Annotated in this window: 39 protein-coding genes and 13 pseudogenes (1 of these 52 running past the window's edge); 33 read left to right on the plus strand and 19 right to left on the minus strand. The window is 58.9% G+C overall.

Annotated features, from left to right (window positions below; genetic code table 11):
• Window positions 1–273, plus strand: a 273-nt coding sequence (locus X742_RS0138460) for a type II toxin-antitoxin system prevent-host-death family antitoxin (RefSeq protein ID WP_245275630.1), incomplete at its 5' end; no start/stop codon positions are given.
• Here the strand turns inward: X742_RS0138460 and X742_RS143180 are convergent.
• The 5 genes and pseudogenes from X742_RS143180 to X742_RS1000000173195 all read right to left on the minus strand — a co-directional run bounded on the left by X742_RS143180 (window position 270) and on the right by X742_RS1000000173195 (window position 6,900).
• Window positions 270–2,429 (minus strand): peptidase domain-containing ABC transporter, encoded by a 2,160-nt coding sequence (locus tag X742_RS143180; RefSeq protein ID WP_023774864.1) that lies wholly within the window; start codon window positions 2,427–2,429, stop codon window positions 270–272. The two genes, X742_RS0138460 and X742_RS143180, sit on opposite strands and share 4 nt — an antisense overlap.
• A gap of 32 nt (window positions 2,430–2,461) precedes the next feature.
• Window positions 2,462–3,547 carry an HlyD family efflux transporter periplasmic adaptor subunit gene (locus X742_RS143175; protein WP_023774865.1) on the minus strand — a complete coding sequence of 362 codons (1,086 nt, stop codon included), beginning with the start codon at window positions 3,545–3,547 and terminating at the stop codon, window positions 2,462–2,464.
• A gap of 880 nt (window positions 3,548–4,427) precedes the next feature.
• Window positions 4,428–5,912 (minus strand): annotated as a pseudogene (locus X742_RS1000000173185) (ISL3 family transposase).
• Window positions 5,913–6,058: 146 nt separating this feature from the next.
• Window positions 6,059–6,160, minus strand: a pseudogene (locus X742_RS0138475) (transposase); the annotation flags it as partial.
• Between the two features lie 395 nt (window positions 6,161–6,555).
• Window positions 6,556–6,900 (minus strand): helix-turn-helix domain-containing protein, encoded by a 345-nt coding sequence (locus X742_RS1000000173195; RefSeq protein WP_156939456.1) that lies wholly within the window; start codon window positions 6,898–6,900, stop codon window positions 6,556–6,558.
• A 49-nt stretch (window positions 6,901–6,949) separates the two neighbouring features.
• On the opposite strand from X742_RS1000000173195, the gene X742_RS1000000174335 reads away from it, so the two are divergent.
• The 9 genes and pseudogenes from X742_RS1000000174335 (at window position 6,950) to X742_RS143160 (ending at window position 17,444) form a co-directional block, all read left to right on the plus strand.
• On the plus strand, window positions 6,950–7,117 hold the full coding sequence (locus tag X742_RS1000000174335) for a hypothetical protein (protein ID WP_156939457.1): 168 nt from the start codon (window positions 6,950–6,952) through the stop codon (window positions 7,115–7,117).
• Between the two features lie 143 nt (window positions 7,118–7,260).
• On the plus strand, window positions 7,261–9,933 hold the full coding sequence (locus tag X742_RS1000000173200) for a condensation domain-containing protein (RefSeq protein ID WP_084569662.1): 2,673 nt from the start codon (window positions 7,261–7,263) through the stop codon (window positions 9,931–9,933).
• Between the two features lie 141 nt (window positions 9,934–10,074).
• Entirely contained in the window at window positions 10,075–11,016 is a 942-nt protein-coding gene (locus X742_RS01000000170710; RefSeq protein WP_051407753.1) for a methyltransferase domain-containing protein, read from the plus strand.
• Window positions 11,017–11,163: 147 nt separating this feature from the next.
• Window positions 11,164–11,421 carry a LysR family transcriptional regulator gene (locus X742_RS1000000176110; protein ID WP_245275631.1) on the plus strand — a complete coding sequence of 86 codons (258 nt, stop codon included), beginning with the start codon at window positions 11,164–11,166 and terminating at the stop codon, window positions 11,419–11,421.
• 200 nt (window positions 11,422–11,621) lie between these two features.
• On the plus strand, window positions 11,622–12,398 hold the full coding sequence (locus X742_RS143165; RefSeq protein ID WP_023774873.1) for a class I SAM-dependent methyltransferase: 777 nt from the start codon (window positions 11,622–11,624) through the stop codon (window positions 12,396–12,398).
• 372 nt (window positions 12,399–12,770) lie between these two features.
• A pseudogene (locus X742_RS1000000176790) lies at window positions 12,771–12,906 on the plus strand (aspartate 1-decarboxylase); the annotation flags it as partial.
• A 119-nt stretch (window positions 12,907–13,025) separates the two neighbouring features.
• Window positions 13,026–14,406: pseudogene (locus X742_RS01000000170715) on the plus strand (acetyl-CoA carboxylase biotin carboxylase subunit family protein).
• Between the two features lie 489 nt (window positions 14,407–14,895).
• A pseudogene (locus X742_RS01000000170720) lies at window positions 14,896–16,202 on the plus strand (acetyl-CoA carboxylase biotin carboxylase subunit family protein).
• 180 nt (window positions 16,203–16,382) lie between these two features.
• Window positions 16,383–17,444: a C45 family peptidase gene (locus tag X742_RS143160; RefSeq protein ID WP_023774878.1), complete on the plus strand. Its 1,062-nt coding sequence runs from the start codon at window positions 16,383–16,385 to the stop codon at window positions 17,442–17,444.
• Between the two features lie 12 nt (window positions 17,445–17,456).
• On the opposite strand, the gene X742_RS143155 is transcribed toward X742_RS143160, so the two are convergent.
• From X742_RS143155 to X742_RS143140, 4 genes are all read right to left on the minus strand, one after another.
• Entirely contained in the window at window positions 17,457–19,127 is a 1,671-nt protein-coding gene (locus X742_RS143155; protein ID WP_023774879.1) for an ABC transporter ATP-binding protein, read from the minus strand.
• Window positions 19,120–20,016 (minus strand): ABC transporter permease, encoded by an 897-nt coding sequence (locus X742_RS143150; RefSeq protein ID WP_032925042.1) that lies wholly within the window; start codon window positions 20,014–20,016, stop codon window positions 19,120–19,122. The genes X742_RS143155 and X742_RS143150 overlap by 8 nt, the downstream gene beginning before the upstream one ends.
• Window positions 20,016–21,008, minus strand: a complete 993-nt coding sequence (locus X742_RS143145) for an ABC transporter permease (RefSeq protein ID WP_245275632.1) — start codon at window positions 21,006–21,008, stop codon at window positions 20,016–20,018. Before X742_RS143145 ends, X742_RS143150 begins: the two co-directional genes overlap by 1 nt.
• Before the next feature lie 296 nt (window positions 21,009–21,304).
• Window positions 21,305–22,906, minus strand: coding sequence for an ABC transporter substrate-binding protein (locus X742_RS143140; protein WP_023774882.1), 1,602 nt, complete (start codon window positions 22,904–22,906; stop codon window positions 21,305–21,307).
• 1,257 nt (window positions 22,907–24,163) lie between these two features.
• Here X742_RS143140 and X742_RS143130 point away from each other — a divergent pair.
• The 6 genes and pseudogenes from X742_RS143130 to X742_RS143125 all read left to right on the plus strand — a co-directional run bounded on the left by X742_RS143130 (window position 24,164) and on the right by X742_RS143125 (window position 31,453).
• Complete coding sequence (locus X742_RS143130) at window positions 24,164–25,936, plus strand: CocE/NonD family hydrolase (RefSeq protein WP_023774884.1); 1,773 nt, start codon at window positions 24,164–24,166, stop codon at window positions 25,934–25,936.
• A 484-nt stretch (window positions 25,937–26,420) separates the two neighbouring features.
• Window positions 26,421–27,317 (plus strand): FAD-dependent oxidoreductase, encoded by an 897-nt coding sequence (locus tag X742_RS01000000170725; protein ID WP_348524190.1) that lies wholly within the window; start codon window positions 26,421–26,423, stop codon window positions 27,315–27,317.
• Window positions 27,317–27,769, plus strand: coding sequence for an FAD-binding oxidoreductase (locus tag X742_RS1000000176795; RefSeq protein WP_348524191.1), 453 nt, complete (start codon window positions 27,317–27,319; stop codon window positions 27,767–27,769). Before X742_RS01000000170725 ends, X742_RS1000000176795 begins: the two co-directional genes overlap by 1 nt.
• A 123-nt stretch (window positions 27,770–27,892) precedes the next feature.
• Window positions 27,893–28,994, plus strand: a pseudogene (locus tag X742_RS01000000170730) (IS1380 family transposase); the annotation flags it as partial.
• Between the two features lie 164 nt (window positions 28,995–29,158).
• Window positions 29,159–30,258: pseudogene (locus X742_RS01000000170735) on the plus strand (NAD(P)-dependent oxidoreductase); the annotation flags it as partial.
• A gap of 232 nt (window positions 30,259–30,490) precedes the next feature.
• On the plus strand, window positions 30,491–31,453 hold the full coding sequence (locus X742_RS143125) for a LysR family transcriptional regulator (protein WP_023774888.1): 963 nt from the start codon (window positions 30,491–30,493) through the stop codon (window positions 31,451–31,453).
• A 126-nt stretch (window positions 31,454–31,579) separates the two neighbouring features.
• Here X742_RS143125 and X742_RS01000000170740 read toward each other — a convergent pair.
• A pseudogene (locus X742_RS01000000170740) lies at window positions 31,580–32,015 on the minus strand (CoA-transferase); the annotation flags it as partial.
• A gap of 7 nt (window positions 32,016–32,022) precedes the next feature.
• Here X742_RS01000000170740 and X742_RS1000000176115 point away from each other — a divergent pair.
• The 8 genes and pseudogenes from X742_RS1000000176115 to X742_RS1000000176120 form a co-directional block, all read left to right on the plus strand.
• Window positions 32,023–32,106, plus strand: a pseudogene (locus X742_RS1000000176115) (IS6 family transposase); the annotation flags it as partial.
• An 819-nt stretch (window positions 32,107–32,925) separates the two neighbouring features.
• On the plus strand, window positions 32,926–33,699 hold the full coding sequence (locus tag X742_RS143120) for an enoyl-CoA hydratase/isomerase family protein (protein WP_031248535.1): 774 nt from the start codon (window positions 32,926–32,928) through the stop codon (window positions 33,697–33,699).
• 2 nt (window positions 33,700–33,701) lie between these two features.
• Window positions 33,702–35,822: an acetate--CoA ligase gene (locus X742_RS143115; RefSeq protein WP_023774891.1), complete on the plus strand. Its 2,121-nt coding sequence runs from the start codon at window positions 33,702–33,704 to the stop codon at window positions 35,820–35,822.
• A 74-nt stretch (window positions 35,823–35,896) separates the two neighbouring features.
• Window positions 35,897–36,757 carry a hydroxymethylglutaryl-CoA lyase gene (locus X742_RS143110; protein WP_023774892.1) on the plus strand — a complete coding sequence of 287 codons (861 nt, stop codon included), beginning with the start codon at window positions 35,897–35,899 and terminating at the stop codon, window positions 36,755–36,757.
• Window positions 36,754–37,539, plus strand: a complete 786-nt coding sequence (locus X742_RS143105; RefSeq protein WP_023774893.1) for a crotonase/enoyl-CoA hydratase family protein — start codon at window positions 36,754–36,756, stop codon at window positions 37,537–37,539. Before X742_RS143110 ends, X742_RS143105 begins: the two co-directional genes overlap by 4 nt.
• A gap of 45 nt (window positions 37,540–37,584) precedes the next feature.
• Window positions 37,585–37,848: a hypothetical protein gene (locus X742_RS1000000175010; protein ID WP_198019257.1), complete on the plus strand. Its 264-nt coding sequence runs from the start codon at window positions 37,585–37,587 to the stop codon at window positions 37,846–37,848.
• 302 nt (window positions 37,849–38,150) lie between these two features.
• Window positions 38,151–38,888 carry an autoinducer binding domain-containing protein gene (locus tag X742_RS143100; protein ID WP_032925043.1) on the plus strand — a complete coding sequence of 246 codons (738 nt, stop codon included), beginning with the start codon at window positions 38,151–38,153 and terminating at the stop codon, window positions 38,886–38,888.
• A gap of 381 nt (window positions 38,889–39,269) precedes the next feature.
• Window positions 39,270–39,524, plus strand: a complete 255-nt coding sequence (locus X742_RS1000000176120) for a hypothetical protein (RefSeq protein WP_051407757.1) — start codon at window positions 39,270–39,272, stop codon at window positions 39,522–39,524.
• Between the two features lie 585 nt (window positions 39,525–40,109).
• Here the strand turns inward: X742_RS1000000176120 and X742_RS143095 are convergent.
• Window positions 40,110–40,376, minus strand: a complete 267-nt coding sequence (locus X742_RS143095; protein WP_023774895.1) for a DUF2285 domain-containing protein — start codon at window positions 40,374–40,376, stop codon at window positions 40,110–40,112.
• A 123-nt stretch (window positions 40,377–40,499) separates the two neighbouring features.
• On the opposite strand from X742_RS143095, the gene X742_RS143090 reads away from it, so the two are divergent.
• The gene (locus X742_RS143090) at window positions 40,500–40,718 is read left to right on the plus strand and encodes a helix-turn-helix transcriptional regulator (RefSeq protein WP_023730016.1); all 219 of its coding nucleotides are present in this window, start codon (window positions 40,500–40,502) and stop codon (window positions 40,716–40,718) included.
• A 542-nt stretch (window positions 40,719–41,260) separates the two neighbouring features.
• Window positions 41,261–41,407, plus strand: a pseudogene (locus X742_RS1000000176125) (IS110 family transposase); the annotation flags it as partial.
• A gap of 14 nt (window positions 41,408–41,421) precedes the next feature.
• On the opposite strand, the pseudogene X742_RS01000000170755 reads toward X742_RS1000000176125, so the two are convergent.
• Window positions 41,422–42,355 (minus strand): annotated as a pseudogene (locus X742_RS01000000170755) (IS110 family transposase); the annotation flags it as partial.
• Between the two features lie 385 nt (window positions 42,356–42,740).
• Window positions 42,741–43,421, minus strand: a complete 681-nt coding sequence (locus X742_RS143085; RefSeq protein WP_031248537.1) for an OmpW family protein — start codon at window positions 43,419–43,421, stop codon at window positions 42,741–42,743.
• Between the two features lie 1,613 nt (window positions 43,422–45,034).
• Here X742_RS143085 and X742_RS143080 point away from each other — a divergent pair.
• From X742_RS143080 to X742_RS143065, 4 genes are all read left to right on the plus strand, one after another.
• Window positions 45,035–46,399, plus strand: coding sequence for a SidA/IucD/PvdA family monooxygenase (locus X742_RS143080; RefSeq protein ID WP_245275633.1), 1,365 nt, complete (start codon window positions 45,035–45,037; stop codon window positions 46,397–46,399).
• A 499-nt stretch (window positions 46,400–46,898) separates the two neighbouring features.
• Window positions 46,899–47,201, plus strand: coding sequence for a phytanoyl-CoA dioxygenase family protein (locus X742_RS143075; RefSeq protein WP_023774903.1), 303 nt, complete (start codon window positions 46,899–46,901; stop codon window positions 47,199–47,201).
• Window positions 47,202–47,290: 89 nt separating this feature from the next.
• Window positions 47,291–48,070, plus strand: coding sequence for a phytanoyl-CoA dioxygenase family protein (locus X742_RS143070; protein ID WP_023774904.1), 780 nt, complete (start codon window positions 47,291–47,293; stop codon window positions 48,068–48,070).
• 335 nt (window positions 48,071–48,405) lie between these two features.
• Entirely contained in the window at window positions 48,406–50,502 is a 2,097-nt protein-coding gene (locus tag X742_RS143065) for a class I tRNA ligase family protein (RefSeq protein WP_023774905.1), read from the plus strand.
• Window positions 50,503–51,291: 789 nt separating this feature from the next.
• Here X742_RS143065 and X742_RS01000000170760 read toward each other — a convergent pair.
• From X742_RS01000000170760 to X742_RS143055, 5 genes and pseudogenes are all read right to left on the minus strand, one after another.
• A pseudogene (locus X742_RS01000000170760) lies at window positions 51,292–52,775 on the minus strand (NAD-dependent succinate-semialdehyde dehydrogenase).
• Between the two features lie 71 nt (window positions 52,776–52,846).
• Window positions 52,847–53,059, minus strand: a complete 213-nt coding sequence (locus X742_RS1000000176800; protein WP_348524192.1) for a hypothetical protein — start codon at window positions 53,057–53,059, stop codon at window positions 52,847–52,849.
• Window positions 53,060–53,300: 241 nt separating this feature from the next.
• Window positions 53,301–53,462 carry an insulinase family protein gene (locus X742_RS1000000176130; RefSeq protein WP_023774906.1) on the minus strand — a complete coding sequence of 54 codons (162 nt, stop codon included), beginning with the start codon at window positions 53,460–53,462 and terminating at the stop codon, window positions 53,301–53,303.
• Between the two features lie 11 nt (window positions 53,463–53,473).
• Complete coding sequence (locus X742_RS1000000176135; RefSeq protein WP_023774907.1) at window positions 53,474–53,650, minus strand: hypothetical protein; 177 nt, start codon at window positions 53,648–53,650, stop codon at window positions 53,474–53,476.
• 934 nt (window positions 53,651–54,584) lie between these two features.
• Window positions 54,585–54,812, minus strand: a complete 228-nt coding sequence (locus tag X742_RS143055) for a hypothetical protein (RefSeq protein ID WP_245260682.1) — start codon at window positions 54,810–54,812, stop codon at window positions 54,585–54,587.
• A gap of 372 nt (window positions 54,813–55,184) precedes the next feature.
• Between X742_RS143055 and X742_RS143050 the strand changes: the two genes are divergently transcribed.
• Window positions 55,185–55,397 (plus strand): cold-shock protein, encoded by a 213-nt coding sequence (locus tag X742_RS143050; RefSeq protein WP_023679670.1) that lies wholly within the window; start codon window positions 55,185–55,187, stop codon window positions 55,395–55,397.
• Between the two features lie 219 nt (window positions 55,398–55,616).
• Here the strand turns inward: X742_RS143050 and X742_RS143045 are convergent, their stop codons facing one another.
• Entirely contained in the window at window positions 55,617–56,087 is a 471-nt protein-coding gene (locus tag X742_RS143045) for a MucR family transcriptional regulator (RefSeq protein ID WP_023774909.1), read from the minus strand.
• Between the two features lie 413 nt (window positions 56,088–56,500).
• Between X742_RS143045 and X742_RS1000000171695 the strand changes: the two are divergent.
• Together X742_RS1000000171695 and X742_RS1000000171700 are read left to right on the plus strand one after the other, a co-directional pair.
• Window positions 56,501–57,103 (plus strand): annotated as a pseudogene (locus X742_RS1000000171695) (ISL3 family transposase); the annotation flags it as partial.
• Between the two features lie 159 nt (window positions 57,104–57,262).
• A protein-coding gene (locus X742_RS1000000171700; RefSeq protein ID WP_084569664.1) for a glycosyltransferase family 10 crosses the window boundary here: on the plus strand, window positions 57,263–57,671 show its 5' end (the start). It continues 656 nt past the right edge of the window; the window shows 409 of its 1,065 coding nt (coding positions 1–409); its start codon is at window positions 57,263–57,265; the stop codon falls past the right edge of the window.

The raw sequence follows: 57,671 nt of genomic DNA on the forward strand, positions 1-57,671 counted from the left end.
CCCCGATATGGCTCTAACCATGCCTGCTGGCCTCCATACCCAGCCGACATGATGAATCAGATATTCTCCCCGATGGGAATCCCTCGCGATTCCATCAGGTCAGATTATGCTCTAACCGACCTCGGCAACAAATCCGACGAGGTGGTCGAGGCGGCATACCGAGGGTCTGTCGAGATCACAAAGCGCGGCAAGCGCAAATTTCTGCTCCTGACCGCCGGGCAGTTCGATCGATGGCTGGCGGTGATCGATGCGCTACGGCACCGTCGTGGTTAGCTGGATCCGGTTTGCGCCCGCCACAAGCGTGCGTAAGCACCTTCTGTTGCCAGCAGATCAGCATGCCTCCCCTCCTCAATAAGCTGTCCCTTGTCGAAGACCACGATCTTGTCGGCCCTACGAATGGTGCTGAGTCGATGAGCGATGACGATTATGGTCTTACCGGCCCGACGAAGATCTTCAATGATTCGCAGGACAAACCCCTCGGCTATCGAGTCGAGAGAGGAGGTCGCTTCGTCGAGGATCAGGATCTCCGGATCCCGGTACAGAGCCCGAGCCAACGCAAGCTGCTGCTTCTCGCCGCCGGAGAGGCGTACACCATTCTCGCCCAAATAGGTCTGGAGACCGCCGGGCCAGCGCTCGATCAGCTCTCGTAGCCCTATTTGATCGCAGATGTGCAGGATCTTCTCGATGTCCGGCTCGAACTCGCCAAGGGCGATGTTCCCGATCACCGAGCCCGAGAACACATCGACCGATTGCGGCACAGCAGCGATAGCCTTGCGCACGGACACCGTTGAGAGATCCTGGAGGGCAAAGGGACCGATCCGGATTCGTCCGCCCTCAAGCGGGTAGACATTCTGCAGCAGCGCCGCAAGGGTGCTCTTGCCCGAGCCGCTTTCCCCCACCACGGCCGTCATCTCGCCCCGGCGGAAGATGACGCTGAGATCGTGGAAAAGCTCCGGCTGCGAACCATGGCGGAACGTGACGTTCTCCAGGCGAATATCACCAAGGTCGGACTTTGTGGCATCGATGCCGCCGCCGCTTGTCTCCTGCTCCAGGTCGAAGATCTCAAACAGGCGATCCGCTGCGATGAAGCCATCCTGAACGATCCGATTAGTCTGGATCAGATTGGCGACCGGCCGGATGACATAGCCGAGTAACGTATAACAGGACAGTAACTCGCCGGGCGTGACGGTTTGATCCAGGGCAAGCGTCGTTCCGAACCACATCAGCACGATGGTGAATAGGGTCGAGAGGAAAGTCGAGGCATTATCCCCGAAGATCGAGATGAGACCGGAACTGTAGACGGAGTGCAGCATCTTGATGAAACGGATCTCCATCTTGAAGTTGGCGAAACTCTCCACGCCGGAGGTCTTGATTGTGGAGACAGCTCCGAGGGATTCCACCAGCTCCGCCTCCAGGTTTGCGGCATCCTCCATAATCGCGCGCTGGTGCTTCCTATTCAGCCGGTTGATGGTCCAATAGACCAAGAGATACAGCGGAATGGAGACCGCCACGACCAAGGCGATCTTCCACGAGTAGATGCACATCAGCCCGAACGAAAATAGAATCATTAGCACGTCAACAAATATGCTGATCGAGACGTCGTTCAGGAAGCTCCTGATCTTCACGGCGTCGTTCATCCGGGCGATGATTTCGCCCATGCGCATGCTGTCGAAGAACTTCTGGGGCAGGTTTAGGATGTGCTTGTAGTAGCCGAGGATCAAGTGGACATCGATCTTCTGCCCCGTTTGCAGGATAAGCCGGTTCCCGAGGAGATTGATCAGGATCTGCGCCACCAGGATCACCAGCATGACGAGGCTCATCAGGTTGAGCAGGTTGCGGTTGCCCGCTGTGATCACATGATCGACGATCTTCTGGACGTAGATTGCCGTCGAGAGCCCGAGTACCGTCGTCGCGAGCGCCCCGGCGAGAGCCTGGGCCATCACCGCCTTTTGTGGCGCAAGCAGACGCGCGAACCGGGCAAGCGGCGTAATGGTCTCGTCGCGGCGCTTGAAGGTGGCTGCCGGAACCAGGAGCACCAGGACGCCAGTCCATTGCGTCTTGAATTCCTCGTGCGGCAGCTTGCGGATTTCGCCATAGGCTGGGTCCATGACGGTGACCCACCTCGCGTCGATCGCCTGGATGACGACGAAGTGGTGAAGGACCCCCTTGACGACGACGTGCGCGATAGCGGGCTTGGGGATCTTGTACAGGCTGTCGAAGCCACCCTTCACTCCCTTGGCGACAAAGCCCAGCTTCCGGGCCGCTTCCGTGAGGCCCAGTACGGTAGTGCCGGAGCGGTCGGTCGAGGCATACTGGCGGATGCGCGACAATGGCAGCTTGTGACCATAGAAGGCTGCGACAGAAGCAAGACTGGCAGCTCCACAATCGGTGATGTCGTGCTGCTTGAACTTGATAACCTTGCTCGACATGGCGGCTCGCTGGCTGTTTGGATAGGGAAGGATTAGTGGCCCGCCAGGAGGGGATTGAGCCAATCGTCGGCCTCATTGTAGAGGAGTTGCAGAAGAGTGCGTTCTGCCACGAGGAAGCGGGCCCGCACGGTCATGCCCTTCTTCAGATGACCGATGACCCCGTTCTTGAGTGCGAGATGGGTGCGAGAGAGTGCGCAGCGGACCTTGAAGACCGGGCTCATCTCGTGGAGGGTGAAGTCCTGCGCTACGCCGAGCACTGTCGCATCGATGAGACCCCATTGATTGTAGTTGAAGGCATCCACTTGGAGCCGCACCGACTGGCCCTCCCGCACGAAGCCGATGTCTTTGGGGGAGACGTAGATTTCCGCCACCAGTTCGTCGTCCGGCGAAACCCAAGCAACGGTTTGCCCGGCCTGGATGTAGCTGCCGGGGGTCAGGCCGGTGAATTGCTCGAGTGCGCCTGACACGGAGGCCCGAATGTGGGTGAGATCCCGTTCCTTCTCGAGCTGATGCACGGCGGCCGTGAGTTCCTTGAGGCGCAGGGTAAGGTCGAAGAGCTGCTGGTTCCATTCGGCGGATTTGCGCCGGGCAAGGATCTCCCCCTGAACCTCAATGTTCTGGAGGGCGAAAGCCTTCTCGTCAACGGCCTTTGCGGGCGTCGCAGCAGCGGAGAGCAGTCGCTTAGCGCGGTCGAGTTCCGCCGCGGCATTACTGCTGGCATATTGGTTCTCCCGCAGCAGGTTGAGAAAATGCGCCCGCTCCGCCTTGGCGGACTCGGTCAGGAGGAGGATCGGGTCCTTGGCCTTCGTGCCGGAGGAGATCAGGGTTTCGAGGTCACGGGCAAGATCACTCTTAGCGCGAATATCGCCTTTATACGCCCTGAGCTTTTCCTCAACCACCTCATCATCAAGGGCGAGAATCTCCTGCCCCTGGGCAACCAGATCGTTCTCAACGGCAAGGATACGGGAGATGCGTCCGGAGACGGGTGCGACCAGGGGCGTCTTCTCGACGGTGGGGCGAATGATACCGGCACTTTGGACCGAGATCGCTATGGTGATGAGTGGCAGCGACACCAACGTCGCAACCACAGAGAGCAAAATCAGCCGATAGATGATCAAAGATCGTCCTGATCGTCGGGAGAGAATGCTCTCTGCAGTGTAGCTGGCAATTTCAGGTGAAAGGGTATTTAGCTTGCACACTAATGTTCTAACCGTGTCTCTTCCAGTGCCTCGCCGCTACCAGTATAGTCGCAGCCACAACGCCAATTAACCCCGCCACCGCGAAAGCTATCGCCCCAAAAAAAGCCCACCCGCCCGAAATTGTGGATGCTTCTTCTGGAGCCAATTCAGTCACACCATAGTCTGACAGATCGACCTTCATTGCTATCTCCTTTCCTAGAGATCAAATAAGATGAACCAGTCTGCCATTTAGCGGCTTTTGCCGCCGTACAACCAACATCAAGAGTCGTGCCAACTGCACAGGAAGCGACCCAGAAAACTGTTCTGGATGTTATTCAATGGCTTCACTGAGAGCGCGGCGGCACGCCAGCCAGACGTCACCGTGTCGCGGATTCGACAAACCCGACACTGGTAGGGGCCAGTGCGGGTAGGTGAGCTCTGCCTGCATGGAGGATATATTTCGGCCAAGCATTCTGCCGAGAGAACCGGCCTGTCAGGAACAGCATCTGGAACACGCTGAGCAGCTTGCGGCAGTGTGGTCTTGTGTAAGCGCCCGATTGTTACCGCGGAGATTTCGCTTTGATGCGTGCGATGATGTCTGGCTCTGAGACGAAGTCTTCGAGGAAATCGTTTCCAGTCATTGGTCGCATGGGCGCCCGTGCCGTCGTAAACGCTGATGAGACTGCCGTAGCACAGATTGTCGCCGTTACAGACGATCGCCTCCAGGAGTTCGGGGTCCTCTCCGAGCATTTTCGCGAAGTGATTGATTGTGTTTCGGCGTGGAATAAGGGGTCTGACGCACTCTCGATGATATTTTCTTTCAGGCAGCACCGATCAAACGTGCTTGGAGGAGGTCGGCCGTACATCTGCCGTTTTACAAGCTTGAGTTTGGTGATCTGTCCTTCCGTCTGCCCGTTGGACCATGGCTCGGTGATCGCGGCGCGGACGGCAGCACGGTCGCGAATGATGCCATTGGCGAAAGACGCAATGAGGCTTTTGCTGGCGTCGACGATCCACGGCTCGAGCTCATGGGCGACTTTCTTGCGGATCATGGAATGGAAACCAGCGATCAGATTGCGTGCTTCCACCAGCATGGGCACACCCGCCTCGATGACAGCGATCATCATAGTGTCGGTTTTGTTCAGTTGATCGCGCGCCGTCGTCATTAACCGTGCGATCGTTCTGGCTGATGGCACCTTGTGGAGTTGCTGATCGGATGCCTGTTCGGCGCGTCGTCGTCGCCTTGCCCATTCGCTGACGACACCCAGACGTCCCCGAAAGCCCTTTGTCTTCAGCCGTCGCCAAAGCTCGCTTGCATTGTGGCAACCAGATTTCCATTGCCCTTCCAGCAAGGGCAGCCAGACTTCGAGTGAACTCTGGCGGGCGCGGAAAATATCGGTCCGCTGGCCACGGACCACCTGACGGACCAGCTTACGGCTGTGGCCGGTGCGACGCACGATCCTTGATGGGGATGTCTTCGCTGGCAAGTTTCATGATTGCCGCATTTGTCTCCTCGCGCCGCAGATAGCCTTCGTATTGCCGCTTCTCTGCGTAGGTGAGCAGATCGGGATTGACCGTCGTAGCGCCGATCGCAGTTCGGATTGTCCGCATCGCGGGACGGCGTCGAGGAAAGCCGCACTCGCATTCTTCATGAGATGCCAGCGGTCGGCGACCTGAACCGCTTCGTGCAACGCCTTCGCAGTCGCTTCACCGTAACCGCCGCCGCGGTCGCGCGAGACGGTTTCGATCTGAGGATGGTCGGCGAGCCAGGCCTCGACGGTGGCAACCTCACGATCAGGCAACAGTGTCACGATCCGCCGCCGCTCCAGATCACAGACGATCGTGCCGTAACGATGGCCGCGACGGAAGGCCCAATCATCAATGCCGACAACTTTGAGAGGATCTGTTTGCAAACAGGCCCGTCGCCGCNGGCCGCCGGCCGGCCGCCGAGCGCCAGCCCAAGATGATGAACGATACACTCCAATCGCGAGGTCCGGCGGGATCGCTCGGCGACAACGCAGTCGTCAAAGCGTTCAGCGAAGATTCGTCGACGGCACAATGTAGCATCGCAGACGAAGCGCCGCGCGACGAGGCGGAGCTCTACCTTCATCCCGGTACAGGGAAGATCCGAAACTCGTCGAAGATAGCGGCTATGGATCCGGTGCGACACTCTGCGGCAAAGAGGGCAAGGTCGCGCTGGCGCCCCTGAGCGGGCGGTAACGGCAATCACTCCTTCGCTCTCGGCGATGGCCTCGACGGCTAATCCCACCGGGATCAACGACGACAAACGCAAATTTCTCACCATGGTGCTGATTTCCCTCAGAAAACAGCACAACGCCAGCAGCGAAAATCATCAAATGTGAGTCAGAGCCCCTTTTGCGCGAACAAACAGGGTCCCGATTCCGTGGTCATTGACAGGCGAACGGCAGAGTCGCGCACATTGTCGTGCGCCGAGATCCCATGCTTGCGGCAGACATCGGCGGTCTTCATGCCCGGCTCCTGCTCCTTCAAAATCGCGATGACTTGTTCTTCCGTGAACCGTGAACGCTTCATTCGTCCGTCTCCTTGAGTGGGACAGACTCTACCAAAAACTGGAGGAGCTTCAGGGTCTCAGGTCACTTGGCCTTGACGACCCCCTTTACAGTCTCTTCAAGTCGCGAATTGGCCACTGAAAGAACCGCTAGATCGACCGGATTCGGCAGAGCAGCAATCGAGGGCCAGCATTGGTACTGCTCAATCTCCTCGTACTTTGGATTAACTGGATAGATTTCACCCGTGCAACATGTCGTTGCCCGGCGTTCCCGCACGAGGGCTCGCACCAACAAAGGCGATGGAACGTGGAGCCAGAAGTGGCTCCAACCTGTGTGTCATTGGAAGATGCCTCTATATTCTCGCTTTGAACGAAATTGGGTTCGGCTTACGACGTGTCCGCTTCCCCAGTCGCGAGCTTAAGATAGTTGTAGACAGCGGCGCGGCTGATCCCAAGCTCGACCGGCAATTTCTCGCACTGTCCCGCGCATTTGGAACGCTCCCAGATCGTGCAGACGGCGCACAAGTTCAATGCGGTCTTTACGGTCAAGAAGGTGCGCTGGACGATGGCAATCCTCAAGAAAGTTCTCGAGTATCTGCCCCAGGGGCAGAGAACTTCGCAAAAAGGTTTCCTGAATCTCTTTCGGATACGGCTCTGTCCGGGTCAGTTCGGTAATCGCCCTTTGCGCCATAAGCAGGTCCCCGGTAGAAAAGTTTACGGCGAGATAAGCAACCGTCTTCCCATCGACGATGATTGGCAGCAAGCTAACCCTCAACTGCCTACCGTCCGGAGCAACGGAGCTGTAGTGGCTCTTGAAGATTCTGCAACTCAGCCTCGCCAATCGCAATGCGGGTCATGAGGTCGCCGACACCACGACGGGTGACATGTCCATTGCCTATGCCTATAGCGTACCGGCTGAGATTGTGAAACTGACACCGTGTCCGATTGAAGACGTCGCTGTTCGGAACCCGACACAATGAGGTGCAGCATTCCGTCGTTGCGGCTTTAAATACGTGGTTTGCCTCTCTGCTCTCACAATCTCCTTGGTGGCACGCCGATTGCTTGGACACAGTGCAGGGCCGTTGCCATAGCGGTGTCGCATGCTCCGACCGAGGAGGGCTACATGAAACTTGCTCGAACAATCCAAATCAATGCGACAGACGCTGCATTGAGGGCGGTCCCGCCGAATAAAGCTTTGCCGCGTCCGTCACGGCTGCCACTATCGCTTCCCCAGCAGCGGCTTTGGTTCCTGTCCCATCGGAAGGGCGGCAGTAAGGCCGATCTCATCTATGTGGGGCTTCGGCTTCGCGGCGAATTAGACGAGGCGGCCCTCCAGTCGGCCTTGGACGGGTTGGTGGCGCGTCACGAGGTGCTGCGCACCACCTTCGGGGTGGAGGACGGCGAGCCGTTCCAAACGATTGGGCCCGCGGACATCGGCCTTCCGCTGAAACGAGACGATCTGACGGCGGTAGCGGATGTGGAGGCGACCCTCGCGGAGCTAATGCGTTTTGAAGGGCAGGCGGCGTTCGACCTGGAAGCCGGGCCGCTGATCCGTACACGACTGGCGCGCTTGGCGGAGGACGATCATATGCTGCTGATCATCATGCACCGCATGGTCTCGGACGGCCGGTCGCGGGAGGTTCTGATCAGCGAGCTTAGCGAACTCTACGCCGCGGCCCGGGAAGGCCGCGCGGATCGGCTGAGGCCATTGCCGGTGCAGTATGCGGACTACGCGATTTGGCAGCGAGGTCGGCTGGCAAAGGAACTCCTGCAGCGGCAGTCGGAATACTGGCTCCGAATGCTGGACAGCACGCCAGAAGTGCTGGAGCTGCCGACAGACCGGCCGCGTCCGGCGCAGCGAGACTACAGTGGCAGTTACGTCGAGTTCGTGTTGCACGAGCGGCTGAGTGCACAGCTCAAGGAACTGAGCCAGCGTCATGGGACGACGCTGTTCGTGACCCTGCTGGCGGGCTGGGCGCTGGTACTGGCGCGGCTGTCGGGTCAGAACGAGATGGTGATCGGCACACCTCGCGCCAACCGCACCCGCTCCGAGATCGAGGGGCTGATCGGCTGCTTCGTCAGGACCCTGGCGTTGCGGATTGATCTGTCGGGGAATCCGACACTGGAGACATTGCTAGAACGGGCGAATGCCGCCGCGCCTGGGGCGCAGGATGATCAGGACCTGCCATTTGAGCAGGCGGTGGAACTCATCGATCCGCCCCACAAACCGGAGGTTATACTTACATGGCAAAACAATCCTGGGGAGTCGGTCGAACTGCCGGGGCTCGAGCTTGAATATGTACACGTTGGCGATCGTGTCGCGCAACATGATCTTGCGCTTAATCTTTCCCAGGTCGGCGAGGCGATCTGTGGAAGGCTGATCTATCCGACGTCTCTGTTTGAGCGGAGCACGGTGGAGCGGTTCGTGAGCTATTTGCAGCAGGCCCTGAGCCAAATGGCGGCCGACCCCGGGCAGCGAGTCTGGTCGGTACCGTTTCTGTCGGGGGAGAAACGCCGATTTGCGGTCGAATCGAACCCGACGGAAGAGGCCTCCCCCCAGGACCGCTGGGTTCACGATCTGCTGGGGGCGCAGGCGGAGCCGGACCCGAACGCGATCGCGGTTGTCTACAAGGACCAGTGCCTTAGCGATGGAGAGCTGATGGCGCGGGCGACCGCGGCGCCTCTCGTTTGCCCTCCTCAAGCACCACCCGCCAACTCGGCTCCGCTGCCCGACACAACGGTGATGAATTTCATCGAGGGGCCGCGCGTCGTTACCGATGGTGAACTGCAAGCCAGTAGCATCATGCGTTATCATGTCACAAAGTCTTATCGTGACCAGATCACCAATAGCGGTTATTACGAACAACTCAAGCACATCGTGGAGCCTTCATTCCAAGAGTTCGAAAGTCCCGGAAACCTGGACACGAGCGGCGAGCTAGATAACACGGTCTTTCCCGGTTTTCAGCACAAGTACGCCCAAACCGGGTTGGTGATGGCAACGGACCGTTGCGCCTCATATTGCCGCTATTGCCTTCGGAAACGCCTCGTCGGAAAGGATTCCGATGAAATCGCAGCTGATTTCGCGCAAATTGGGCAATATATTCGCGGCCATCCCGAGATTACGAACGTGCTGATAACAGGGGGCGATCCGCTGGTACTCAGCACGGCCAAGCTCGACAAGATGCTTGATCATCTGCTGCCAATCCGACATCTGGATTCGATTCGATTCGGTACAAAAACACTAGCCTATCAGCCCAAACGGTTCGAGGATCCCGCGTTACCGGCTTTGTTCAAACGGATCGATGAAGCGGGTAAAGCCGCTGTGATCGTCACGCACTTCGACCACATCGGCGAAATCTCCGTTGAGGCGGAGCACAAGGTTCGCTCCTTGCGCGCTCAGGGCGTGCAGTTCCTGAACCAAACCGTGCTTCTCGCGAAAGTCAACGATAATCCTGAGATCTTGGCAGCGACCTTCGCCAAGTGTCACCAAATGGGTATCCGCCCGTATTATCTCTTTCAGGCCAGACCGGTGAAAGGCGCTTCCCATTTTCAGGTTTCACTGCGCCGCGGAATAGAGATCGCTCGCGGCACCAACCAACGCCTCAGCGGCATCCAAAAAACCTTCAAATACATCATGTCCCATAACACAGGAAAGATCGAAGTCCTCGATCTTGGAGCCGATGGCCGTATCTATATGCGGTATCATCAAAACAAGAGTCCCGAAAAGATCGGAGAGATCTTTTCCCGGCCGCACCTTGAGGGCGCCTGCTGGTTGGACGATCTGCCCGAAGGATGAGATCCAAAGGCGCCCATGAAATACGGGGCGCTCAAGGCTCCCACGGCCGCAACAGTCTCTCCAAGGCCGGTGTCCGTAAACTCAACCAAGAACAGGTTCTATCGCTCTACCCGCCGGCACCTGATCACCATGGAGAACCCTATGTTTCCCAATAGTATAGATTCGCATCTCTCCCAGTTGGAAAAAATAGATCCGGTGGCTTTCAAGGCCATCGAGCGCCGAATCGCTAGAGAGTCATTCGACTGCCTTGCCAAACTGTCGCGCAACGAGTTCACCCCGGAAAGGCGTGGTTCGGATTACCTCGATAGCATCCAACTCTCCCTGCTGGCACGATCGGAGGGCGTGATGGATCTACTGGGAAAAATGCACCCCAATGGTCGCGACGGACTGTGTTCATCACTGATCTTCTGCGATCTTCTCGCCGGTGACGGCTACGTGAACAAGGTAGCGCACCAACTCTTGGGTGAGGCGCGCTGCCCAAGTTTCATCAACTCTGACGTCTCACAGTTCATGGTGGACCGTTGCATCCGAGATGGTCTGTTTGCGACCTGGCAGGGCGCGACCGATCCGTTCTGGATAAAAGATGGATCGGTGGATGGTGTGCTGATGGCTTACGGCACGCACCACATCCCGCGCGCTGAGCGCGCCACTGCTGTCCGGGCGGCTGCGCGAATTCTCCGGCCCGGTGGCATCTTCGTTCTTCATGACTTTGAAGAGGGCTCCCCCACTGCCCGCTGGTTCGCTGACGTGGTGTCAACTCATTCAGTGACCCCCCATGACTATCCTCATTTTACCGCGGGCGAGGTGCTCGATCTGTTCGCTGCCGCGCAGTTTGATGACGTAACTGTGCAGCGAATCACAGACCCGTTCGTCTTCCACGGAGGAGACGAAGAGAGCGCTCTCCACCTGTTAGCCGAATACGTCGTGAAGATGTACGGGCTGGAGCAGCTCCGGAACCATACGCAGCGCGTGCTCGCCCTCCTTGATGAGTATTTCGGGCTCGTCGTGACACAAACCTCCCACGGTGAGTTCGAAGCGCGCATAGCGCGCAATGCCTTGGTAGGGAGCGGTCGACGGGTGTGAAACACTATATCGTTGGCCCCATTAAGGCCCCGGCTCCTGCTTCCTCTGCCTTGTCGTAGCCCTCTATTGGAGTGCTCAATTATCCATTTCCATTATGATATCCCGTCCCTGACCGCCCTTGAGGTATTCGAGGCATCGGCACGCCATTTGTCGTTCAAGCTTGCGGCTTCCGAGCTAGAAATGACATCGGGAGAGATCCATCGGCAGATCAAAGCCATTGAGAGGGAACTTGGCGTTCGGCTGATTGTAGGGCCTGGCTTTGACGTCGTGCTTACCAGTGCTGGTGAAGAACTCTATAGGTTGCTCGCAAGCAGCTTTGCACGGGCGTCGGAAGTCGTGAGAATCAGCAAACGCCGCGACTATTCCCGAACTGCCACTTCTGCACGTCGAATGGATCGAACCTGACTGGGCAGGCTGGGACGAGGTCCTGAGCCGCGCCGGAATTCCCCATGTGACGCTTCGTGGCCACCGGCGGCCGACTATTTATCAAATGTAAAAAACAATAACAAATCTTTCACTTTGAATGGGCGCGGTAGGATGCAACACTGTGGACGTTGAACAGCCTATCTGCAGAGGAGATTGGCATAAACTAAAGGAGACCTGCGTTGAACACGGACGATAACATAATAAACGAGATGACTCAACATTCGATATCTGAACTTGAAACCTATTTTAGTGAAGATTACTTGCATTTTGCCGATTTGGCCAATCCGCCAGAGAGAAGTGATCGAGAAGTAGAAGCAATTTGGAAGCTTCTTTCGCTTGGGCACGGCAACTCAGTTCTTGAACTCGGATGCGGTTATGGGCGAATTACCAACCGGTTGGCGGAAAAGGGAGCGCGGGTAACCGGCTTGGATATCTCGCCGATCTTGCTGAAAAAGGCCGAAGCGGATGCGGCTGAACGCCGGGTAGATGTTGAGTATATTCGTGGGGATATGCGCTCACTCCCTTGGCGAGATCGGTTTGACGCGGCCTTTCTGTGGTACACAACGTTTGGCTATTTCGATGAAGCTGATAATGAGAGGGTCCTTCATGAAGCCGCTGCTTCACTTCGAAAGGGCGGGCGCCTGCTCATCGATCTGATGAATCGCTTCTATTTGCTGCGCGAGCAGTCGCCTACCTACGACATCGTGCAGCGCGACAATGATCTAAGAATCGATATCGTCAACAACGACGCGCTGACCGATCGTCGAAACTGCGATAGGATCGTCGTCCGTGGTGGTTGTGTGAGACGCATGCGTATTTCTATCAGACAATATGGGTTTTCCGAATGCGTTCGCATGTTGCGGAGCGCGGGGTTCGATTCTGTTGAAGCCTATGGGCAGGAAGGCGGAGAGTTTACATCCTATGGTCCGCGCCTCGTCGTCGTCGCGTACAAGTAAGAGGGCGGTCTGGACGATTGCATATTGCTACAGGCTTGATCGCGGACGGGTAGTGCGAATCTGCGGGTCCCTTAAAGAACATCAGACGTCATGTCCCGGATCGGAGATCGGTGGCCCGCCCTTTTCGTGCGATTAAAGACGAGCGTCGCTTGTTTATTCAACAGGTTGAAGTCTCGCGCTTGTCGAGCTTCCGCTTCGCCTGCGCGAAACGTCTTCGCGGGGTCATGCTTCTCTACGGGATCAGCGCTCGGCTGTAACGAAATGCGCCCTCGCCACAGGGTCCCAAAACTACGTTCGAGCGTCGACTGCCGATCAGGGGCAAAGCGGCACCGGCATCCGAAGGCGGCAAGGACGCGCATGGCAAGATAGGGTCGATGCCTCAACGGGGCGCCGGCCCGCACCTGCCAGCCCGACGACCAGATCATTGTCAGCAAACTCCGTCTACCTGCATGAAGCGCATATTACCTCGCTGAAGCCGCGGATCGTTACGTTCGACCAGGAAACCCATACTCGGCCGGCAATCGATGAGCATGGTACCTTCACCGCAAAGCACGACGCTAGGCACGCAAAAGGCCGACGCCGATTCACGCGCGCACCGCGGCACAGCTCGCAAGGAGAGCAATAGCAATGACAAGAAGAGCACTCGTCCTGCTTGAAGGGCACAGGAGTATCGGTCTGCTATACGTGAAAGCGGCCCAGCGTCTTGGGCTTCATCCAGTTACCCTGTCGGTTGACCCAACTCAGTACGGCTATCTTGCGGCGGAAGGGCTTGAGGCAGTCCGGGTCGATACAGACAATCTCGATGCGCTGATCGCCGAATGTTCCCGCCTAGGTGCGATCTATGACATTGNCAGTCCGGGTCGATACAGACAATCTCGATGCGCTGATCGCCGAATGTTCCCGCCTAGGTGCGATCTATGACATTGCTGGCATTACTGGGTTTGTAACCCCCGGCGAGTCGGTTACTGGGTTTGTGACCCCCGGCGAGTCGGTCTATGCGACAGTTGGCAAGCTCTGCCGCCATTTCGATCTACCGGGACCGAACCCCGCATCAATTGAACGATGCTGCGACAAATTCGTTCAACGTCAGTTCCTCGCGGAGGCCGGCGTTCCGCAACCTGCTTATCGCTTGGCAGCGGATGCGACGGAGGTGGAAAGCTCTGCCGCAGATATCGGCCTGCCGGTGGTTGTTAAACCAGCGGTCGGCAACGGTAGCACCGGTGTCCGATTGTGCCGCAATGTTGATGAATTAGGCGAACACACGACCTACTTATTGGGCGGGAAGCACGTTTGGCGCTCTTCGCCGAGGATAATGGTCGAAGAATTCGCACAGGGCCCCCAGTATAGCGCTTACACAATGGGAAATGAGATCATTGGGATTTGTGCTGCCGAGTTCGGTCCCCTACCTCATTTCGTCTATCGTCATTTCACCTTTCCGGCCCCGCTGACCGATGACGAGCATAAACGTATAGCAGGTGTGTCGCTGAGCTGTCTGCGGGCTCTCGGCCTTAGCTGGGGGCCGGCGCACGTTGAATTCCGGTGGACGAAGCGTGGCCCAGTCGTCATTGAAGTCAATCCGCGCCTTCCAGGCGGGACCACTCCTCGGCTGATTCAGCTGGCTTACGGTATCGATCTTGGCACCGAGCACATCAAGCTTGTCATCGGCGAGGAATGGGATTTGCGCAGAAGGCATTCGCACATCGCGACCGTGCGCTTCCTCGTTCCTGACCGCGATGGCATCCTCGACTGGATCGATGGCGACAGTCTGGTGGCTACTATACCAGGTGTCGCCGAGGTCAAATTGTATGTTGAACCCAAGACGCCGATCGTCAGGAAGGGCGATTACCGAGACACTATCGGACATGTCATCGCCGCTTCAGCCAGTCCCGCTGAGACCAAGGTGATACTTCAGCGTGCCGTCGACTTAATCGGTTGGTCAATCACACCATTTCCGGCCATTGACGAACGGGAGCAATCTGCGGCCTCTCACCTAGTAGGTAAGAGGTGATCGTCTCTCAACTGTAACGCGGTAATCAACGTGACGTCACTGTGTCCTGGTTGCGATAGAGGCCTGTGTGGGGCGTCTTGGGCTCGTGAGATCAAGTGTGGCCATAACGTCCGGCTGATCCCGCCTATCTATGTGAAACCTCTCGGGGCGGACGGATCGAAGCCTCGTGCCAAGGATCGCTAAAGGTGGCCGAGCAATCCAGCGGGCCGTAACGCGAGTGAAGCCGCCATGCGATGGTTCTCCTTTCCATCATCATGAGTCCCATCGCGCACGCTCACGCCACGAGGTCGCCCGGCGCACGACGACAATAGCTCCGGCAGATTGAAAACGTTGCAACAATAGCTTCAAGTAAGTTTACAGTCTCTTTGCGACCACAGATCGCTGAGCATGGTACCTTCACCGGAGGTCTGAGGTCACAGTCGGCTGAACCAGCTGATGCTCGACGTTCGCTCACACCGCCGCACCGCACGCATCGGAGGGTCCATAGCAATGGCAAGAAAAGCGCTCATCCTGCTTGAAGGGTCACGTGCTAATGGTCCCCTCTACGTCCAAGCGGCCCAACGTCTCGGGCTTCATCCAGTTACCCTGTCGGCTGATCCAACCCGGCACGGCTATCTTGCGGCGGAAGGGCTTGAGGCAGTCCGGGTCGATACAGACAATCTCGATGCGCTGATCGCCGAATNGCGGCGGAAGGGCTTGAGGCAGTCCGGGTCGATACAGACAATCTCGATGCGCTGATCGCCGAATGTTCCCGCCTAGGTGCGATCTATGACATAGCTGGCATTACTGGGCTTGCGAGCCCCGGCGAGTCGGTCTATGCGACAGTCGGCAAGCTCTGCCGCCATTTCGATCTACCGGGACCGAACCCCGCATCGATTGAACGATGCTGCGACAAGTTCGTTCAACGTCAGTTCCTCGCGGAGGCCGGCGTTCTGCAACCTGCTTATCGCTTGGCAGCGGATGCGACGGAGGTGGAAAGCGCTGCCGCGGAAATCGGCTTGCCGGTGGTTCTTAAGCCAGCGGTCGGCAATGGTAGCACCGGTGTCCGATTGTGCCGCAACGCAGATGAGGTCGCCGATCATACGACCTATCTGTTCGGCGGGAAGCACAAATGGCGGTCGTCACCGAGGGTACTGATCGAAGAATTCGCTCAAGGCCCATACTACGAAGCCGAGATAATGGGAAACGCAGTCATTGGGGTTACTGGCGCTGAGTTCGACTGCGGACCACATTTCGTCTTTCGCGACAGCATCTTTCCGGCCCCGCTGACCGATGACGAGCATATACGTATAGCAGATGTTTCGCTGAGCTGTCTGCGGGCTCTCGGCCTTGGTTGGGGGCCAGCGAACATCGAATTCCGGTGGACGAAGCGTGGCCCAGTCGTCATTGAAGTCAATCCGCGCCTTCCGGATGGTATTACTCCTCGGGTGGTCCGGCTGGCTTACGGTATCGATCTCGTCACCGAGCACATCAAGCTTGTCATCGGCGAGGAATGGGATTTGCGCAGAAGTCAGTCGCACATTGCGGCCACGCGGATTCTCGTTCCTGATCGCGATGGCATCCTCGATTGGATCGAAGGCGACAGTCTGGCGGCTGCAATGCCGGGTGTCGCCGAGGTCAAATTGTACGTTGAACCCAAGACCCCGATCGTCAGGAACGGGGATTGCCGAGACCGCATCGGACATGTCATCGCCGCTTCAGCCAGCCTAGGCCAGGCCAAGGCGATACTTCAGCGCGCCGTCGACTTTATCGATTGGTCGATTACGCCATTTCCGACCCCTGGCGAACGGGAGTGATCTGCGGCCCCTTTTTCGTTCACCAGCGCAGGTGGTGCCGGGTAAGAGGACAAAGAGAGCAGATCGATTAGGATAATTTTTGCCGTGCCAGGAACTGCGGATAGCGACCGCATGCCCCTTACTCGCCGCTGGCTCGCTCCCGTTAGCGTCGTGTAAACTCACAGAAAAAGGAGGCCCTGTATGCCCAGAAATACCATCTCCCGCGTCCGCGCCGAGGGCGACGCCTTCTCCATCGGCGTAGCCCTCGGGCGAGCCAGCGCCGGCTTCCTCGAACAAGCCCCGCGCAGCGCGCAAGATCGTGCACTGGAGAAGCGCTGGCGCGGATCGGACTATCTGAAGACGCTGGAATCCGCGGCTCGCGCGACCTATCCCCGCTTTGTACGCGAGATCGAGGGGATCGCCGCGGGTGTCGGGCAGGATTTCGAAACGGTCTTCCTCTGGAACTGCTGGGGCGACCTGCAGCTTCCCGAGGACGTCTCCCCGGCAACGAAAGCGCTTGCCGCCACGGGCTGCACCTCGCTCCTCATTCCACGGGAAGGTGACGGCCCGGCAGTAATTGCCCATAACGAGGACGGCGATGCCAAGATTCTCGGCGCCTGTCTCTGGGCCGAGGTCGAGCCCGATGAGGGCCCGGCCTGGAGCGGCTTCATGTACCCCGGCCAGTTGCTGGGGCACACATTCGGCTCCAATGAGGCAGGGCTCGTCCAGACTGTCAACAACATTAGCGCCCATGATCTTCAGCCGGGCGTGCCGCGGCAGATCATCTGCCGCGCGATCCTCGATGCAAGAAGTCTGGACGAAGCAGTCGACGTACTTAAGCGTAAGGACCGAGCCAGCGGTTTTCATCACAATCTCGGTGAGGCGAAGACGCGCCGGCTTGCCTCTGTCGAGGCGCCGGCCTCCGGCTGCGCCGTTCGGGAGGTCGCCTCGCCGCGTGCCCACGCCAACCACCTGCTCTTCGAGGAATTCGACGGGCTGGAGCAGACGATCACCCTCTCTTCCCGCAACCGGCAGGATGCGGCGGACCGGATGATCGCGGAAGGCGCGCTCGCGAGGGGCGCGGAGGTGGTGCTCTTCGATGAGACCACCCCGATCTATCGCGGCGAGGATGGGCGGCGGGACGATTACGCCCAGACCCTTGCCACGGCCGTCTTCGCGCTTTTCCCGGATCGTGTCGAATGGCGCGTCCACGCCACGCCTGAGGAGCGCAACGCTCTTAGCGGGACGGTGCGCGTCGTCTAGTCACGCATTCGTTCATGCATGGGTGCTTTCGCCGGTACGCTTCTGAATCACGCCATCCAGCCAGTCTGGGTCCATCTGTGGCACCGAACTCATCAGCAGTTGCGTATAGTCATCGAACGGTGGCGAGAGAACGGCATTCTTCTCGCCGAATCTAACTACTCGGCCACGATGCATGACTGCGACCTCGTCCGCAATCGCCTTCACGGTGGCAAGGTCATGCGTGATGAAGAGATAAGAGACTGACAGCTCCTTCTGGAGGGACATCAACAGCTTCAGGATGCCCTCTTGTATCACTTGATCGAGCGCCGAGGTCACTTCATCGCAAACGATCAGATCAGGATTGGCCGCCAACGCGCGCGCGATGGAGATGCGCTGCTTCTGCCCGCCGGAAAGCTCCGAAGGGTAGCGATCAATATAAGCCCCGCTCATCTCGATCATGTCGAGTAGTTCGTTTACGCGCTGATTGGCGGCCGACCCCTTCAGTCCGAAATAGAGTTGCAGTGGACGCGAGAGCAACGTGCGCACTGTGTGGCTGGGGTTCATCGAGGTGTCAGCCGATTGATATACCAGTTGGATACGGCGCAGTATGTCGCGAGTGCGCTCTTTTCGTAACGGCGGAAGCCGAGTGCCATCAAACACCACCTCGCCTTGCTCAACTCTCAGCAACCCGCAAACGACTCGGGCCAAGGTTGACTTGCCTGAGCCGGATTCGCCGACCACCGCAACTGTGTGACCGCGCGGCACCGTGAAACTGACATCCTCCAGCACCCGCACGTGCCCATAAGCCGCGTTGATATGCCGAATATCGAGAATAGGCCCGGCCGCCACGGCCGCCGATTTTTCGAGGCTCCGTACCGCCCAAAGAGTTCTGGTGTAAGGGTGCTCGGGCGACGCAAGCATTCGCCGCGTCTCGGCTTCCTCAACCTTGACACCGTCCTTCAGGACCACGATGCGGTGGGCCATCTGCGACACGAGTGCCAAGTCATGGCTGATGTATATGGCCGCCGTTCCAAACTGCTGGACGACTTTGCGAATGGCCCCAAGGACCTCGACCTGAGTCGTCACGTCGAGGGCTGTCGTCGGCTCGTCGAAGATGATGAGGTCCGGCCCGCAGTTCATCGCCATCGCCGTCATCAGGCGCTGCAACTGGCCGCCAGAGACCTGGTGGGGATATCGTTCGCCGATCCGAGCGGGGTCGGGGAGGGCAAGCTCACCGAACAGGGTCACCGCTCTTTCAACGGCTCGCTTTCGCGGTTCTGTCTTATGGATCTCAGAGCTTTCGACCACCTGATCGATCATCTTGTGCGCAGGGTTGAAGGATGCGGCGGCACTCTGCGCTACATAGGCCACGCGGACGCCGCGCAGATCCCGTTTGACCGATTCCGGGCAGTTGCGGAGGTCGATACCGTCGAAAGTGATGCTTCCATCGACGATTATGCAACCTTCGTTCACGATCCCCAGTCCCGCCAACCCAAGCGTCGATTTGCCGGCACCGGACTCACCGATCAGGCCGATAACCTCGCCGCGATGAACGTCAAGATCTATACCACGCAAAATTGGAACAGTGGTATCGTCGACTAAACCATTGATGACGAGATTGCGAATCGTGAGTAGCAAGGGACCGCGTTCCGTTCCGCTCGGCAAAGGTTCAACCCTCTCGATCGTTGCGTTCTCCTCAGCCATTGGACCCACCCCTGATCTGCAGATACCAATCGACTATGAAGTTGACGGCTACGGTAATCAGAGCGATGGCTCCCGCCGGGATCAATGGGGTGATATCCCCGTAGGTGATCAAACTAGCATTCTCGCGAACCATGGAGCCCCAGTCCGCCATCGGTGGCGGGACGCCAAGGCCGAGGAATGACAGCGAAGAGGTGGTCAACAGCACAAAGCAAAAGCGCAGGCCGAATTCTGCCACCAGTATTGGGAGAATGTTGGGCAGAATTTCCTGAGTGATGATCCATAGCAGGTTCTCCCCCCGAACCTGTGCAGACTCCACGTAGTCCGACACCGCAACGTCCATTGCCAACGCGCGGGCGAGTCGGAAAACGCGGGTTGAATCGAGAATTGCGATGATTAAGATCAGGTTCTGGATCGATGTTCCGAAAACGGACAGCAGCATCAGTGCAAAGATCAACCCAGGGATCGCCATGAGGATATCGATGAGGCGTGAGACCACCTGGTCCACCCAACCACGGAAGAACGCGGCGATGATGCCCAGCGTGCCGCCCATCAAAAAAGCGATACTCGTCGTTATGATGGCGATACCAATGGAATTACGCGCGCCATATATAAGTCGGCTGAGAACGTCTCGACCAAGCTGATCCGTGCCAAGCAGATTTATGCCGTTCCACGGCGCGAATGGTTCCCGGGAGACCAGTTCGGATTCGCCGAAAGGAGCAATCAGGTCTGCGAAAAAGGCAGCGAACAGGTAAACCGCGACGATGGCGAAGCAGAGCTTCACGTTGAGGGGCGCTTTCCGGAGGGCATAGCTAAATCTACTGCGCCTGCCTGAGGTGAGTTTGGCGCGCGAAGAGATATCGGTCGTATTGGGCGTGTTCACGATATCCATCACCTCGGGTGGAGCAGCTTAGGATTCGTGGAGATTGCGATAATGTCCGCAACGAGATTCAGGAGGATGTAGGCGCTCGCAAATATAAGTGCGCACGCTTGCACCAGCGGTAAGTCCCGCGTGCGAACTGCGTCCACCATTGTCTGGCCTATCCCGGGATAGACAAAGACTGTCTCCACCACCACGACGCCCACCACCAGATAAGCCAAATTTACGGCCACGACATTGGCGATGGGGGCCCAAGCGTTGGGTAACGCATGCCGCAGGATGACTCGTGCTGGGGAAGCACCCTTGCATTTTGCCATGTGGATATAGGGGCTGGATAACACGCCGATAATCGCCGACCTGGTCATGCGCATCATATGGGCAATAATCCCGATCGTCAGGGTCAAGACAGGTAAGGTCATACGCCAAACCCAATCGGCGACGTCCATGCCGTCCTTGACGTTGGATAAAGTCGGCAGCCAGCGCAGTCTCACGGCGACAAAAATGAGTAGGATATACGCTATAAGAAATTCTGGAATTGAGATCGTTGTTAGCGAAATTCCGTTCACCACCCGGTCGAAGGCGGCACCCCGATACAGTGCACAGAGGACGCCGAGGACGATCGAAAGTGGAACCGCAATGAGCGCGGTCACACTAGCCAATAGGAATGTGTTGCGGAGGCGCGATGAAATAATGTCGGCAACGAACCGAGGTGCACCTGGACTGGACGATAAGGATTCGCCGAGATCACCGTGGAGGACGCCGCCGACCCATCTGAAGTAACGGGTCGCGACGGGTTGATCGAGGCCAAGGCGGGACTTAAAAGCCGCAACTGTTTCCGGGGTAGCGGACTGACCCAAAATCGCGGTGGCAAAGTTGCCTGGAAGCATGCTGACGGTCGAAAAAATGATGACCGAGACAGCCGCCAGCGTCAAAACGCCGAGGAGCAGTCGAGAGATGATCGTTCGGATAAGAGGCGGTACCATCTTTAAGTTGCGGAGGATCATTTCTTCGGCCTTCCGAGTAGTCACTATCCCCAAGGACATTGAGATGCGGTACAATAGTTGCCGTCGATCTCGGCCGGCAGGCAGATGTTGGCCGCAACGATATCCGCGATTGGACGTTTGCCCAATGATGTAGCACGCATCTGCAACGACCTACGGAGCCACCGCCGAAGACGTTGTATCGCATGCCGTTACGTGGCGTGTTAACAATCGGCATTGAGCCGAGTTCCAAGGAAGAACGCGCCAAGGTGATGAGCGCCTGAAGAATCAGGCGCTCGCGCAATCGTTCGATTTCCAAACTATGCAATCAACCACCAGCGCTCAGACGCACGCCCATTGTCCAGCGGAAAAACACCGCCGACTTTGTTAAAACCAACCTTTTTGGAGACAGCGTTGGTGTAGTTTAGGAAAGCATACACAATCGCGCCGCCGTCATCGTGCAGAATTTGCTGCATTTCCGCGTATTGGGCGCCGCGTTTAGCTTGGTCGGTTTCGCCGCGTGCTGCAACCAAGAGCTCGTCGAATCGCTTGTTGCTGAAGTGGGTTGGATTCCAATCAGCGCCCGTCTGATAAAATTGCGTAAAGAGCCAATCTGCAGTAGCGCGGCCGAAATACTCGGCGGAAACGAACGGTTTCTTTAGCCACACCTTGTCCCAATACCCGTCGTTGGCCTCAAGTACAATATTGATCTCGATGCCAGCCTTGGCGGCTTGCTCCTTGAACAAGGAGGCGGCCTCCACGGCCCCTGTGGCAGCCGACGGAGCCACCGACAGGTCTATCTTCAGTGTCTCGTACCCCGCCTTTTTCAAGTGCTCCTTCGCTTTTTCGATATTGTAGGCATGTTGCGGCTGCGGATCTATGGCAAATGGCAATGATAGCGCCAACGGATTATCATTGCCAAGCTTCGCTGTACCGAAAAAAATCTTCTCTAAGATCTCGTCTCGATTGATCGCGTACTTAAGGGCAAGGCGAACATCTTTATTATTGAATGGCTCCACCTGCGTGTTCATGTCGAAGGAATCATGCCCTGCGCTGGGTACCAGCTGCACTGCAATATCGGGATTGCGTTTCAACATGTTGAGAGTTTTGATATCGACACCTTCCATAAACTGCACCTCGTCGGTAACAAGTGCATTGGTGAGGGCAACGGCGTCCGCGATGACGAGGAACTCGACCTCGTCTAGATAAGGCTTACCTTCTTTGTGGTAGTTCGGATTGCGTTTTAGCTTCGCGCTTACGCCAGGCTCGAATTGCTCAAGCAGGAAAGGACCGGTTCCGACCTTCGCAGTCCAGTCCAGACCGCCCTCGGCCTTTGCCGGCATGATCGGCAGGTGAAAGTCGGCGAGCAGGTATGGGAAGTCGGCGACGCCGCTTTTCAGTTCAAAGGTAACGCCGTCCTTTCCATCGGCCTCGACTGAACCCACCTGGGCCAGCATGGCCTTCGCACCGGAGTTGGTACCCTCGCCCATATGGTGTCGCATAGATGCGATAATGTCCGCAGGGGTGACATTTTTGCCGTTGTGAAAAGTAGTGCCCTTGCGGATCTTGAACACCCACTTAGTGGCGCCCCCCGAAGGTTCAAAGCTCTCGGCCAAATCTGGCACCACCGAGCCGTCTGGGAGGATTTCAGTCAAATTGTTGCACATCGACCCGCCGAGCGCCGCAAGGGCGAATGTACTGGGCCAGGTAGCCGGATCAAGCGTGTCGCTCTGGGACCCACCCCCCACACCGAATTTCATGAATCCGCCCTTAGTCGGTTCGGCCGCATTGGCATGCCCTGGCTTCAGCAGGACGGAGCCGACGCTAGCCAGTGCGGCCGAGGCGGCCACGCTAGCTAGGAATTCGCGGCGAGAAATCTGGCTGGACTGGAAACCGGCCGTTCGTTTATTCCCCTTAGGCATAGAAATCTCCCGATTGCCATTGTTTGTTGTTGTCTTGATGCTTTTAACGGTGCCGCGCCTCTGTGCGGTTTCGATTGCCGGCCCCCTCGAGAGGCGTGCGCATCCCCTGGCGAAGGCGCAGCTCGCAGCCGTTTTCTCGTAAATCCTCCGAGACCTCCCGCTCCTTGTGATGAGCGCCGTACCGGTGACCCCGCCACCTCCTAGGCGGGAGCACTTGTAAGGGTTTTGCGTTTCCGCAAGGAAACTTGAAACGCTAGTTCTCAAGCAGTGGTTCAAAAGAGTGGTCCAAAAACTATTGCGCGTCTAATATTATTTGGGCATAGGGTGATCGCGTATGAGCAACAATGTCCCGGGCATTTGCAGTCTCAGCAGTGCATGATCGCGCGCGACGACCCCGATGCCAAGGCGTTCCAGCATGCGACCGTGTAGGCATTTCGATCCGGCAATGATCGAGGACGCGATTACGCTCAAGATCGCAGATGATCGTTCCGTAGCGCTGCCCTTGGGCCAGGCCCAATCGTCGATGCCGACCGATAGGCGTCGAAGCCGATCGCCAGCTGCTTTCGGCGAGCCGAACCATGCGTCGAGCCTTCGGTTGAACCGCGCAGGGAAGCCTCTCGGTGAAGATCCGGCGCGGGCATGTGGATCGGCGCATCGAAACCGTCCTGTGTGAAGGCGGATTTCGGCAAGCCGCCCCTGCCACGGCAGATCGCTCAACCGGCGCATGTAGTGACTGTGGTCCGGCGGGTTCGGCGGTCGCAACATGGACAGCACAAGCTATCGCCTTCGCCGGGCCACAAGCACCACCACCCTCTCGGCCTGCGGCAGAATTTGGACAATCGAAGCTCGGGTGAAATCAGCGAGCAGAAGGCATGAAGCACGGGCAAATCACGGCGTCGACTGCGATTCCGGCTCTATCAACTTATTCGCACCGTCCGTGAATGCTGCAACCTGCACCAAATATGCGGAAATACCCAATCCTTATCGCCGCGCCGCAGTCCAGCCTAAAGCCGAATGAGCGATGTTCAAGGACCGGGTCGCTGTGGGATACAAGCCGCCCTCCGCGATCGCGACGAACGCCCGAAAATGCCTAAGGGACATACTGTTGCTCATTCGCGATTAATCCATGCCCAAAAAATGTTGGACGCAAATGCTGCGCTAGGCCCCAATCATCCCAATCGCCAGCACGAGCCACCTGAGGATCGGACGCGATAATTTCGATGCATTCGGGAACGACGCCGCGATAAGGGGAACTGCATGAGCATCTCGACTCAGGAAATGTCACATTCGATCTTTAGCTATGACCTCGATGGTGCTGCTCCCAGATCGGATAAGGTTGGCCCGCTGGAGTCCACTTACGTGACTATGCGCGATGGCGTAAGGATCGCGTTGGATATCGTTCGTCCATTGGGTGACGACGCCAACACCAAGCGCGACACCATTCTGGTGATGACACGATACTGGCGCGGCACAAAAGGAGAGTCGTCCAACCAGTGGGCTGATCTCCTCGTACCAAGTGGTCATGCCGTTATCGTCGGAGATTCCCGCGGCACCGGTGCCTCTTTTGGCCAGTGGCCGTATCACCGTGCACGCCCCGAAACACTCGATTTTAGCGAAATACTGGACTGGATCGTCGCCCAGCCCTGGTCCACGGGTCAGGTAATAGGCTACGGCCTGTCCTACACCGCCAACACGGCCGACTGGATGGCTGAGAGAAATCATCCAGCGCTGAAGGGCATTATACCGAGGTTTGCGGACTATGATTCTTATGAGGATTGCTTTTTCCCTGGCGGAGTGCCCAACCTTTTTGTCGTGCAAACCTGGTCCGCCAACGTTAAGGAGCTCGACCGGAATGTGAAAATTCTGGCCAACGGACAGCGCTCGCCGGGGGTTCGTCCTGTAGGACCCGATGGCGAGGCCGACCTTGCCGAGGCGCTGCGTGATCACGAGCGCGCGGTGCCCATTTCCGAGGGATTCCAGCAGGTCACGTTCAAGGATGATCGTCCGACCACCTGGGGAGGAGACTCTATGATCGAGTGGAGCACCCAGGAAGTGGCAGACCGGATCTCTCGCTCACGTACCCCAACCCAAAACTTGGCGGGCTGGTTTGATGGTGGAACGGCGCAAGGTGCAATCCGTCGCTTTCTGGGACAGTCAAATCCGATGAACTTGATCATCGGCCCTTGGAACCATGGTGGCGACCATGCCTATGATCCCCTCCGGGACCCTGGTGAGACGATCGTTCCAACTTTCGCGTCTCAGTATGCAAATGACGTCAGGTTTGCGGGCCTCTGCTTCAACGGCGAGGCTGGCAAACAGCAAGGGAAAGTCCTCCACTACTACACGCTCGGCGAGGGTGCGTGGAAGTCGACCCGTTCCTGGCCGCCCGCAGCCACGCGTCAGCGATGGTACATGACAAGCGGCTCACGCCTAAGCTCATCGCCCAGAGAGGCGGGCTTCGACCAGCTTGAGGTCGACTGTACAGCTGGTGATGTTGAAACGAGCCGATGGGCAACCCAGATTGATTGCAGACAGGTGGATTATGAAGACAGGCGGCAGTTTGACGCCGCTCGTCTCGCCTACACCGGCGAGCCGTTGACGCGTGACCTTGAAGTCACTGGACATCCCGTCGTCCACTTGAACGTAACCTCGACACGTGAGGACGGAGCATTTCTGGTGTATCTCGAAACCGTACGGCCGGACGGGGTATCCCTTTACCTTACCGAAGGGCAACTGCGTGCTGTGCACCGGAAGGTGTGGATCGATTCACCGTTCCGGGCACTCGGGCCGCAGCACAGCTATCTCCGACGCGACGCCGAGCCCCTTATCCCCGGTGAAGCCGCCATTCTCACCTTCACGCTAAATCCAATATCCGCGCTCCTTCCGGCGGGTCACCGCTTCAGGGTCGTTTTGGCCGGCAGCGACAAAACCACATTTGCTACTGTGCCGGCCGATGGACTGCCACCGACCCTCAAGTTCCACCACGGCCAGGCAGGCTGTTGGATCGACCTGCCCGTTATTGAGGCCTGAGCAGAAGCCCAAATCGTTACAAACTACGGATCTGCCGAATGGGGGGAGGTCTTCGGCGATCTTGTTCGGCGGTAAACCGAGATATGACGGTTGGATCCACCGATGAACGCACCCCTCGCCCAATCTCCGCAATGCTCCGCTAACTCCAGTCCTACGTATTCGGCCATGTTATCGAGCTCCTGGTGAAAACCGTAACGACTATGCTCGCAGTTCAAAGAGCAAGCGTTATGCCAACTAGTTGGATCAGCCGGTGACGATGCGAAACGAGCTCTACGGGGCGAGCTGCATCCGCCACAGGCGCGACCAGTTCAGCGACCGACAGTTGGCGATGTCGGAAACCGCACAAAATTGCGCCGTCGCAAACACGTCCCGGCTCCGACCGACTGTCAGTTCTGTCACGCATCGCCGACATTCCCATGGAAGCGGCCAAGCCCGGCAGCGAGGGCCGGATACCGCCGTGGAAATACCAAGAGGATAGTCTTCTTTGACAAATTTTCCGTTCACCGAAGCCATGCCAATCCAGTTTCAGGCGCCGTTGCCGAAGGCTTCGGAGGTTGTGGTCATCGGTGGTGGCGTCACCGGCGTGACCACGGCTTTGTTCCTGGCGCGGCGGAACATTTCGGTGACATTGCTGGAAAAGGGGCGCATCGCCGGCGAGCAATCGTCGCGGAACTGGGGCTGGATCCGGCAGCAGGGTCGCGATGCCGCTGAACTGCCGATCGTGATCGAAGCACAACGCCTCTGGCGTCAACTGGCCGAAGAGTGCGGCCAGGACATCGGGTTGAAGCAGACGGGCGTCACCTATCTGGCGCGAACGGACAAGGAGATGGCCGGCTTCGCGAAGTTCCTGAAGATCGCCGAGATGCATGGCGTCGACACGCGTCTCCTTGACCAAGGCGAGACAGCCAGGCTGATCCCGGCCATGTCGCGCTCTTTCAAGGGCGCGATGACCACGCCATCGGACATGCGCGCCGAGCCCTGGGTCGCGGTGCCAGCACTTGCCCGCCTGGCCGCCCGGCAGGGCGTCACGATCATCGAGAATTGTGCGGCGCGTACGCTCGACATATCGGCCGGACGCATCAGCGGCGTCTGGACCGAGCAGGGCCGTATCGCCACCTCGAACGCTGTCGTCGCCAGTGGTGCGTGGACGTCGCTCTTCCTGCGCGCCCACGGCGTCTCCATCCCGCAGCTCAGCGTCAGGGCGACCGTCGCCGCGACCGGAGACCCATGCCCGAAATCCATGCGGGTGCAGTCGCCGACGACCATATCGCATTCCGGCGCCGGCAGGATGGCGGTTACACGCTGGCATCGGGAGGCTCCAATCAGCTGTATGTCGGGCCTGACGCGTTTCGTCACGCGACCAAATTTGTTCCCGCCCTGATGGCCAATCCTTTTGGCACCCACTATTTGCCGGCGGCGCCGCGAGGGTTTCCGGACAGCTGGTCGACCCAACGCAGGTGGAACGCGGACGAGGAGAGCCCGTTCGAACGGATGCGCATCCTCAATCCCGCCGCCAAAGCCTCGGCGCTACGCGATATCGACCGCGAATTCACCGCACTTTTCCCGCAATTCAAGACAGTGCCGATCAAGGCGAGCTGGGCGGGCATGATTGATGCGATGCCGGATGTCGTGCCCATCGTTGATCGTGCCGTCGAGATTCCGGGCCTCGTTATCGCCACCGGGACGAGTGGTCACGGCTTCGGCATCGGACCCGGCATGGGCCGCGTCGTGTCCGACCTCGTCCAGGGCAACGAGACAGGGCATGATCTTCACAGGTTCCGCCAATCCCGGTTCAGCGACGGCAGCCCGATCGAGCTGGGACCCAGCCTCTAGCCCGTCTTATGCACGACGTTGCGTCTAGGTTGACGGATGTAGCCTAAGCGATTGATTTGGCGTAGGATTCGGTTGTCGAAGCCAACCCTGCCGCCGCCTCTCGCGAGCCACACCTGCCATGACATGACCGACGATACGTTGCTGCCGCTCTCATTTCCAGCCGTTGGACGCAAGAAGATCACAGCTGCGTTTGACGGCGGACGCATCACCTCGGATGGTGGCGTCATGCTTTTGGCAGCGGCCGAGCGACGCCTGCAACTGGCTGGCCGACAGGCTGGCCGCCGCTATTCACGATCCGCGCGATCCAGCGCGGGTGACGCACGCCATGGCCGACATTGTGCGCGCCCGCATCTTTGCGATCGCATGCGGCTACGAGGATGCCAACGATCTCGACCAGCTGCGCACCGACCCGGCCTTCAAGCTCGCCTGCGGGCGGCTGCCCGACAGCGGGATTGATCTGTGCTCGCAGCCGACCTGCTCGCGCCTGGAGAACCTGCCCGACCTGCGCACCGTCATCCGGCTCGGCTGGGTGCTGGTCGATCTGTGGCTGTCGAGCTATGCCGCGCCACCCAAAAGCGTCACGCTCGACATCGACGACACGGTGGATGTCGTTCGCGGCCATCAGCAGCTCTCGCTGTTCAACGCCCATTACGACGAGCGTTGCTTCCTGCCGATCCACATCTACGACGCCGCGACAGGACGCCCGGTCGCCATGATCCTGCGTCCTGGCAGGACCCCGGCGGGCAAGGAGATCCGCGGGCATCTCGCCGGCTTGTCCGGCGCATCCGCGCCCGCTGGCCGACCACCCGCATTCTGATCCGCGGCGATGGCCACTATGGCCGGGCGCAAGTCATGGCATGGTGCGAGGACAACGCGGTCGACTACCTTCGGATTGCCCGGCAACAAGGTTCTCCAGCGTCTCGTCGATTAAGCCGCCGACGATATCCGCACCCGCCGCGCGCTCGAGCAGAAGCCGGTGCTGCGCGGCTATGCCGAGACCCGATACAAGGCGAAATCCTGGAAGACGGAACGCCGCGCCTGCGCCCGCATCGAGGCAACCATCCTCGGCCTCGACATCCGCTTCGTCGTCACCAATCTCGACAAAGGCTCCGCCGAGCATGTCCACGATGTGATCTACTGCGCCCGCGGCCAGGCCGAAAACCTGATCAAGAGGCACAAGAGCCAGCTCGCCTCCGACCGCACCAGCTGCCGCTCACCGATTGCGATCGTGTCGCAGCTTGCCGTTGGTCTGCCCCCGGTGATCGATCTGACGGCTTTCCGGGCTGATAGGTTCTGATTGTTCTGGGCTGCCGCAGCCAGGTCTTGCCGCTCTTGCATGAGGGAAACGACATGACCGCAAACACCAGCACGGAGTTCGTGGAGCCGATCGATCCGCAAAGCGTCTACGCTGTGTTGATCTGCGATCTGGTCGGACTGCGCTTCGGACCCGACGGCAAGCCAGATCCGAGTGAAGTGCGCGCCCATATCGAAGCCAAGGGGCGGTCGCTTCCACGCCGCTGCACTTGGCGACAAAGCAGGTCTTGAGCACGGCCGAGTGCACTTCCTCAGCCGGACCTCAGCCCCCGGGATGAGCTGATCGATGCCGCCGGCGACGGGCGCTATGACGCCGTCATCGCGGCTGCGACCTTTCTGCCCGCCGAAACCGTCTTTCCGCTGGCCGGCGTATGGATTGGTGTCGGCACCGGCAATTTGGGATCACGCTCGTGGGGTGGTGGCAGCGGCGAGGGCGGCACGGCAGTCCTGATGAATACGCCCGGCCTCAACAGCCGAGCCACGGCGCAGATGGTGATGAACGCGATCCTCAAAGTGCTGCCGGATCTCCTGGTCGACAGGCTTCATGAGCGGGTGGCGCGTGGCGCTTTCGACACCGGAGGGAGCTGCGTGTTTTCCCGACCGAAAAGCTCGAAGGCAAGACGATCACGATCATCGGCTACGGCAATATATGCGCGTCGTGATCCACGCACGTCCTCGGCACTGGATAGAAGCCGAGGGCTTTGTCTTTGCGCCTGCCCTCGTCGACGCGGCTGATGGTGCCGATGTGCTGAGCGTCCATGTCGGCCTGGGCAAGCAGGACGCGCAAACCGGCCGCTATGCCAATGCCGGGCTCATCGCCGCGGACGTCCTATCCCGCATGAACAAGGGCGCGGTGCTGGTCAATTAAGATCGCGGCGAGCTTGTCGACGTTGCTGCACTGGCGACGCCCTGAATACGGGGCAGGTGCGCCACGCCGCCATCGATGCCGACCTGTTCAGGGATGCCTCGACCGGCCATCTTTCCGGCCCGACGCTGCCTTACCTCGACCTCGTCGAAGGCATGGCGCCAGGCTTGAACTTCTGCCGCACGCAGCGGCCGATACGGGCCATCCTTCGCGCTTCGCCGGCGCCAAGCAGGCCGTCGACCAGCTGTTCGATGTCATCTGCCGCAAATCAGCGACGAATGCGAAAGGCATCGTGCCACCAGGCTATCTCCCATGGGGCGACGACCCCCTCCATCGTCGGGCGGTTTTGAGGACAGGGCAGATGTCGAGTAGAGCTTGACGGCCCAGAAGATTAAGAGGTCACCCTGACGGGGAGGAATTTGAAGTGACCCGCGGGGAATTGCCAGCACTGAACGGCCTCAGCTTCGCGCGTACGCTGACACCGATGTATTCGTCACACACTATTGCGCGTCCAACATGATTTAAGTAAAGATCGATCGCGAATGAGGAATAATATCACTCTCAGGCACTTGCGTGCGTTCGTCGCGATCGCGGAGCGGGGCGGGTATACCGCTGCAGCCCAGTTTCTGAACATCTCGCAGTCGGCTTTAAGCCGAACAATTGTGGAGATTGAGGAGGAACTGGACACCCGCCTATTCGAGCGCACCACAAGGCGGGTCGTTGTCACAGCATCCGGCGAACAGCTTTTGATGAACGCGCGCCGTGTCCTTGAGGAATTCGACAGCGCGATGTCACGGTTCCAGCTTTACCATAGCGGACTGAATGGGGTCGTGAGCCTGGCGGCACTATCGTCGGTCGCGTCCACCATACTGCCAACGGTCATTTCCGAATTCCGGAAAGCCAGGCCCAACGTTAGAATCTCGGTAAAGGACGGTTTTGCGGAGGAGGTTGTTAATTACGTATCCAACGGACAAGTCGATTTTGGCATCACTTCCTTTCCAAAGGCGAAAGGACGGCTGGTCTGCGAACGGATCGTGGCGGATACACTGATCTGCATCTGCTCGAAATCTCACAGATTTGCGGACGTGGAAACAGTGTCCTGGAACGACTTGGCTGGGGAGGACTTCGTCGCTTTCGATCCCTTGAGCAGCATTCGCACTTGTGTCGATCGCGCTTTGCAAATTGCCGAAATTCAACTCGGAACCGTCACAGAGGTTCGTGACGTCGGCGCGGTTGCGGGCCTCGTATCCGCCGATCTAGGCGTATCCGCCGTGCCTAGCCTTGTCCTGCCCATGATGCAGTTTTGTGAATTTGCCGAAAAAGAGTTGGTGGATCCGGTAGTCGAACGCGAGATCTATCTTATCCACGATCCACAGACACCTATGCCTCCGGCTGCCGGAATTCTCATGGAAATGCTGCGGCAGGGAGCAAAGCAGGAATTCAGAATTCCGACCGGAGCCAGATGGATCAATAATCCGAAACCTGATCCGACGAAAAAGAAATAGGAAACTGGCGAAAGCGCACCCTCTATTGCAGATTTCGGAAGAGTCCGGCCTTGATCGCTGTCCGATGGATGGAGTGCTCGGGGTAGCACTTCCGAGGCTCGGTAACGTCTAAAAGGCCGTGGTAGATCAGTCAACAATCGTTGCTTCGGTTGCGCTGCGCAGCTCGCTGTCAGTGATGCCGTCGGCAAGTTCAACGAGCTCCGCCTTCGACGACGTCGAGCACGCCAAGGTTGGTGATGATCCGATCGACCACGCCTTGGCCCGTCAGCGGCAGCGTGCAGGCCTTTAGCACCTTCGACTCCCCTGCCTTGTTGGTATGGTCCATGACGACCACCACCCGCTTTACGCCGGCCACCAGATCCATTGCGCCACCCATGCCCTTGACCAGCTTGTCGGGGATCATCCAGTTGGCGAGGTCACCGCTCTCCGAAACTTCCATCGCGCCGAGGATAGCCATGGCGATTTTCCCGCCGCGGATCATTGCGAAGCTTTGCGACGAGTCGGAGAAGGCCGAATGCGGCAGTGCCGTCACCGTCTGTTTGCCGGCATTGATGAGGTCGGCGTGTTGACTTCTGAAGAAGCAAGGTCTGCTGCCAGAGCGTATGATCATGGACAAATTGCGCTCCTACGGAGCGGCGAAACGCATGCCATCTGGATATACCTCCTCCTCTTGAACCCCTCACACGGAAGCTCCGCAAACGCTCGGTCCAGCGCTTGGACATAGCGCCCTGCCGATGGGGAGGACACCGGCAGGGCGCGCCGCGCGTGGGTCTCGGTCGCGTGACGACGGACCACGGCGACAGGCTGTTGCTTTGCGTACCGAAAGGTCACCAACCGGATGGTAGATAAGACGGGCTCCATGCCATTAATCCCCGGAGAGCTATCTCTGATCTTTCCGGAATGCATTATCGCGTCCAATCCGCGGGTGAGGCTCGTTCTCACGATTGGAATCAATGACGCGTACTACAGCACTGCGTCCAACATTATTTGGGCATAGATTGATCGAAAAAGGACACTAATAAACCTGGCTGGTCAGGTATCTGCGTGCTGGTTGCAATTCTGGGGCGAGGCGACACAGGGCCGCGGCCCGGTCTTTGAACATCACTCATCGGCTGGTGGCACGAAGGCGATCACATCGCCGGATTTTCGTTCATGACCCCCTTCATGGAAGGATGAGAACCCAAACTGCTTTACCCCCGGCACCAAGCTCGCGACCGACATTTCGATATTGTATTTGTCGGCGTCACGGTCCGGATCTTTGCGCGCGACCTGCCGTCGACCATCAATTCAAGGCTGGACACGACGGTCATGCAAACCAGCAGTGCACCTTGGCCCCCGCGATCCGCGCCAGCAACGAATGTCCGGAGTGCCTACCGATTATTGCGCTGGCACGATCAATCTATGTTCAAAAAATGTTAGACGCGCAATATTTTTTGGCGACACTGTGAGGATCAGCCGCAAAGAGAATATCCATGAACGAAGTTGTTACGAAGCAAGAAAATCAAGCGTTTCACATTATCTTCAACCGGCCAGAGCGCATGAATGCCGTCAACGAAGACCTTTATCAACAAACGTTGGATGCGCTGAAGTCTGCAGATGAAAACCCAAATATACGCTGTGTGGTCCTTTCCGGAAACGGTCGGGCATTCTGTGCGGGTGCCGATCTAAAGGCCCACAGATCTGGCTTCCGGACGCGCGATCAGCGCGAGGCCTATATCATGCTCGGGCAGCGCGTTTGCGAACAGATCCAGACGATGAAGACGCCCGTTATCGCCCAAGTGCATGGTTATGCCGTCGGGGGCGGAGCGGAAATCGCGACCTCTGCTGATTTTCTGATCATATCCGAGGATGCCCAGCTCGGGTTTCCGGAAGTTGCCATCGGCACTTATGTGGGGGGAGGCGTAACGGTCCGGCTCCCTAGGCTTATTGGGTTAAGAAATGCGGCAAGTCTCTTGCTGCTGGGCGACAGGGTAACCGGCGCGAAATGCTTGGAGATCGGTCTGGCAACCGAGGCTCCGCCAGCGGATCAGTTGGCGGAGCGTACCAGCGCGCTGGTGGAGCGACTCGTAAAGAACGCGCCGTTACCGATGGGCCGCCTTAAGGAGGCGATCAATTTCCCGAAGAGCCCCGAAAGCCTATTCCATGCCGAGGCCGAAGACGTGCTGGCGATCATGGAAACGAAGGATTGGGCTGAGGGAGTCGCAGCTTTTGCCGAACGCCGCTCCCCCAAGTTTGAAGGAAAATAAGAATGGACGCCCTTAACAAGGCAACAGCGGTAAGCCGCATACTTGAGCCGCGTTCCGTCGCGGTCGTTGGCGCATCTGCAAGTCCCTCCAAGCGCGGATATCAGATCATCAACGCGCTGCAGAAGGCCGGCTACAGCTATTCAATCCTTCCGGTCAACCCGAAGGGAGGGACGATCCTCGGTTTGCCCGTAGTCACCGAAATTGATGCCCTTCCGGAGGGCGTTGACATTGCAGTGATAGTTCGGCCCGCTGAGGAGGTGCCAGATCTTCTTCTCCAGTGCGGCAAAAAGGGCATCGCGGGTGCCATTGTTGTCGCACACGGCTTTGGCGAGCGGGGAGACCAAGCGGCAAGCACAGAAAAGAGATTGCGTGACGTCCTAGCAGAAAGCGGGGTCCGCATTATTGGGCCGAACACGTCCGGCATGGTGAACTGTACCATACAGGCGGACCTAATCGGCCTGCCGGAACTGCCCCCAAAGGGACCCATTAGCGTCTTAACGCAAAGCGGCAACATGATTTTGACGGTACTCGAAGACAGCCGCGCGATAAACGGTCCCGGCTTCGATGTCATTGCTGGTTTAGGGAACCAGGCTGATGTTGGATATGACGAACTGATCGAAGAGCTTTGTCTACGCAAGAGCACTCATTCAATTGCGATCTACAATGAAGGTTTCATTGATGGGCGGCGTTTTCTGAATTCGGCCGCACGCGTCGCGCAGAGTTGCCCGATCGTAATGCTCCGAGGAGTGCGATCCCACGAAGGTGGAAAGGCGGCGCTTTCTCATACTGGTTCTATTGCTGGTGCCGACGATATCGCTTTGAGAGTGCTGCCGCAGATGGGTGTTACGCTGGTGGATCGTTCGGACGAATTGCTTCCGATAGCTGCGCTTCTGGCAACCACTCCCCTTCCCAGACCAGGGGTTGGGATTGTGGTTCTGGCTGACGGAGGTGGACATGCCACGCTGGCAGTTGATGCTCTATCCCGCGCGGGGGTACCCCTTGTATCTCTTTCTGGGGAAACCAAAGCGAAGTTGAGAAAGGTGCTCGGGGAGGAAGCCAGTGTCGAAAATCCGATCGACGTTTACAGCGCCATAGATGCCCATCCGGATGTCTTTCCGGAATGCATTGAGATCTTGGCGGCAGACCCAGAGGTAGGGCTCATCCTGACATCCGGGATGTTTGGAGCGTACCACTTAAGGTTCGAAGCTTCTCTCGTGACTGCTGAGAATTCGGCCGCCGAGCGTATCGTTGCATTGCAAAAAGCCTCCGGCCTTCCTCTCGTTTTCCATAGTTGCTACGCCAGCCGAATGCCTGAAAACCACCAGATCTTGCGAAATGGTGGCATGCAAGTTTTTGCCTCGTTAGATTTGGCCGTCGTAGGTTCGAGAGCACTTTTTGAGAGAGCGAGCTGGCTTTCAAAGCACGTTTGTCACAACGCAACATTGGCAACCGAGGGGCAGCGCGTGGTCGTGCCCAACGGCTTGTCGGCAGAGACGACGGCTCGCGAGATATTGCAGAAATTGGGTGTGAACGCTGGTCAATGGTCGGCTGCTGTCGATGCCGAATCCGTAGAGGCGGCAGTTTCCGCGTTCGCAACCTCTTGTGCGGTGAAGGTTGACTCGGCGGCGGTCAGCCATAAGTCCGACGTAGGCGGGGTGCGTCTCGGAGTGACGAGAGAGGCGGCGCAGGCTGCAGCCGCCGATATCACAAAGGCCGTGAAATCACACGCCGGTCCGGGAACAACCTTCGGGTTCATCGTCACGCCGATGGTGGATCGCGGCACGGAATTATTTGTGGGCGCTACCAACGATCCTGTTTTCGGTCCGGTGATCTTGTTCGGCTCAGGGGGCGTGCTGGTCGAGGCGGCCGAAGACGTCACTTTCCGCGCGGCACCGGTCTCTCCCGAAGAAGCCTTGAATATGATTGAGGAAACGCGCGTTGCGAAGATCCTCGACGGTTTCAGGCTCTTTCCGAGAGTCGACAAGCGATCTCTCGCCAATTTCATCTCGTCCTTGTCTATGGCGGTCTTGAGAATGGAAAATCTTGCTGAGCTCGACATCAACCCGATTATCGCGAACGAAAGCGGTATCTATCCGGTCGATGTGAGGTTGGTCGGAAAATAATAGCCGCCGTGCACGCAGGCGATCCTTTGGTTGTCGATGCTCAAATCGCTTATTTTCAGCTAAAGGCCTAGCCGATGGGCGAATTCGTTCGCATTTTCGAGATGTCGGCACGCGACGGGCTCCAAAACGAGGGGAGCCTCGTGCCGGCTGCTGAAAAGATTCGACTTATTGACATGCTATCGGACTGCGGCTTGCAGAAGATCGAGGCAACCTCCTTCGTGTCGCCGAGGTGGGTGCCGCAGATGGCCGATGCGGCCGAGGTTATGGCCGGTATTCGCCGTGCGCCCGGCATCGTCTACGCGGTGCTGGTCCCCAACTTGAAGGGCTACGAGGCGGCGCGGGCGGCCAACACTGACGAGATCGCCGTGTTCGCGTCGGCCTCCGAAACCTTCAGCCATAAGAACATTAACTGCTCGCTTGCCGAGAGCCTCGAGCGGTTCCGCCCCGTGCTCGCTGCGGCTTCCGCCGACGGCACTCCGGTGCGGGGCTATGTCTCCTGCGTAACCGATTGTCCTTACGAAGGGCCGGTATCACCGGCTGCCGCCATGAGGGTTGCGGCCGAACTCCTTGCGATGGGCTGCTATGAGATTTCGCTGGGCGACACGATCGGCCAAGGGACGCCCGCAACCATCTCGGCCATGCTCGATGCCGTGTTGGAAGAGGTGCCCGCCGGGAGGCTTGCTGGACATTACCATGATACGGGGGGCCGCGCCCTCGATAACATCCTGGTAAGCCTGGAGAAGGGCCTGTGCACCTTCGACGCCGCGGTCGGTGGACTTGGTGGCTGCCCTTTCGCCCCTGGTGCGAAGGGCAATGTGAACACCCTCGCCGTCGCCGCAATGCTAGCCGACAAGGGCTATGAGACGGGTCTCCATATTGAGCGACTGGCGGCGGCGGCCCGCTTCGCGGACAGTCTGAGAGAGGAGCGGCCATGAACTTCGAGACCATCCGTGTCACGACTCACGAGATCGGCGTCTCTACGTTAACCCTCGCCCGCCCGGACAAGCACAACGCCATGTCGGGACAGATGATCGCCGAACTTGCGGCCGCCGCCGAACTACTCGCCAATGACGACAAGGTGCGAGCGGTGGTGCTGACGGGCGAGGGGGACAGCTTCTGTGCCGGTGCCGATCTCGCCTGGATGCGGGCGCAGGCCTCCGCCGCGCGTGACGAGCGAGTCGCCGAGGCCAGGAAGCTGGCGCTGGCTCTGCGCGCGCTCAACGAACTACCCAAGCCGCTGATCGGCCGCATCAACGGCCAAGCATTCGGCGGCGGTCTAGGCCTGATGAGCGTCTGCGACGTCGCGGTCGCCGTCGATACGGCGAGGTTCGGCTTCACCGAGGTGAGTCTGGGCCTCATCCCCGCGACGATCTCTCCCTATGTTCTGGCTCGGATGGGTGAGGGCCGGGCGCGGCGGGTCTTCATGTCAGCCAGGATATTCGACGCCAATGAAGCCCGCGAACTCGGACTGCTTTCCAACGCCGTGTCGCCGGCGGACCTAGAGGCGGCGGTCGAGGCCGAGGTCCGCCCCTATCGCTCGGCCTCGCCGCAGGCCGTCGCCGCCGCTAAGGCGCTTGCGCGCCAACTCGGGCCCGCCATCGACCACGCGGTGATCGGCGAGACGGTCGCTATGCTGGCCGATGCGTGGGAATCGACCGACGCCGCCGAAGGAATCGCAGCCTTCTTTGATCGCCGCAAGCCGCGTTGGCAGGCGTGAGGCTGGCTGGGAGCCGTTCGTCGCGTGAACAGGCAGGAGCGATGAATGAAAGATTATTTCTCGCACGTCCCGTCGGGCCGCGACATTGGTAACCCTGCCCGGTCGCTCGATGTCTCCGACATGGAAGAAGACGATTTGCAACACCGTTTCGCCACGCACATAGGCCTCCGGTGGTCCGCCGACGAAGAAGCTGACATTGGCGAAATCGACCCCCATGTTGGAAGATTGCTCATGGCGCTTCAAGTGAATCCACGCCAATTGCTGCGGCCAGGCGGGCGATCTCGATCGTGTTGTGGTGGCGCAGGATGACTTCTCACGATTGCATGATGCGGGGGCGGCGATGATTTCATTTCGCCCCAAGAAGACTCTCTGATTGCACTATTGCGTTGGGAAGATGCTGCAGCTTCTCGGAGATGGCCGTTCGAACAGTCCAGCGCAGCTGCGGTTCGCGACGACCGGTGCGAAGATCATGCAAGCGCCGTGGCATTCTGTAAAGACGGTGCGCCTGGCCACTGCCTGCAAAACCGGCAGCAGTTATGCGGCCGGCTTATGGCGGAGTCTCCAGGTCAGGGTGGCGCGCAGCAGACGGATGGAGGGATTGAGTCAGGACAATGACGAAGAACATGCCGCTTCTCTTCGAGACATTTCTGGAAAAGCTGTCGGAGAGTGTCGATGAAACAGATTTCCGGGATGCCATGGCTGGGGCGGCCGCAGCACTTGATCTACTCACCTTTGCCTATCTGTCGTTGCCATTGCAATCTTGTGGCGAGCCCAAGCTGATCTCGAATTATCCGCCTCCCTGGACCGCGCACTATCTGCAAAACCAGTATCAGAAAGTCGATCCCGTCATCATGCGTGCGCGGTGTGGCGGCTGCCCGTTTCCATGGGGATCGGATTTGCGTGGCGTTGAGATGTCGCCGGCTCAACAGAAGCTATTTGATGAGGCGGCCCAGTTCAGCATCCGCTGCGGTTTGACGATCCCGATTATCGATCGTAGAGGCTGTGTTGCAGCGATGACCTTTGCCGCTGATAAGCCCAATTCCGCGTTCCTGCGCGTTGCTGAGCGATACGAACAGGCGCTCCAACTCATGGCGACATGTTTTCACATTTATGCTCGTCGAAAGCTGTCAGGCAATCGAACAGTGGACGGGGTTTCGTTAACACCTCGTGAATATGAATGCCTTCAATGGGCCGCGCGCGGCAAGTCCGCCTGGGCTGTCGGCTGCATCTTGGGCATCAAGCCGCGCACCGTCGATTTCCACCTCGACAATGCGAAGAAGAAGCTCGGCGTGCACACCAAGGATCAGGCCATAGCCCTGCTAGCCTCCTCACGATCTTCAATTCTCTGAGAAACTGAATTCGTCTTTGGTCGTCCTGAGCATGAGCACAGGCTGTTTCGGCTGGCCATTCGCCTCCAATGCAGGGTCATTCCTTCGTAGACGGCATCATGATGCAACTTATTGCGTCTGATTGGTACGGTGACTTTGGCAACGAATTACATGCAATGACCTCTGCGATACCGCGTTTTCAAGGAGCGGCTCACGGATGTACGGACGAATGTCGAGCGGGCCGACTATGCTTCGCAATACCGTTCCGGTGCTGTTGGAAGGAAAGACGGCGCCCAAGGAACCGAGCGTCTGGGAAAGCACCCGCCGTGCGCTCGATGTTACCTCATCCCCCCTCGAAGGGAGCGGGTGCGTTCTGTTGGTAATTACGCGCTCTTCGCAGCTATGATCGAGTTCGGCCTGTCGCGCTGTGCCAGCCGAATTGTCACCCATCTGTGCATGGAGCGCATCCTTCGCCGCGCCGGCCGGCCGCGCGCGGATCGGAGGACCCACACGATCGGGAAAACGCGCGGCGTGGCCGGATATCTCAACGGCTCCAACGAGACGGTGGATGCCGTTCGGCTAAACGACGGTTTTCATGAGCCTGCGCTGTGGGCGCAGGTGGCCAGCAGGGCCGCGAGATGTCGGGTCGTTGCGTGATCCTGGCGGGCCCGGGTCATGAGCTGGGCAGAAGGCAGCGCCGCCGACCGGCCGGAGCGGTGAGATAAGATGACCACACCATCATCGCGTCGCGCGTCGACCTGGCGCGTTGGGGCGCTTCTGTCTCGCGGACTCTCTCAGGCGTGATGTGGCCGTAGTCTGGTGTCCACGCCCCCGACCGACATGTCCAAATTCCCGGGTTCGAGTACGAGTGTTACTCAATCCGTGCGTCGCCATATGGACGCGATCTGCCCTCCTGGCAGTTGAGCCAATCGCCTGTGGGCCTTTGAGTGTATCATCAGTTTTAGCTACGCCCGGACGACTGCCAGCCCCCCGTGTCCACCGCAAGCGCGTGGCCGTCGCCTCTGCCTCGTCCTCCAGGCGCTCGACGGTTCGCTTGCCGGGGGTGGAACGGGAAATGCCGAAGCCCTGATCGGCGAGCCACGGGTTCAGGCCGGCCGGTGAGATCCTGCCGATCATCTGCGTGGAGGCGTTCGCCGCGCCATCCAGGACGGCACGCGCTCATAGAAGCGAGTACAGGGATTTCCTTGGTTGAAAGGCAAATTGAGCGCACAGCGTGATTGTTCAGCCGGGGAACAATTTCTTGTAGCCAGTTGTGACCATCCAGTTCGCACGGTCGAGATGATTACGAAGAGTCTTCCTGGCGCGCTCCGGTTCGCGTGCTGGATCGATGCCGAGGATCAGGTGGGCCATCTCTTCTTCGCTCGCACCGTCGGCGGAGGCGTCAAGGAGCCGCATATAAGTCGTGAAATGCGCTTTATCGTAAGCCGTGAGGTTGTCCGACCAGTGCACTTCGTCGGCAATTGGCGTGTTCGATTTAGGCTGTAACATCGCTGGTTATATCTCCGGAAAATGGCCTCCGCGAAGCTCCTCCGCCAGCGGATCTAGGCGCTCGATGTGGATTACATATTATAGTTGATAAACTCAAGCTGCCTAATCCGCTGGCTATCGTGCATGGATATGCGCAGGTTGGTCGGACGTAATGTGCAGAGGATCAGGCTAAGGAAGCGTCTGACGCAGGAGCAGCTTGCCGAGATTTCTGGGTTCAGCCAGCAGTACATCAGCGGCTTGGAGAAAGGCCGAAGAAATCCGACAATCATCACGATCTATGAACTGGCATTGGCCCTCGGCGTCAGCCACACGGATCTGGTTAGGCCCGACAAACAGGCGTGACCCACCCGACTTCCAAGTAATTGCTACGGGCCCGCGCGCCTGACGGCGCGCGCCGGCTGCTCATTGTCCGCGCCCGGTCGTCTTCGGCAGGCTTCAGCGATCTTGCCCGTTCGGCTTCGCGCCCTGGCGCGGGGCAGCCTGTCGGCGGCTAGCTCTTATGACCGTGGTCAAGAATGATGGATGAACTTTTTCGCCCTATGCCTTTTGCCACAGGTTTGCCCTTCGTTGATGGGGCAGCACGGAGACGGGATGGGCCTTGAGACGACGGTTGATCCAGCTCTTATCCGCGGGTTGGTTACCGCACTTCCGTAATCCGTCCTGGGCTATCCCTGTCTAATATCGGGCGTTGGGCTGATGCCCAGCCACATAGTTAGCACGGGAGTTCCCCACCGTGGCTACATCCCGTCGCCGTGCTGCCCGGTTTTTTGCCGGAAGATCCGGGCGCGGGCAGAGCCCCTCAATCCGGCGGCGCCCGCGCCAAGGGGACGCTTGCCGGGATCCTGATCTTCGGTGAAGAAGCGCGCTGCATTTCAACGCTGGCCGGCAACCGGCGGGCGCGTCGCGTCCTGGTGGAGGGCGCCTGGAGCTATCGCTATCCGGCCAGGGTGACGGAGACCATTCGGGTCCGGCTCGAGGGCCTGCCGAAGGCCGTGCGCGAGATCGCCTGGAGGGCGCAGACCCGGCTTTGCGCGATCTGGTGGCCGATGGCCCACAGGAACGCCGCCATCTCGCGCGCGACCGCCGCAAATCACGATGGGTTTCTTCTTGCCGGCAGCCGTCATGCGCCGGTAGCGGGCCGTCAGGCCGCCACGCTTTACTGTGTCGCCGGTCGAGCGCTCCGAGGGCACCAGGCCGAGAAAGGCCATCAACTGCCGCGGATTGTCGAAGCGGCGGACATCGCCGACTTCGCTGACAAAGGTGACGGCGACGATGAAGGACACACCACGCAGCGCCTGATAGGCCACCACCACCGGCGCCATCGACCAGCTCGGCACCAGCTCAGCCAACTGCGCATCCAGCCGCTCCAGCCGGTCCTGCGCATCGGTGATCACGTCGACCTGGTCCTGGAATACGATCTGCTGGGCCGGATGGTCGAACTTTTGCGCCGCCAGCCAGCGGGCATGGGCCCGGGTCCAGTTCTTGCAACCGGTAAAGACCCGGCCATGGCGCAGCAGGAACGAAAGCAGCATCTGGCGCTTCTTGCGCAGATCCTCGCTCGCCGCGGACCGCACCCGCACCATGTCGCGCACCGCTTCATGCACCGCATCTGGAACCCAGATTCCCTTCAGTTCGCCCGCCCGCAGCAGCCGCGCCAGACTGACCGCATCGCGCCGGTTCGTCTTGACGCGCTCGCCCGGGCGCTTGGGGATCAGCGACGGCGCAACGACATCGCAGCGCTGACCGAGCTCGACGATCTGCCGGTAAAGCCCGTAGCCGGTCGGGCCGGCTTCGTAGCAGAAATGCAGGCGGGGATGCTTTTTCTCCAGCTTGCGCACGAAGCGCTCGACCGCCGCCGGCCTCGCCTCGATCTCGCCGAAATACCGGACCTCCCCATGCCGTCCGCCCTCGGCAACCGCAATTGCGTGCTTGGCTTTCGACACATCGACACCGACGTAAAAAACGTTATCTTGCTCCATGGCCCGTCCTTTCTTCGCTTGGGGCTCGGCTCGGCACTCCCGAGCAACCCCCGTTTGCTTAACAGCTGCAAAGACTAAGGGCGGGCCGCCGCTCAGACCACGGTCATAACGTCTAAGCAAGTACCTGGCCGGGTGCAGGCGAGGACGCCGACTCCTAACGGCTTTTTCAAGTATCCCCGACAATCGGCTGCTATGCGCTGGGTGGTTATCGCATAAAGTTGATCAGAAACGTTCCTCCGATTCGGACACGTCCCCGCCCAAGGGTTATACCCCACCCCTCCAGTGTTCCGGGTCGACTCCGCCGGTGCAGAGTCGGCGTGGAAAGGGCGCCCGAGGCGCCCTTCATTTCAGATCGGCTGTCAGCAGCCCGCCTTCGCGTTGCGCATCAGAAGCGGTAGGTGACACCTGCGCCTATCAACCAGGGATCGAGCTCCGCCTTTCCCGTCAGCTTCGCGCCGTCGACCGTGACGTCGAAGTCTGGCTTGAGGAAAAGCTTCTTCACGTCGAAGTTGACGCCCCAGTGCTGATCCACCATGTAGTCGAATCCGACCTGCAGCGCGGTGCCGAACGTATTCTTAACCTTGAGAGCATCGGCACTGCCGGCACCCTGGTTATAGAAGATCGTGTAGTTCACGCCGGCACCGACATAGGGCTTGAACGCGCCGAAATCGGTAAAATGATACTGCAATGTGAGCGTAGGCGGCAGCAGCCAAACCTTGCCGATATTGCCCAGCCCGCCGATCGTACCTTGGCCCCCGATGTTTGCATAGGTGGTGCCGAGTATGAGCTCGGCGGCGATGTTGTCCGTGAAGAAATAGGAGATATCGAGTTCCGGCGTCACGGTGTTCGAATACGAAAGATCGGAGCCGGGCACTGCATTGACGTAGCCCGAATCCTCAGTGACGACCCCCAACGCACGCAGGCGGAGCTGCCAAGGGCTTGGCGCTTCCGTGACCGAGGCTCCCGCCTGCGGGACGCTCGCCGCTTGCGCAAGGTCCGCCGCGACGGCCTGCTGTCCCATCACAATAAGGACAACGGCCGCTGTTACTCCCCGCGCCGCGCGCATTTGGTTTCTCGCCATGATATTCTCTCCTTGCTCTTCAGAAATGTGGACTGAATTACGAAAAATCTTGCTCGAATTGCTTGATATTGGCGGAGCGCTCATGCCCAGTTTGCTTCGCGGCTGCGACCGCAGGTTCGGCGCGCATGATCATGGGATGATTTCTCCTCTTTCCGTGCCGCAGCGCGTTTTGCGGTCTGCGCTGCAGGTGTCGTGCCAAATGAGAAAATCATTTCATAACAATGCGATCACCCTGATGGCGCTTTGTCTCATGTCCGACCATCGTCGAAGGTCCGACAACGAACGCAGCCGTGACCGCCTGATAGAACCTCCTGTGCGAGCTCGGTGGGCACTGCGGAATAAGCAGTGAAACTCACCGCGAAACTGGCCGAGCTTCGGACCGACATCGGCGACGGGGCGATCGAGGACCACTACGTCGCCGGTGTCGGGCGCGGCACAGCCTGAGGACTCCGCGGCGGCGATCATCGAATGACGCGTTTACGATGGCTCCATCCTGGGCCACCGGTCGGCGCGCAAAAGACTGCTTTGCGGTCTCATCCCTCCGCCTGGATTGAGTCGCAGGACCGAATGCCGCACATGCTTTTGGAACCGGCAGAGTGGTCATGACGCAATTGTCTTCCGGCTATCTTTACAGAGATTCGATAATCCAGTTGGTGAAGGTCCCAGATCGCACAATCATTGATGCGCTCAGGTCTGGGCATGCGGCCATCCGCAACCATCTCATCAAGAGCATCGATCCGACACCAACATAGAGAATTGCTTTCCCATGAGAGAGGCCTCGCGGCGGACATGAGATTGCGTCACTGTTCATGATCGCGGCCTCCGAGGATGTCGGGATCGAGCCAGTGCAACGGCACTATGGGGCGAAGGATCTGGCAGCTCTTGCAACTGTCGACCTCGATGGGAGAAGGCATATCGCGATCTGTCCGGCAGAGACCAGGTTCTGCACTGTCGGTGCATGAAGACTTCGTGCTGGTCTCCATGAGAGAAGTATTCTGGTGCAGAAGGTGCCCGACTAGCTATTCGGAAAAGACGACAGGGACGTGCAAATCGGGCGNAGAGAAGTATTCTGGTGCAGAAGGTGCCCGACTAGCTATTCGGAAAAGACGACAGGGACGTGCAAATCGGGCGTCGCCGTGAGGCGTTCCCCTCAATGTCGGATTTCCGACAGGATCGCAAATCCGCCAACCTATTGTTGAATAAAAACTTTCCTTCTCTGGCACGGCCCATGCATGGGACTCTGCGAACGCATCAGCGAAACGTCGTCCATGATCATGCGCACCGAAAATGCCGTCGCCGCAGAAAAACCGCGCTCTCGCCTGCCATCAAGCCGCCGAAAGGCCGGCGCGTCATGGTTGAGGCGGGCGATTGCGCCGGCCTCAAACACCTTATGGGCCTGGAAAGCGTCTCGCATGATGGCGACACGGGCATTCAGGCGGGCGGAAAGGACATACGTCGTTGCCCCACGTCGCCGGCCTGACCCGTCGATTGTCACAGCGCTGGAATGCTCGGGTCTACATTCGACCCGAGCGCGCAGGACAAATTCTCCAAACCCGGTCGGGACCGGGGCTCGAACGTCCGCGAGGGGGCCCAAGGCTATGGCCGATATTCGCCACGAACAAGCCGCCCAGTGGGAAGACTCTATAGGAGGAAAGCAAGTGGAGTTATCTTGCGTTGGGGTCGGTGCTGGGCCGTCCAATTTGAGCCTTGCGTGTCAGATACACGAGCAAGTTGGGCAAGGGGCACTGTTCCTGGATCGGCACGTCGACTTCCGCTGGCATCCAGGCATCGCATTCGATTCCTCGGAGCTCCAGGTCAGCCACTTCAAGGATCTGGTCACGCTGGTGAATCCGCGATCAGCGTACACATTCGTAAACTTCCTGCACGAGAACGGGCGTTTGTACCACTTCCTGAACGCACAGTTCGAGGCTGTGTTCAGAGCTGAGTTTGAGCAGTACCTGAACTGGGCCTTCCACAGGAACCCACTTGTCCATGGCGGCGAGACCGTGCACGAAATCCGCTTTGACGGCGCGTTTCGGGTGCGGACCGATAACGCGGTTCTCGGCGCCAGAAACGTCGTGGTTGGCATTGGCAAGCAGGCGCAAATTCCGCCTCAATTTCAGGGCTGGATTGGACGCAACCTGTTCCACTCATCTGTTTTACTGCACATCCACCCTGAGGTGCGGAGAAAGCATGTCTGCGTGGTCGGCGGAGGCCAGTCGGGAGCCGAGGTGATGTTGCATCTTGTCGGCCTGCCGAAAGAACGGCGGCCTGCCTCAATCACTTGGGCCTCGCAGCGCGAAAACTATCTGCCTCTGGACAACAGCCCGTTCACAAACGAGTTGTTCATGCCCTGCTTTTCGGATCGTTTCGCGGCGATGAGCGAGTCGCAGCGTAAGCTGCTCCTGCGACGTTTCGTGCTTGCCTCGGACGGCATTTCGGAAAGCACGTTGCGCGCGATTTATCAGGCGCTGTACCGCCACGCATTTTTCGAGCCAAACCGATCCGACATCACACTGCGGCCGGGCTGCACCGTCTCGCACTGCATCAACGCCGGCGCGGGTCACAGGCTGACCCTGCAGCACGGCATGCTCGAGGTCGAAGAAGTCACGGCTGACATCGTCATCCTGGCCACCGGTTACGAGAACGCGGTGCCAGACTTCTTGGAACCCATCGCGCACCGGCTGGAGCAGATCGACAATGAATTAGCTATTCGCGAGGATTTTTCGGTGAGCTGGGACGGACCGCGTGACAGACGTATCTTCGTACAAAACGCGAGCCTCGGGCAGCGCGGCCTGGCCGATCCGAACCTAAGCCTGCTGGCCTGGCGCGCGCGCCGCATCCTCGATAGCCTTCTTGGGCGCGAGCCATACGCGAACCCCGAGCATGCTGGCTTCATCAGCCATACCTCGATCAAGCGCTGGCCCGCCCCCGCAGCCGAAGAAATGGGCAGCGGGATATGACTCGTACACTTTTGATCATCGGCGGTGGTATCCGAGGAATGATGTCCGCCTCCGCTGCGGCGAAGGACGGAGGCTTCTCCGAAATCATCGTGACCGAAAAAGCCCTTGGACCAAGCGGCGCATCGCCTTATTCTGGGGGTGTGCATTTCCCCTACGGTCGTCAAGACCGTACTAGGTCGCTCACTCGGAAGAGAGCCGTGGCCATGGCGGCCATGGCTGGGTCGGCGGTCAGCGGATGGTGCTGGCCTTTAGCGATGCGTGTCGTGGTTGAACCGGGTGAAGCGACTGATCCGGCTCAGTTTACGGAACCCCTGGACCCGGCTGAGCCTGGCATAGGCAGTCTCGCGCCGAGCTTCTGCGGACAATATCCGCCGGAGCGGAACGCACTTAGCATCGCCTCCCTCATCACGTCAGTCCGTCTCGGACCCGCAACTTGATCAGCGCCCGACCGCCCTAATTGGCATGTCCAACCAAACCTTTCCAACAGGAGGCTTTTCGCATGTTGACTGATGCACAAAGAGAAAAGTGGCAGAAGGACGGATACGTCAGGCTCGAAAGGTTCTTCGCTCCAGCGGCTCAGGAAGATATCTCTACCTTTGTCGAAGATATGTCACGCTGGGATGTCAGCGATGATAAATGGCTCATGTGGTTCGAGAAGACGACGGACAATCGAAAGATCACCTCCAAGATGGAGAATTTTCTCGACTTCCATGATCCANACATAGGCAGTCTCGCGCCGAGCTTCTGCGGACAATATCCGCCGGAGTGGAACGCACTTAGCATCGCCTCCCTCATCACGTGAGTCCGTCTCCGTGGACCCGCAACTTGATCAGCGCCCGACTGCCCTAATTGGCATGTCCAACCAAACCTTTCGAACAGGAGGCTTTTCGCATGTTGACTGATGCACAAAGAGAAAAGTGGCAGAAGGACGGATACGTCAGGCTCGAAAGGTTCTTCGATCCAGCGGCTCAGGAAGATATCTCTACCTTTGTCGAAGATATGTCACGCTGGGCCGTCAGCGATGATAAATGGCTCATGTGGTTCGAGAAGACGACGGACAATCGAAAGATCACCTCCAAGATGGAGAATTTTCTCGACTTCCATGATCCACTACGTCGTTTGCTCTTAGAAGATCAGCGCATAAAGTCAGCGGTCGAGGAGTTGCTTGGCGAAGATACGCGCAGGCTCAAGGAGCTGCTGATTTTCCACTACCCCGATAGCGGCGGCTATCTCCCGCATCAGGACATTTATCACATTCCACACAAACTCCCGGACCGGATGGTCCATGCGGTGGTCGCCATAGGCATCGACGACTCCGACGAGGAAAACGGCGGGCTTTTCTTCAGCCCCGGCAACCACAAGAACGGGGTGTTTCCCATGGATGCCGGTGGGGTGATCGACCCTCAAGTTGCCGAAAAGTTCTCCTGGGAACCCGTAGTATGGAAGTCTGGCGACATCTTCATCTTCGACGATTACGCACCGCACTACTCACGACCGAACAAAAGCAATCGTTCTCGGCGGACACTCTACTTGGTGTTCCAGCGTGCTTCAACCGGCGGGCCGACCCGCGCTGAATATAACGTGCTTAAGCGCGCCCTTAACCCGCCCGAGGGCAAAGTGGCCGATCTCGACAATCTCAAGCCCCCAAATGGCATCTTCTATCGCGATTGAGCTCTCGCAGCCAGGCGGAGGCATGCACACGAAGCTGATCGACCGCTCAAAAATGCGCGGACGGTATGGACGTCTGATTTGCGGGCTCGCGGAGCATCGACCGCAGCCCGTTACGACGTTTGGCACGCGGATTGCGGAGGTGGTCGCAGGCGGTCTTCTGTGCGCCTACAGCCCGACTAGTGCCCCCCTTGGTTGCCCGCTTGCCGGTCCAGAGCTGCACTATCCTGGCCGGGCCGCCAACGGGTCGGGCTGCCGTTTCTCTCCACGAATTGCACGGGAGGCTGTTGCCTTGGCAGCCGAAGGTCCCACTGCTTCAACAGCTTAGGTTGGTTGTCATGCGCAAATACACGTTTTCTCGAACGGAACTGTCGCGGGCGTTTGGTATCGACACGGCCACGCTTGGAACGGGCAGCACTCGCACGGGGTTTTCATTCGGAAAGGTTGGACCCGGCGTCACATCCGAGCCCCATCGGCACGACGAAATCGAGGCGTTCGTGATCCTGTCAGGATCGGGCAATGTCACCACCGACCGGGGGGAAATCTCGGTNACATCCGAGCCCCATCGGCACGACGAAATCGAGGCGTTCGTGATCCTGTCAGGATCGGGCAATGTCACCACCGACTGGGGGGAAATCTCGGTTGAGGCGGGCGATGTCGTTCTGTTCCACCCTTTTGAAGCGCATGTGCTGCGCAATGACGGAAACAAAGACCTGGATTTGGTCGCTGTCTACTGGCGAGACGGCGAGGCCGCCCTTGATGCCGCTGCGAAGACCACGGCTCCACGCGGCCCAATCTTCGTCTTCTCCACGCCGCCAACGCCAAATGGCGATCTGCATCTGGGGCATCTTTCTGGCCCCTATTTCGGAGCTGATGTCTATACTCGTTTCCTGCGCATGAAAGGAGTGGAGGCCTATCACCTGACCGGAAGCGACGATTACCAGAGCTACGTCGCGACACGCGCCGATGCCGATCAATCGACGCCTGCAAACGTGGCGCGCTACTACGCCGACGAGATTTGCGCCACGCTTGCACTTCTCGATTGCGACGTCCACAGCTTCCAAGCCACAATGGACGATGACGGTTACGGCGAGTTTCAAGCCGCGTGTTTCCGCAGTCTTCTGAGCAGCACGGCGGTAGATCTGCGCCAGAGCCCTGCGCTTTTCGATGCTGTGACAGGCCACTATCTTTACGAACCGGATGTTAGCGGCCTCTGCCCCGATTGCGGCGGCTCCGCCGGTGGCAACATCTGCGAGGAATGCGGCGCACCAAACCTTTGCCACGACTTGGGTGCAGCCCGGTCACGGCAGTCTGCCGAGGCGCCGCTGGTCGGCTCCGTCCGCCGCCCGGAACTTGCCATGGACCGATGCTACGACAATATCGACCGGCATCTAAGGGCGTCTGGGGTCCCGCTACGGATCTTGGATCTCTTCGCGCGCCTACGCCAACGCGGCAACTTTTCAGTGCCCATTACCCACCCCTCGGACTGGGGCCTGCCGGCCGAGGGGTTCCCGGGGCAAGTGATCTGGGTCTGGCCGGAGATGGCCTTCGGTTTTCTTTACAACATCCAGGCGCTCGGCCGCTCGATGGGTCGCGACTGGAAGGCGGAGATGCCCGGCAACGACTGGCAGATTGTCCATTTCTTCGGCTTCGACAATTCGTTCTACCACGCGCTACTATACCCCGCTCTTTACGCCGAGGTCTTCTCCCACTGGAAGCCACGCATCCGCTATCACGTCAACGAGTTCTACCTGCTCGACGGCAAGAAGTTCTCAACCAGCTGCCGCCATGCGGTCTGGGGCAAGGAGGTTCTGAGCCCAAAGACAGTCGACGTCGTGCGCCTTCATTTGGGCCTGACACGCCCGGAAGGTGAGCGGACGGATTTCACGCTGGACGCGCTGCGCCGCACCGAGAACGAGGTGTTCCAAAGCATCTGGCTGAACTGGCTTGAGGCGTTGAACCAGGAAATCAAGCAGGATTTTGCCGGCCGTGTACCCGATGCAGGCGACTGGAGCCCGGTCGACCGCGCCTTCTTTGCTCGCATAGAGATCTATCGCGCTGCCATGGAGCGCGCCTATTCGGACGAAGGCTTCTCGGTTCGACGCGCGGCCACTCAGGTCTGCGAATTCGTGCGCGATTGCGTGATCTATCGCGGGGCGCGAGACTTTGCGGCGGCGCGACGTTTCTATCCTGCCCGCAATCGGACTTCGCTAGCCCTTCAGACGACGGCCGCTGCGATCCTGGCACCGACACTCGCTCCGCTGATGCCCCGCTTCGCCAAAACGCTGGCGCGAGGCATCGATGGCGCCTCAACCGAAACATGGCCCCGGTCCGTCCAGCGCCTTGCGCCCGGGACGCGCTTTGATCTCGGACCCGTGTTGGTGTTCTACGCCAAATCCGGCAATCCTCACCTCGATGACGAGGAAACACTATGAGCCCAAAGGTGCACCAGTGAGCTGTCCCCATCTCGACCAGATCTGCGCGGCAATCAAAGCCGACGATGCCAAATATCTTGACTCGCTGTCACTGGCGAGGGAAGCCGCTCTGAACGGCAGAGACTAGCTAGCTGACCTGAACCAACGCGTCGTCAAACAACCCTGGCCCGCCCCTTCAAGGACCGCTCGGCCGATCGCTTCCCAGCCCTTGCTGTTCGTGCCGAACCAACCTCTTCGGCATCCGGATTTCCGTCCTCCAGCCGGTCAAGGCTGTCATTCGGTTCGACCCGCTTGGTCAACCTGGCGCGCCCTGGACCGTGCGCCGATCACCAATGTGGATGCGAATGCCGCGTGATGGTACCTTCGATTCGGTCCGAGCGTGTACCGGCGCGGCAGTCAGCCGAAGAACAGCTGAGCTACTGATATCGGAATGGAGCAGGTCCAAATTCTGCCCCTGAAGCCGGATATTGCTCAATCAGCGTTGACGATGGCTTGGTGCACAAGCTTCCAACCAGATCCGCGCAACGACAGCCCGTCGCCTGAGGATAGTCGGCGAGGGCCGCCAAATCGCAAGCGTATCCTCCGTCGCATGCGCACCGTCTTCGCCGAAAATGCAGACGCTTGTCTCGTCGAGAGATACATCCAGCTATTTTAGGGGGCTCCTCAGGATTGCGTGTTTGCTCGGGTGCGGACCGCCCCTCAGTTCCCAATCGAGGAGCGATTCTACAATTCACATGTTTGGAGATCGCTCGCTAGGTAACCCGTCTGTGAACCCTGCAAGCCGATGCTTCAGATGCCGCCCATGCAGAGGTATTTCATTTCGAGGTAGTCCTCGAGGCCATGGCGGGATCCCTCCCGCCCGATGCCGGACTGTTTTACCCCACCGAACGGCGCCGCTTCCGAAGACATCCGGCCGGTATTTACCCCGACCATTCCATATTCCAAGGCCTCGGCGACACGCCAGACACGCTTCAGGTTGGAGGCATAAAAATAGGCCGCGAGCCCGTAGGTCGTTTCATTGGCATCACGCAGGACCTGATCCGCATCTTTGAAGCGAATAATCGGTGCGAGCGGCCCGAATGTCTCTTCTTGCTCGACGGTCATCTCGCTGGTCACACCGGTCAGAACTGTTGGTTGGAAAAACGTGCCATTCGTGCCGATGCGTTTGCCCCCGCATCGAATTGCGCCGCCTTTAGCAACGGCATCGGCAATATGGGATTCAATCATTCAATCTTGGCCAAAGCCTTCTTGTCGATGACGGGTCCTATGTCCACTCCGAGCGAGAAACCGTCACCAACTTGAAGATGGCGAGCCCGTTCAATGAATTTCTCGACGAACTCGTCGTGAACGCCCGACTGGAGGTAAAGGCGGTTCGCTGAAACGCAGGTCTGGCCGGCATTGCGGTACTTCGCCTGGATGGCACCGTCAACCGCGGCATCGATATCGGCGTCATCGAAAACGATGAAAGGTGCATTGCCGCCGAGCTCTAGGCTGACTTTTTTGATCTGGTCCGAGCACTGGCGCATGAGTAAGCGCCCGATCTCAGTAGACCCGGTGAAGCTGATCTTGCGGACCTTGGGATTTGTGCAAAGTTCGCGGCCGACCGCGTCACCTTCGGATGCGTAGATCAGGTTGACGACGTCTTCAGGAAAGCCTGCCTGATGGGCGAGGGCGAACATTGCTCCAGCCACCAGCGGCGTCTGTTCAGCGGGCTTGAGGACGATCGTGCAGCCCGCCGCCAGGGCTGGCGAGATTTTGCGCGCCACCATCGACGCCGGGAAGTTCCATGGCGTTATCGTGCCGACGACCCCGATGGGCTGCTTGATCACCAGCATTCGGCGGTCCGTCGATGGTGCGGAGATCGTCTCGCCATAGACGCGATTTGCCTCCTCGGCGTACCATTGCAGATACGCCGCAGCATGCGATATCTCCGACTTGGCCTCGGCAAGCGGCTTGCCCATCTCCGCGGTGAGAATTGCAGCGAGATCGTCGGCGTGGTCGATGATCAACTGATGCCATTGCCATAGAACGTCGCTGCGCTCACGTGCGGTAAACCCTGCCCATCCAGGCTGCGCGACATAGGCCTTGTCGATCGCAACGCATGTCTCCTCGACATCCATGTCGGGTAGTTCTGCCAGCACTTCGCCGGTCGACGGGTTGAGGACCTTGAAAGTCCGCTCGCTCATCCGCGTGCCAAGTACCGGCAGGCGATCAATCCTTCCAAACAGGTCAGGGGATCTCAGGTGACGGATCATCGGCGGGCACAGGGGCAATATCCGATTCCTCCTCAACCCAGCAGGTGTATATAGCCGGGTGCGGTGTGTATTCCGGACGTAAAGGTTCCTTATGGGGCCTCGGCCATACAGCTGGCAGACCACGGTACCCAAGTGGGAGGGAGAATATCTGAATTCGCTACAAGACGCCTAGCGGTTCTACTAGTCGGGCTCGACGGTCGGTTGCGCGGTGGCAGGTCCGGCCCGCGCGCAACCTTTCCATAGGTCTTCGCTGCCAGCGCCTTCACCGTCTCAGGCTCTGCGTCGCCGGCCACCACCAGCACGGCGTTGTTCGGTATTCGTTGGAGATCGTGAATGCGTCGGTGCCGTTCAGCTTCTCCATCTCCTGCCTCCAGCCGTTGACCGGAATGCGGTAGGGCTGATTGGCCGCAACGTCGCGTTGACCTTCCCGTCCCGCAGTTCGTCTCTCTGCGGCAACGGCGCTCCTCCAGGATCGCGTTTCGCTCGCTCTCGGTATCATGGTCGTTTAGCGGCCTCGAAGCCCATCATCTCGCCCAAAGCGAGTTAGGCGGTGAGGGCGTATTGTAGCCGTCGCTGCGGGACGGCTCGGTCGAACTCGCTGTCGCCGCGGTTGGGCGTCGCCCTGAAGATCAGACGCTCAAGGAAATGGGCAAGTCCGGATTTGCCAGGTGGCTCGTCGGCGCTGCCGACCTTGTACCAGAGCATATGAGTGATGATTAGCGCGCGGTGATCGGGGATGTCGACCCTTCCATGCCATTGCCGAGCAGGAAATCCGCGATCTTGCCGCCGTCGGTGGCGGCCAGAGCCGGAGCGGTCGTCACCTGGGCCAGGGCGGTGGCAGTGAATGCCTTGCGCAGCCAGGGCGCGATCGATGGCTGCGTTTGGCAAGGCAAAGGGTTCGAGGCAAAAGTGATTTGTTCCTCATTTTAATGAACGCGCTGCGTCTTCGCCTCCCGGTGGGAGGATCGGCGGGCAGCGCCGAGCCAGATGAATCATGGGCCCAAGGCTCACTCGAGCCTCACCTTCGGATGGACCCAGGAGACCTGCGGCGGTGTTCTTGGGGAGGTGGCCATTGGAGGGATTTTCCATGGTCGGCGACGTCTTGCGGACGACCTTGCATGCACCGTGCCAGATCAGAAAACCATTGGAGGCTGTTGACAAATCGGGCTCTGCCATGTTGCGCATCCGACATTGTGGGCGATTGAACAGGGCTGAAGGCGACGCGAGCACGGCTGAGAATATCTTCTTCCTTCGGAAGACGATTAGGCGCGCTGCCGGGGAGGGGTACAGGATGCGCTTCGAAGGCCGCTGCACCGACGGTCAGAATTGAAATGTTGTCGCTCCAGCGGACCGATGTCCTCGACAGTCAGACCGGGCGGTGCTGAAGGGTAGAGGCGTGAGCAGCGTAGCTAAGTGGGCGCGGACCCAGCTCGCGCGCGAAGACGGACCTGAAAAAAAACGGCGGGTGGCGACATTCGCGAGGCGCCGGAAAACGAGGCCGTAGGACTGGGCGGGAAAAACGATGCCGTTGCTCTCTTCTGGCGTGATGGCCTGCCGCGAGGCCGTTGAACGTGATGAGTTGCTGCGGGAAGGGGAGTGTTTTCGCGGGACCTTGGTCAACGTAAGAAACAAACGTCGAGCTCGCCTTGGATGGGGGCATGCAGCACATTTGCCGCTGCAGGACAGCAGCACGGAAGCTGTCCGCGCTTGCCGTCGTCCCTGGGAACCAAACAGCAGAATTTAGCGGTCGCGATTGATTTCATGTGCGTAAAATACCGCCTGGTGCGCTCGGCTGCAAATGCATGCCTGGCGGAGTGGTCGCTTAGGTCAAGAGCATCGCGTGAGTAACAGCCTGACCTTGCTCAATCTGATGCGCGCTAACCGCCTCGCCGGATTGTGGAACTGCTCGCGGGTGGCTTCTACCACAAACAGCAAGGTCATGAAATCAAGCAGGAAGTCGTCAATCGCTTGGGCGATCGTTTCTGACTTGCCCTTGAACTGGTCCAGCAAAACGCGCGCGCTATCGATCGCTTCCACGCTGGTCGCATCGATCAACCCCTCGACCCTCTTGAAACAATCCAACTCGAAACTCCTTAAGGCGCTCCCAAGGTGTTATGCACGAAGGCAGCTCCGTGAACTACCCGGCCTTTGACCTGGCGGCACGAGCAGCGGTCGGCCTTACGTCCCGCGCCTCTAAACACGAGCCATCGACGTGGCGCTGAGGAGCGTTGGAAGAAATTGGGCGCTTCCGGCCACGCTCGAGCGGTAGTGTAGGACAGTGCTTGCTGGCGGCTACGCCCACAATGGAGTGCGCCAGCTGATCGGGGCTTAACAATTTTTCGCTTTTTGCTGCGCCCAACTCTCGGCTATGACTCGGACAGGCCTAATGGCCTGCCCCCGTTGCATTGTAAAAGAAGGAACAAGTATATGCCGACTGGAACGGTAAAGTGGTTCAACAGCACCAAAGGGTTTGGATTTATCCAGCCCGACAATGGCGGTCCGGATGTTTTCGTCCACATTTCCGCTGTCGAACGCGCGGGCCTCTCGACCCTCGCTGACGGCCAGAAGATCAACTATGAGATCGAGCAGGATCGCCGCACTGGCAAGTCCTCCGCTGGCAGCCTCAGCAAAGCTGGTTGAAATTTTCTCCTGCGTCCTGGCAAGAGTAGGCACGTAGGTCCTCACGGCCGCTCGATGGGACCGAGCAAAAACTGAGGGCAGCAGATTGCTGCAGGCGTCGCGAAATCCTCATGAAACAAAGTTGTTTGAAAGGAAGGCGGGGTTGGCCCCGCCTTTTTATATGACGCGCAGATTAAGCCGATGGCTGCAACGCTCCAGAACGAATCTCGATTGCCGAAATCAAGCCGTGACCTTCTTGCGGGTTCGCTTCGTCGGCGCAGGCTCCGGCGCTTCCGGCGCCTTCGGTTTGCGGCCGAGCCCCATCGTCTTGGCCAATGACGAGCGCGCCGCGGCGTAGTTCGGCGCGACCATAGGATAATCCGCGGGCAGGCCCCATTTGGCCCGATATCCATCCGGCGTCAGCCCATAGTGGGTCGACAGATGGCGCTTTAGCGATTTGAATTTCTTCCCGTCCTCAAGGGAGATGATGTAGTCCGGTGTCACCGATTTCCTGATCGGGACTGCAGGCGTAAGGGCAACCGGCTCTTGCGCAGAGACACCTCCGGCCGTCGCTGTCAGAGCCGCATGCACTTGGCCGATGAGGGCAGGGAGATCCCCCACCGGGATCGGATTGTTGGAGACATAGGCCGACACGACATCGGCGGCAAGCTCAATGAGGGGGTCGACGTTTTTTCCGGCTTCTTCTGTCATGAAACTCTCCAGGCGGTGAAACATAGTCAGCGAAGCGTCGCTTCATAGGGCCGGTTGCCGCTGAAAGCAACAATGTCTCGACAGCGTTATTGCCAATGCTCGTCCAGAAGCGACATCGATGCGCCATATTTCCCGTCGTGACCGCTGAGCCACTCGTTGTTGGCGACCCTGCCGTGGTGCGTGGCGCGTCCCGGCTGTAACTTTGCGCCGAAGTTGCTAGTAGTCGAGGCTAAGCGCGCTATTTGTGTCCCGCTTTACTTCTTTGGACTGTGAAATCGAGGGATCGTGATCGCTTGCTGGTGGGCGTCAGGACGATGGACGTTCATTGGCAATGGCCAAATGTAAGTTCATCGCCCGGTGAGCCGCTCTTCCAAGGGGCTGGGAACCGCCGCTGGTAACCAAGGACATCAATGTATTTCGAGGCGTTTCTTAGCCGGTCCTCGAGAGACGGCAATCGTTGCGGACGACACCTTTTCCACGATATCGAACAGCGCGGCGACACGGGCAGCTTCTCGAATCTGGAGCGGCTTCTCGCAAGCTGGCGCCGTGCCGAGAGGCCGGGCAAGGACAGTGCGTCGCCTGCTTCAATCATACGCGTCAACCAGCCAGCGACGCTGTCCCATACGGAATCCCGCGACCGGCCGTGTGATCTCGCCGGTAGTCGCCCCGGCCCTCTGCACGAAGCTCGGGATGTGCTGACGATCAACCAGGCCACAAAGGTCGACGTCCTGAAGCAGGGATCACATGAGTTTGCCACTATGCGCAGGCTTGCCATGCGCTTCCGCGGCATTTTGCGGGGCCTGTGAATTCGGCAAGCTCGACACTTCGATCGACGTGGCGTCAACTCCGGGCTCGTCGCCATCACGCGTTTCGGTCTGGTCCTACGCCGTTCGCGATGCCATTGAACTACCGCGGAGCAACGGCCAGGCGAAAGGGCTGATCAACCGCCTGAAGACGATTAAACGTACGATGTAGGCAGAGCGGGCTGCGAACTCCTTAGGGCACGCATGCTGCCACTCAGCCGGCCTGATCACCGCACAAAGCGAGGAAGAACCTGGTCAAGTGCAAAGCGACAATTGCCTCGACAGCGGGTCCCGGAAGGTTTATGCTGCCCAACGTTACCGCGATCCGGAATGGCCATTGAGTACCTTCACGAGTGAGGGAGTGGAACTGCTTTGTCGGCCAAATTGTTGACGGAACGCCCGGCGCCCATTGTTGCTACATGTCTAGATTCTTGGGGCGTTTTGGATGATGCAATCCACCATCTCACTCCAAAGGGCAGTGGAATCTGGAACAATGTCGCTTTTGTTCGCACGACATCCTTCGTGCCCGATTGGCATATCGTCTTTAACTCTGCTTCTCTTTTTGGGCTCCCTGTTGATATCGAGGCGAGCCCAAACAGGACAATTTTTGCAATCGGCGAACCGCCGACGAAAGCTCATCGCGCATTTCATGAAGGGCAGGGGAAAAATACTATCGTCCTGACGTCTGACGCAGAGCTGGCTGCTCGGCAGAATGCAGAGCGTCGATTCGTTTTGTCTCCACCTATCACTCGGTCTTGGTCTGTAAACAAGACATATGACC

This window comes from Mesorhizobium sp. LNHC229A00, from assembly GCF_000502415.1.
In the GTDB taxonomy this organism is placed as follows: domain Bacteria; phylum Pseudomonadota; class Alphaproteobacteria; order Rhizobiales; family Rhizobiaceae; genus Mesorhizobium.

Coding starts and splice junctions, on each gene's coding strand:
- X742_RS143090 (WP_023730016.1), top strand. CDS start 40,500: ATGGATATGCGCAGGTTGGTCGGACGTAATGTGCAGAGGATCAGGCTA.
- X742_RS143120 (WP_031248535.1), top strand. CDS start 32,926: ATGAACGAAGTTGTTACGAAGCAAGAAAATCAAGCGTTTCACATTATC.
- X742_RS01000000170710 (WP_051407753.1), top strand. CDS start 10,075: ATGTTTCCCAATAGTATAGATTCGCATCTCTCCCAGTTGGAAAAAATA.
- X742_RS143050 (WP_023679670.1), top strand. CDS start 55,185: ATGCCGACTGGAACGGTAAAGTGGTTCAACAGCACCAAAGGGTTTGGA.
- X742_RS143105 (WP_023774893.1), top strand. CDS start 36,754: ATGAACTTCGAGACCATCCGTGTCACGACTCACGAGATCGGCGTCTCT.
- X742_RS143155 (WP_023774879.1), bottom strand. CDS start 19,127: ATGGCTGAGGAGAACGCAACGATCGAGAGGGTTGAACCTTTGCCGAGC.
- X742_RS143160 (WP_023774878.1), top strand. CDS start 16,383: ATGCCCAGAAATACCATCTCCCGCGTCCGCGCCGAGGGCGACGCCTTC.
- X742_RS1000000176120 (WP_051407757.1), top strand. CDS start 39,270: ATGATCGAGTTCGGCCTGTCGCGCTGTGCCAGCCGAATTGTCACCCAT.
- X742_RS1000000176795 (WP_348524191.1), top strand. CDS start 27,317: ATGGCCAATCCTTTTGGCACCCACTATTTGCCGGCGGCGCCGCGAGGG.
- X742_RS143085 (WP_031248537.1), bottom strand. CDS start 43,421: ATGCGCGCGGCGCGGGGAGTAACAGCGGCCGTTGTCCTTATTGTGATG.
- X742_RS143095 (WP_023774895.1), bottom strand. CDS start 40,376: ATGTTACAGCCTAAATCGAACACGCCAATTGCCGACGAAGTGCACTGG.
- X742_RS143125 (WP_023774888.1), top strand. CDS start 30,491: ATGAGGAATAATATCACTCTCAGGCACTTGCGTGCGTTCGTCGCGATC.
- X742_RS143110 (WP_023774892.1), top strand. CDS start 35,897: ATGGGCGAATTCGTTCGCATTTTCGAGATGTCGGCACGCGACGGGCTC.
- X742_RS1000000176130 (WP_023774906.1), bottom strand. CDS start 53,462: ATGCTCTGGTACAAGGTCGGCAGCGCCGACGAGCCACCTGGCAAATCC.
- X742_RS143045 (WP_023774909.1), bottom strand. CDS start 56,087: ATGACAGAAGAAGCCGGAAAAAACGTCGACCCCCTCATTGAGCTTGCC.
- X742_RS143080 (WP_245275633.1), top strand. CDS start 45,035: ATGGCCGATATTCGCCACGAACAAGCCGCCCAGTGGGAAGACTCTATA.
- X742_RS143115 (WP_023774891.1), top strand. CDS start 33,702: ATGGACGCCCTTAACAAGGCAACAGCGGTAAGCCGCATACTTGAGCCG.
- X742_RS143130 (WP_023774884.1), top strand. CDS start 24,164: ATGAGCATCTCGACTCAGGAAATGTCACATTCGATCTTTAGCTATGAC.
- X742_RS143145 (WP_245275632.1), bottom strand. CDS start 21,008: ATGATCCTCCGCAACTTAAAGATGGTACCGCCTCTTATCCGAACGATC.
- X742_RS1000000175010 (WP_198019257.1), top strand. CDS start 37,585: ATGAAAGATTATTTCTCGCACGTCCCGTCGGGCCGCGACATTGGTAAC.
- X742_RS1000000173200 (WP_084569662.1), top strand. CDS start 7,261: ATGAAACTTGCTCGAACAATCCAAATCAATGCGACAGACGCTGCATTG.
- X742_RS143140 (WP_023774882.1), bottom strand. CDS start 22,906: ATGCCTAAGGGGAATAAACGAACGGCCGGTTTCCAGTCCAGCCAGATT.
- X742_RS143150 (WP_032925042.1), bottom strand. CDS start 20,016: ATGGATATCGTGAACACGCCCAATACGACCGATATCTCTTCGCGCGCC.
- X742_RS143180 (WP_023774864.1), bottom strand. CDS start 2,429: ATGTCGAGCAAGGTTATCAAGTTCAAGCAGCACGACATCACCGATTGT.
- X742_RS143100 (WP_032925043.1), top strand. CDS start 38,151: ATGACGAAGAACATGCCGCTTCTCTTCGAGACATTTCTGGAAAAGCTG.
- X742_RS143070 (WP_023774904.1), top strand. CDS start 47,291: ATGTTGACTGATGCACAAAGAGAAAAGTGGCAGAAGGACGGATACGTC.